Raw genomic sequence first — 56,615 nt, forward strand, 5'->3', positions numbered from 1 at the left:
GCCACCGCGCGCACGTCGTCCGGCGAGCTGAAGTCCGCGCCATGCAGCCAGGCGTGGGCGCGCGCGGCGGCGTCGAGCGCGATGCCGCCGCGCGGGCTGGCGCCGATCGCGAGCCAGCGGCCCAGGTCGGCGTCGAGCGCGGCGCCGTGGCGCGTGCCGTTCACCAGATCCACGATGTAGCGATCGACCGCCGCGGCCACGTGCACGCCGGCGACCTCGGCGCGGCAGGCAAACAGCACGTCCTGGCTCAGGTGCACGGAGGCGCCGCCGGCCGCGGCGCCGCCCGGCCCGCGCAACAGCGCCAGCATGGCGGCTTCGTCCTGGGCCGCGGGATAGTCGAGCCGGATCTTCATCAGGAAGCGGTCCATCTGCGCCTCGGGCAAGGGATAGGTGCCTTCCTGCTCGATCGGGTTCTGCGTGGCCAGCACCATGAAGAGGGGTGCCATCGGCCGGGTCGTGCCCCCCACCGTGACCTGCCGCTCCTCCATCGCCTCGAGCAGGGCCGACTGCACCTTGGCGGGCGCGCGGTTGATCTCGTCGGCCAGGATCAGGTCGCCGAACAGCGGCCCGGGCTGGAACTCGATGCGATGCCCGCCAGCGGCATCCTGCTGCAACACGTCGGCGCCGGTGATGTCCGAGGGCAGCAGATCGGGCGTGAACTGGATGCGGCGCATGCGCGCGTCGAGGTGCGCGGCGTAGGCCTTGACCGTCCGGGTCTTGGCCAGGCCGGGCAGGCTTTCGAGCAGCACGTGGCCGTCGGCCAGCAGGGCGATCAGGATCTGGCGCACCACGGACGCCTGCCCCAGCACCGACTGACCCACTGCCGCTTCAAGCGCCAGCACCGCGTCCCGTTGCGACATGCTTTCCCCTCTCCCGATGGTTCGTGTCCCGCGCCCGCCTGGCATGCAGCGGCCCCGCAATCCCTGGCGCACGCGGCGTCCGGGAGACTTTCGAAACGATGGTTGCACCCGCCCGGGACACGCGTTGAATGACGTGCGTTGGGCGACGCGCGTTCAGCGACGCGCGCTCAGCGACGCGCGCTCAGCGACGCGCGCTCAGCGACGCGCGTTCAGCGACGCGCGCTCAGCGACGTGCGCTAGCGGCTCGCGACGCTTTGCGGCCTGGCCTGCGCCGCCTGCCATTGCGCGGTCGTCATGACCGTGCGAAAACCCAGGTGCGACATGCCGTTGAACGGATCGGTGCCGCGCCGGGCGCTGGCCCGATAGCTGATGCAGTAGGTGTCGCTGCACAGGAACGAGCCGCCGCGCGTGACGCGCTTGGGCGCGCCCTGCGGCACGTTGCCGTCGTCGGGATCGAAGCTGTCGGCGGGGCCCGCGGGATCCTGCACGGGCTCGCGGTAGCGGGCCTGGGTCTGGAAGGCGTCGGCCCGGTACCAGTCGGCCGTCCACTGCCAGACGTTGCCGGCCATGTCGTAGAGCCCGTAGCCGTTGGGCGAGAAGCTGCCGACGGCGGTGGTGCCGACCTGCACCTTCTCGTCTTTCACGACCGGAAAGGGCTGCTGCTGGCGCGTGTCCCAGATGTTGGCCATGGCCTGGCCGTTCGGAGCCAGCTCGTTGCCCCAGGCATAGGTGGCCTGTTCGAGCCCGCCGCGCGCGGCCAGCTCCCACTCGGCCTCGGTCGGCAGGCGCTTGCCGGCCCAGCGCGCATACGCCTGGGCATCGTCATACGACACCTGCACCACCGGGTGATCGTCCTTGCCGTCGATGTTGCTGCCCGGGCCCTGCGGATGGCGCCAGTCCGCGCCGGCCACGAAGCGCCACCAGCGCGTGTAGTCGCGCAGCGACACCTCGGTCTCCGTGCCCACGAACACCATGGCGCCGGGCACCAGCAGGCTGTCGTCGGGCCGCGGCGTGCCGGGCGGCAATTGCGGTTTGAGGTCTTCCCAGCGCGGTTTCTGCTCGGCGGTCGTGACGTAGCCGGTGGCTTCGACGAAGCGGCGGAATTCGGCGTTGGTGACGTGATGCACGTCCATCCAGAAGCCCGACACGCGCACCGGGTGCGCCGGCCGCTCGTTGGGCTGGGACATCTTGTGGTCGTTGCCCATCAGGAATTCGCTGGCGGGAATCCAGGCCATGCCGGCCGGACCGCTGCGGCCGTCGCCGAGTTTCACCACCGGTGTCCTGGCGTCCGCGGGCCCCTGCGCCATCGTCGTGGTGGCCAGATACAGGCTCAATGCACCGGCCGCCGCAACAATCGCGGCCGCCGCCCAACCGATCTTCAGTCTCTGCTTCACCAACCTTCTCCCAGATTCCAACCGAAACGCGGGGCGCCTTACGACGCAGAAGATGACTTGCCTTACTGAATCACACGATGGGCCGACCCGATTGCGGGGCCGGCAAGTAGCCGTTCAAGGATACCGAGACTCTTCGATATATTCCAGCATATTTGCGATCATGGTGTCATAACGACGCGCGGGTCTTTCGCGCGCCACCGTCGCACCGGCGCGAGGGCTCGCGTCGCGTCGGCGCGGCTCGGTCTCGCAACCCGCCGGCGCGCGCCGCGCGCGATGCCGGGATCTCAGCGCAGGCGTGCGCGCCTGGCGCGGCGCAGCAGCACCACGCCGCCGATGATGAGGCCGAGCATGATGACGATCATCGGCAGGCCCATGATCAGAAACACGAAGAAGGCAGCGGTCTTCTCGTCGCGGTCGAGCCCGCCCTGCTGGAACAGCGTCGGCACCAGGACGGCGAAGGCGTAGAACCCGACCGCCACGCCCACGGTCACCAGCGCCCAGCCGAGCCGCCGGTCCTCGGCCACGCGCCGCGCCAGGATCCATGCCACCAGCGCAGCAACGGCCAGCGCCAGCAGCGGCGCCAGGAACGGCGCGGTGCCGTAGAGCCAGAACTGCAGCGGGCCCTGGACGAGGTAGCCGGTGACCAGCCCCGCCAGAACCGGGATGCCCCACTTGTTGATCGTTGGATTCATGTGCCTCGCCTGGTGGAAGGGAATACGGACAGCGCCCTGGGCGCGCCGCGCGGGGTCGGCCGGGTTCGCCCCTGGCGTGCCCCGTTTGCGCAGCGCGCCGGCGGGGCCGGTGCCGCCCGCCCGGATCGGGTGCCCCGAGTCTACTCGAACCGGCCCTCGATTCCCGCACCGCTCGTCCTGCGCCGCGCTCGGCCCGCCTCGGTACAAAAGAATGACTCTCATTCTTATCATATAGAATACGGGCCGGATCTCCTTTTCATGGTTTTGTCAGCGCAGATGGCCCAGCCCTCCTACGCCGGCCCATCCCGCCATCGCCGCCTCGTGCATGCCGCCCTGCTGGTGCTGGTCGTGCTCGGATTGTGGTTCTGGTGGCGCGCGCCGGGCTCCCCCAAGCCGCCCGGTCGGGCGCAGCAGCCGGTGCCCGTCGAGGTGGCGCGCGTGCGCGCCGCGCCGCTGCAATTGCAGCTCCATGCGCTCGGCACCGTCACCCCGCTCACCCAGGTGTTGCTGCGGCCGCAGGTCGACGGCGAACTGCTGCGGCTGCACTACGCCGAAGGCCAGACCGTGGCGGCCGGCGACCTGTTGGCCGAGGTCGATGCGCGGCCGTTCCGCCTGGCGCTGGCGCAGGCCGAGGGCCGGCTCGCGCAGACTCGCGCGCAGCTCGACAACGCGCGTGCCGACCTCGGCCGCTTCGAGGCGCTGGCGCGGCGCGACTCGGTGGCACGGCAACAGCTCGACGGCGCGCGCACGGCCGTCGAACGCCTGAGCGGCCAGCTCGCGCGCGACCGCGCCGGAGTTGACGAGGCCGAACGCCGGCTGTCGCACACCCGCATCGTGGCGCCGCTCACGGGCCGCATCGGCCTGCGCCGCATCGACGCCGGCAACCACGTGCGCGCCGCCGACGCCACGGGCCTCGCCACGCTGGTGCAGATGAGCCCGATCTCCGTCATGTTCAGCGTGCCGGACTCGCGGCTGGACCTGCTGCGGCAGGCGCTGGGCCGCGCCGGCACGCTCGAGGTCGAGGCCTGGGACGCCGACGACCGCCGCGTCGTGGCGCGCGGCGCGCTCACCGCGCTGGACAACCGCATCGCGGCCGGCAGCGGCACCGTGCGGCTGCGCGCCCACTTCGACAACGCCGCCGGCACGCTCTTCCCCAATCAGTTCGTCAACATCCGCGTCACGCTGGTGCAGGAAGACCAGTCCCTGACCGTGCCGGCCGCGTCGGTGCAGTACGGCGCCGAGGGCCCGTACGCCTATGTGATCGACGCCGAAGACAAGGCGCGCCGCAAGCCGATCGCCGTGGGCCTGGCCAGCGGCGGGCGCATCGCGGTGACCGACGGCCTGGCGGCCGGCGAGCGCGTGGTGGTCGAGGGTGTGGACCGCCTGAACGAAGGCCGCGCCACACGGGTGCTGGCCGAGCAGGAACCGCAATCATGAGTCTCTCGCGCCCCTTCATCCTGCGCCCGGTCGCCACCAGCTTCCTGACGATCGCGCTGCTGCTCTCGGGCATCCTGGCCTGGCGCATGCTGCCGGTGGCCGCGCTGCCGCAGGTCGACTACCCCATCATCCAGGTCACCACCGCCTACCCGGGCGCCGGGCCGAACGTGATGGCGCGCGCCGTGACCGCGCCGCTGGAGCGGCGCCTGGGCCAGATCCCCGGCCTCAAACAGATGGCCTCGTCGAGCGGCGCCGGGGTGTCGGTGATCACCTTGCAGTTCGCCCTCACCGTGCCGCTGGGCGCGGCCGAGCAGGAGGTGCAGGCCGCCATCAGCGCCAGCGGCAGCCTGCTGCCCGACGACCTGCCCGCCCCGCCGGTCTACCGCAAGGTCAATCCGGCCGACGTGCCCATCCTCACCCTGGCCGTGACCTCCGACACGATGCCGCTGCCGGAGGTGCACGATCTGGTCGACACGCGCATGACGCAGCGCCTCTCGCAGCTCTCGGGCGTGGGCATGGTGAGCGTGGCGGGTGGCCAGCGTCCGGCCGTGCGGGTGCAGGTCAACCCGATGGCGCTGGCCGCGCGCGGCCTGCAGCTGGCCGACGTGCAGGAGGCGATCAACAAGGCCAACAGCAACCAGCCCAAGGGCAGCTTCGACGGGCCGGTGCGCTCGGTCATCATGGACGCCAACGACCAGCTCCAGAGCGCCGACGAGTACCGCGACCTGATCGTGGCCTGGCGCAACGACGCGCCGGTGCGACTGGGCGACGTGGCCCGCATCGAGCACGGCGCCGAAGACCGCTACCTGGCCGCCTGGGTCGACCGCCAGCCCGCCGTCCTCATCAACATCCAGCGCCAGCCCGGCGCCAACGTGATCGAGGTGGCCAACCAGGTGAAGGCGCTGCTGCCGCAACTGACGGCCTCGCTGCCCGCGGCGGCCCGGCTGCAGGTGCTGACCGACCGCACAGAAAGCATCCGCGCCTCGGTGCGCGGCGTGCAATGGGAGCTGATGTTCGCCGTCGGCCTGGTGGTGATGGTGACCTTCCTGTTCCTGCGCAACCTGCCCGCCACGCTGATCCCGAGCCTGGCCGTGCCGCTGTCGCTGATCGGCACCTTCGGCGTGATGCACCTGGCGGGCTTCTCCACCAACAACCTCACGCTGATGGCGCTCACCATCGGCGCGGGCTTCGTGGTGGACGACGCCATCGTGATGCTGGAGAACATCGCGCGCTACCGCGAACAGGGCATGAACCGCCTCGCCGCCGCGCTCAAGGGCGCCGGCCAGATCGGCTTCACGCTGGTGTCGCTGACGCTCTCGCTCATCGCCGTGCTGATCCCGCTGCTCTTCATGGAGGACGTGGTGGGCCGGCTGTTCCGCGAGTTCGCGATCACGCTGGCGGTGGCGATCCTGATCTCGCTGGCAGTCTCGCTCACCCTCACGCCGATGATGTGCGCCTACCTGCTGCCCGACCATGCCGAGCGCCGGGACGGTGTGATGGACCGCCTGCAGGCCTGGTACGGCCGCTGCCTCGATGCGACGCTGCGCCACCAGAAGCTCACGCTGCTGGTGATGCTCGCCACCGTGGCGCTCACCGCCCTGCTCTATCTGGCGGTGCCCAAGGGCTTCTTCCCGGTGCAGGACAGCGGCGTGCTGCAGGGCGTGACCGAGTCGTCGCAGAGCGTGTCGTACGCCAGCATGGCGCAGCGCCAGCAGGCCATGGCCGCCGCCCTGCTCGACGACCCGGACGTGCAGAGCCTGTCGTCCTTCATCGGCGTGGACAGCATCAACACCACGCTCAACACCGGCCGGCTGCTGATCAATCTCAAGCCCTGGCGCGAGCGCAGCGCGCCGCTGGACGCGATCATCGCCCGCCTGAACCAGCGTGCCGCCGGCGTGGCGCACATGCAGTTGTATCTGCAACCGGTGCAGGAGCTCAACATCGAAGACCGCGTCGGCCGCGGCCAGTATCAGTTCACCCTCACCTCGCCCGACGGCGCGCTGCTGTCGCACTGGACCGATGCCCTGCTGCGCGAGCTGGCGGGCTCGACGGTGCTGGCCGAGGTCTCGGCCGACCTGCAGGCCGGCGGCCGCCAGGCCTATCTGCAGGTGTCGCGCGACACCGCCGCGCGCCTGGGCCTGACCATGGACGACGTGGTGCAGGCGCTCTACAACGCCTTCGGCCAGCGCCAGATCGCCACGCTCTTCACGCAGTCGAACCAGTATCGCGTGGTGCTGGAGATCGACCGCGCGCTCGCCGCCGACCCGCAGGCGCTCGAACGCGTCCACCTGCAGACCGCCGCCGGCCAGCCGATTCCGCTGTCCGCGCTCGCCACCGTGGTGGAACGCGCCGCGCCGCTGTCGATCAGCCACCTGGGGCAGTTCCCGGCGGTAAACCTGTCGTTCAATCTGCAGCCGGGCGCGTCGCTGGGCGAGGCGGTGCAGGCGATCGAGGCCGCGCGCAGCGCCATCGCCATGCCGGCCAGCGTCGAGCTGCGGCTGCAGGGCGCCGCCGCCGCCTTCGAAGCCTCGCTGTCGAACACGCTCTGGCTCATGCTCGCCGCCGTGGTCACCATGTACCTGGTGCTGGGCATGCTCTATGAGAGCGCGATCCACCCGGTCACGATTCTCTCCACCCTGCCCTCGGCCACGGTCGGCGCGCTGCTGGCGCTGCTGCTGTCGGGCCGCGCGCTCGACCTGATCGCGGTGATCGGCATCATCCTGCTGATCGGGCTGGTCAAGAAGAACGGCATCATGATGGTGGACTTCGCCCTCGAGGCGGAGCGCCAGCGCGGCCTCGCGCCGCTGGCCGCGATCCGCGAAGCGGCGCTGCTGCGCCTGCGGCCCATCCTCATGACCACGCTGGCCGCGCTGGTCGGCGCGCTGCCGCTCATGCTGGCCAGCGGCTCGGGCGCCGAGCTGCGCCAGCCGCTCGGCCTGGTGATGGTGGGCGGGCTGGTGGTGAGCCAGGTGCTGACGCTGTTCACCACGCCCGCGGTGTATCTGTTCTTCCACCGGCTGGGCCAGCGCAAGCCGGCGGCGGCGCCGGCCCGCCAGCCATGATGCGCGCCCTCGTCAAGCGCCCCGTCGCCTGCGGCTTCTTCGGCCTGGCGCTGGTCCTGCTGGGCATGGTGGCCTGGCGGCTGTTGCCGGTGGCGCCCCTGCCGCAGGTGGACTTCCCCACCATCGAGGTGCGCGCCGAGCTGCCGGGCGCCAGCCCCGAGAGCATGGCCAGCACCGTGGCCGCGCCGCTCGAGCGCGCGCTCGGCAGCATCGCCGGCGTCACCTCCATGACCTCGTCGAGCAACCAGGGCGCGACCCGCGTCTTCATGCAGTTCGAGCTCGACCGCGACATCAACCAGGCCGCGCGCGACGTGCAGGCCGCGATCAACGCGGCTCAGGCCGACCTGCCCTCGGGCATGCCGTCGCGCCCCAGCTATCGCAAGGTGAACCCGTCGCAGGCGCCCATCATGGCGCTCGCGCTCAGCTCTGCCACGCGGCCGGCGGGCGAGCTCTACGACCTCGGCTCGACCGTGATCGCGCAGCGCCTGTCGCAGGTCCCGGGCGTGGGCGAAGTCACGCTCGGCGGCAGCTCGCTGCCGGCGGTGCGCGTGCAGGTCAACCCGAACGCCCTGGCGCATTACGGCGTGGCGCTCGACGACGTGCGCGAGGCCATCGGCGACGCCGCGCCGCTGCAGCCGCAGGGCAGCATCGAGGGCGGCGACGCCCACGCCGCACAGCGCTGGGAGGTCGGCCTGCCCGACCAGCCGCGTACGGCGAGCGAGTACCAGGCCCTGGTGATCCGCCACCAGGACGGCGCGGTGATCCGGCTCGGCCAGGTGGCGCGCGTGAGCGATTCGGTGGAGAACCGCTACAGCAGCGGTTTTCACAACGACAACCCGGCCGTGGTGCTGACCATCAGCCGCCAGCCCGGCGCCAACATCATCGACACCATCGCGACCATCGACGCGGCCCTGCCCGGCCTGCGCGCGCTGATGCCGGCCGACGTGGACCTGACCGTGGTGCTGGACCGCTCGCCCGGCATCAAGGGCACGCTGGCCGAGGCCCATCTCACGCTCGGGCTGGCCACGCTGCTGGTGATCTTCGTGGTGTGGCTGTTCCTGGGCGACCTGCGCGCCGCCGCCATCCCGAGCGTGGCGATCCCGGTCAGCCTGGTCGCCACCTTCGCCGTGATGTATGCCGCCGGCTTCTCGCTCAACAATCTTTCGCTGATGGCGCTCATCGTGGCCGCCGGGCTGGTGGTGGACGACGCCATCGTGGTGCTGGAGAACATCCGCCGCCACATGGAACGCGGCCTGTCGCCGCGGCGCGCGGCGCTGCGCGGCGTGAGCGAGGTGGGCTTCACCCTGATCGCCATGACCGTGGCGCTGGCCGTGGTGTTCGTGTCCATCCTGTTCATGGGCGGGCTGGTGGAGCGGCTATTCCGCGAGTTCTCGATCACGCTGGTGGCGGCCACGCTGCTGTCGCTGGTGGTCGCCGTGGCCATCATCCCGGCGCTGTGCGCCGCCTGGCTGCGACCCGCCCCCGCCGACCGACCGCCGCGCCGACTCGACCGCCTGTTCGAGCGCCTGCAGGCCGGCTACGGCCGCACGCTGGACCGCACGCTGCGCCATCCTCGCATCACGCTGGCCGCGCTGGCCGCCGTGATCGGCCTGAACGTGGTGCTCTACCTGCAGGCGCCCAAGGGCTTTCTGCCGACCCAGGACACCGGCCAGCTGATGGGCTTCGTGCGCGGCGACGACGGGTTTTCGTTCCAGGTGATGCAGCCCAAGATCGACGCCTACCGCCAGCTGGTGCTCAGGCACCCGGCCGTGCAGGACGTGATCGGCTACAACGGCGGCAACCTCGGCATCAGCAATTCGCTGTTCCTGATCCGCCTGAAACCGGCCTCCGAACGCAAGCAGAGCTCGCAGCAGGTGATCGACTGGCTGCGCGCCAACGAGCCCCAGGTCGCGGGCGGGATGTTCTTCATCAACGTGGACCAGGACCTGCGCATGCCCGGCGGCTTCGACGCCTCGGGCGACCACGAGCTCGCCATCCTGAGCAGCAACGTCACGCTGCTCAACCAATGGGCGCGCACGATTTCCAAGGGCATGCAGGACATGCCCGAACTCGAAGGCGTGGACGCGGTCGGCGACGCCGCCACGCAGCAGGTGCTGATCACCATCGACCGGGTGGCGGCGCAGCGCCTGGGCGTGGACATGCAGACCATCGCCAGCGTGCTCGGCAACTCGTTCTCGCAGCGCCAGGTCGCCACGCTCTACGACGCCATGAACCAGTACCGCGTGGTGCTGGAGCTGGACCCGCGCTACACCGAGGATCCGGCCGTGCTCGAACGCGTGCAGGTGCTGGCCGCGGACGGCCGGCGCGTGCCGCTCACCGCGTTCGCGACCTACGACTACGGCATGGTCAACGACCGCGTCTATCACGACGGCATGTTCGCGGCCACCGGGGTGGGCTTCTCGCTCGCCCCCGGCGTGTCGCTCGAACAGGGCCTGGCCGCGATCGACGCGAAGATGGCCAGCCTGATGGTGCCGAGCGAGATCCAGACCCGCCTGGGCGGCAGTGCCCGCAGCTTCCAGAAGGCGCTGCAGGACCAGCCCTGGCTGATCCTGGCCGTGCTGGTCGCGATCTACCTGGTGCTGGGCATCCTGTACGAAAGCCCGCTGCACCCCCTCACCATCCTCTCGACCCTGCCTTCGGCGGGCATCGGCGCGCTGCTGGCGCTGCGGCTGGCCGACATCGAGTTCACGCTGATCGCGTTGCTCGGGCTGTTCCTGCTGGTGGGAGTGGTGATGAAGAACGCGATCCTGATGATCGACTTCGCCCTCGCCCTGGAGCGGCGCGAGGCGCTCTCGCCCGAGGTGGCCATCCACCGGGCCGCCCTGCTGCGGCTGCGGCCGATCGTGATGACCAACCTGGCCGGCCTGCTCGGCGCCCTGCCGCTGGTGCTGGGCCTGGGCGAAGGGTCGGAGCTGCGCCGCCCGCTCGGGGTGGCCATCGTGGGCGGCCTGGCCATCAGCCAGTTCCTCACGCTCTACACCACGCCGGTGGTCTATCTGGCGCTGGACCGGCTGCGCCTGGCCCGGGCGCGTCGGCGCGCCACGGCTGCCCCCGCCGCGGCACCGGATTCTCTACCCTGACGGGAACCTGAACGCATGATCGCGGTCTCATCGAGCCCGGCGCCGCACTCCTCGCGGCGCGGGTCCCTGGAGTGTCACGATCATGTTCGGATTCGGTATTGCCCTGGCCCTGCTCGCGCTGTCGAGCTTTTATGCGGCCTGGAGTTCACGCGGCGAGGGTTGCGCCCGGCGCGACGTCATGGCGCTGGGCGGCGTCGGCGCGGCCAGCTCCCTCACCAGCCTGCCCTTCCTGCTCTGAAACCGGGCGCCTGGACGCCCCGGCGTTCAGGCCGCCCGCCGCGTCTGCGACGGCTGCGCCATGCAGCCATGCAGGTACTCGATCACGTGGCGCGCGCGCACCGACATCGGCCACTCGGCACGATGGATCCACCACAGCGTGTCGGCCACCGGCGGACCGCAATCGGCCACCTCCAGCGCCTCCTGCCGCGCATAGCAGAGCCGCGCGTGCTGCGGAATCACGGTAAAGCCCAGCCCGCGCGCCACCGGCTCCAGCAGCAGCGCCACCTGGTTGCTGTAGCCATTCACGGGCAGGCTGCGCACGCCCGGGTTGCCCGGAAACCGGCGCGACAGCAGCCGCGTCGCCATCGCCTGGCCATCGGGATGATCGATGAAGCCGAGCCGTTCCAGGTCGGCCCAGTGGTGCGGGCACTGGCCGGCCGGCACCACCAGCTCGAGCGGCTCCTCCATGAAGGGCTCGGCCACCAGGCGCGGATCGTCGGGCTTGAGCGTGACCAGGCCGATCTCGTAGTCCTTGCTCAGCACGCCGTCGAGTGCTTCCTGGTCGGGCGCGAAGCGGTGCCGCACGGCCAGCCCGGGCCGCGACTGCTGGAAATCGAGCAGCAGCGGATAGAGCGCCAGGCCGATGCTGCCCGGCGTGATGAGGCTCACCTCGCCCTTGCAGGCGTCGGCATCGGCCAGCCGGCCGTGCAGGCGGCGGTCGGCCTGCTCCAGCTCGTTGCAGTATTCCAGCAGCGCCATGCCCGCCGGCGTGAGCTCGATCTGGCGCGTGCGGCGGATCAGCAGCGGGCCCAGCTCACCCTCGAGATGGCGGATGTGCTGGCTCACCGCGGCCTGGGTCAGGTCGAGCCGCTCGGCCGCGCGGGTGAAGCCGCCCGTTTCCGCCACGGTGCGGAAGGTATTGAGCCATTGCGTGTTCAACATAAGGGATATTTATCAAATCCATAAGCTTTGATTAGTTCCAATATACCCTGGGCCGGCCTAGACTGCGTGCACCGCAGGCAGGAATGTTGCACCGCGCCAACCTGCCGCACGCCCAACCCCGGGGGCCGCCGCCGTGCGCCTGCCCCCGTAGCAACGAGTCGATGATTCCCATGAGTACGCCCGCCCTCTTCACCCCGTTCACCCTCAAGGACGTGACGCTGCGCAACCGCATCGCCGTCCCGCCGATGTGCCAGTACAGCGCCGTCGACGGCCTCACCAATGAATGGCACCAGGTCCATTACCCGTCGATCGCCCGCGGCGGCGCCGGCCTGGTGATCGTGGAAGCCACCGCCGTCGCGCCGGAAGGCCGCATCACGCCGGACTGCACCGGCCTGTGGAACGACGCGCAGGCCGAAGGCATGGCCCGCATCGCCGCCAGCATCAAGGCCGCGGGCGCCGTGCCCGGCATCCAGATCGGCCATGCCGGCCGCAAGGCCAGCGCCAACAACCCCTGGGAAGGCGACGACCACATCGCCGACGGCGACCCGCGCGCCTGGCAGCCCGTGGCCCCCTCGGCCATCGCCTACGGCGCCGGCCTGCCCAAGGTGCCGCGCGAGATGACGCTGGCCGAGATCGAGCGGACCAAGGCCGATTTCGCCGCCGCGGCGCGCCGCGCCCGTGATGCCGGCTTCGAATGGCTGGAGCTGCACTTCGCCCACGGCTACCTGGCGCAGAGCTTCTTCTCGCCCCACAGCAACCAGCGCACCGACCAATACGGCGGCAGCTTCGACAACCGTGGCCGCTTCCTGCTCGAAACGCTGGCCGCGGTGCGCGAAGTCTGGCCCGAGAACCTGCCGCTGACCGCGCGTTTCGGCGTGATCGAATACGACGGCCGCGACGAAGAGACGCTGGCCGAATCGATCGAACTCACGCGCCGCATGTGCGATGGCGGGCTGGACCTGCTGAGCGTGAGCGTCAATTTCGTGATCCCGCAGACCCAGATTCCCTGGGGCCCGGCCTTCCTCGCCCCGGTCGCCGAACGCGTGCGCCGCGAGGCCGGCCTGCCGGTGGCTTCGGCCTGGGGCATGGACGCGTCGGCCGATGCCGAGCGCATGGTCGCCCGCGAGCAGCTCGACCTGGTGATGGTGGGCCGCGCCCACCTGGCCAACCCGCACTATGCCTACCGCATGGCGCAGGAGCTCAAGCTCGACCGCCCCGACTGGATCCTGCCGCCGCCCTACGCCCACTGGCTCGAGCGCTATCGCGGCCCCGCCAAGGTCGCGCGCTGACGCGCGGGGCACGGCACGACCCGGCCGAGGATGCCGCGCTTTGGCGCGGCATTTTTCTTTGGTCCACGGCGCGCGCGGTGGCACGGCGTTTTGGCTATAGTGCCGGCTTTGCCCGGCGCGCCGCGCATGCGCGCCCGGCCCGTCCTGTCGAGGTCATCCGGTGCTCATCATCCAGGCCGGCACGGCGCCCGCGGTCATCCGCGACGCCTGCGGCGACATTTCCAGCTGGTTCCGCCTGGCGCTGGCGCCCGTTGCCGGCGAGGTGCGCGTCGTGCGCGTGTTCGACGGCGAGCCCCTGCCGCCGCCCGATCCCGCCGTGCCCGCCGTCATCACCGGATCCTGGGCCATGGTGACCAACCGCCATCCCTGGAGCGAGGCCACCGCCGAGTGGATCCGCCAGGCCATGGCCATCGAAGCGCCGCTGCTGGGCGTGTGCTACGGCCATCAGCTGATGGCGCACGCGCTGGGCGGCGAGGTCGACTACCACCCGCGCGGCCGCGAACTCGGCTGCCACACGGTGACGCTGGCCGATGCGGCGCGCAACGACAGCCTGCTCGGCCGCCTGCCGCCGGTGTTCCGCGCCCATCTCACGCACGAACAGAGCGTGCTGCGCGTGCCGGCCGGCGCCCGGGTGCTGGCGTCGTCCGCTCACGATCCGCACCAGATCCTGCGCTACGGTCCGCGCGCGCTGTCGACCCAGTTCCATCCCGAGTTCACGCCGGCGCTGCTGCGCGCCTGCATCGCCCGGCGCGCCGATGCCCTGCACGGCGAAGGGCTGGACCCGCAGGCCATGATGGACGCGGCCGAGGAGGCGCCGCACGCGCGCGCCATCCTGCTGGATTTCGCCACGCAGTCGCGCAGCGCGCCGGCGCCGACGGCGGCGTGGGACCCCGGCATACCGGTGGCCGGCATGCCGGTGCCTGCCTGCTGATTCAGGTAGGCTTACGCGCATGAAACCGCTGCACGAACTGATCAACACGACCGAACCCGCCCTGCCGCTGCTCCGCCAGTGGGCCGACGAATCCGCCGTCACGTGCGAGATCCTGCCGCCCTCCGAACGCCGCGACACGGTGTTGCTGGGGCTGCAGGTCACCACCCGCTCGCCCCTGGGCGCGGTGGCGCACGACACCGGCGGCCTGCTGATCGATCACGGCTGGCTGCGCGTGCTCGGCTCCGGGCATGCGCGCCTCACGCGCGACCTGCTGTCCTGGAACGAGACCCGCGGCCAGGGCCTGCTGCTGGTGGCCGACGACGCCGCGGGCGGCTTCTTCGCGCTCAACGGCGGCGCCTTGGGCGACGATGCGGGCGCGCTCTATTACTGGGCGCCCGATTCGCTCGAATGGGAGCCGCTCGAGATCGGCTACGGCGACTTCCTGCAATGGGCGCTGAGCGGCCGGCTGGCGCAGTTCTACGCCGACCTGCGCTGGCCCGAGTGGCAGGCCGAGGTCGCCGCCTTGCCGGGCGACCAGTGCATGAGCTTCTTTCCGTTCCTGTGGTCGCGCGAAGGCGCGCCGGCCACGAGCGCGCGCAAGCCGGTGCCGGTGGCCGAACAGTACGCGTTCAACCTCGAACAGGGTGGCACCTAGCCCGCGCGCCTATCAGCATCACGCCGGCGGCGCATCGCCCGGCGGGCCGGCCCGCGCAGCGGGTTTGCTACAGTCTCGCAACGCCGCGCCGGCCGCCTCGACCCCGAGCCGCGGCCCGGCCGCCCCGCCATCGAGGAGACCCCGTGCGCCGCCTGACCCCGCTGTCCAGCCTGTTTTCCGCCCTCTGCCTCGCGCTCACGCTGGGCGCCGCCACGCCGGCCGGCGCCGAACCGCAGCCCGAGGCGCTGCTGGCGGCCGCGCGCCTCGGCGACAACGACGCGGTGCGCACGCTGCTGCGCGCCGGCACTGCCATCGATCCGCGCGACGCCGCCGGCAACACGCCGCTGCTGCTGGCCACCGCGAAAGGCCACACCACCACCGCGCTGGTGCTGATCGAGGCCGGCGCCGACGTCAACCTGAAGAACGACATGCAGGACAGCGCCTATCTGCTGGCCGGCGCGCGCGGCGAGCTCGACATCGTGCGCGCCACCATCGAGCACGGCGCCAATCTCAAGAGCACCAACCGCTACGGCGGCACCGCGCTGATCCCCGCCTGCGAGCGCGGCCACGTCGCCACGGTGAAGCTGTTGCTCGAGGCCGGCGTCGACCCCGACCACGTCAATCGCCTGGGCTGGACCGGCCTGCTCGAAGCCATCCTGCTGAGCGACGGCGGGCCGCGCCACCAGGAGATCGTGGCCCTCTTGATTGCGCACGGCGCCGACGTCAACCTGCCCGATGGCGACGGCGTGAGCCCGCTCACCCACGCGCGCCAGCGCGGCCACACCGCCACCGCCCGCCTGCTGGAGCAGGCCGGCGCACGCTGAGCGGCGCGCTCACTGCCCCTGCCGGGTCGGCATCACCACCACCTGCTGCAGATTGACCCGCTTGGGCAGACCGGCCAGGAAGCCGACCACCTCGGCCACGTCTTGCGGCTGCAGGAACTCGATCTGCTCGCCGGCCTGCGTCAGCCAGTCGAGCGCGCCCTGGAAGGTCACGTGATCCTGCAGCTCGGTCGCGACGATGCCGGGCTCGATCATCGCCACCCGGATGTTCTTCGGACCCAGCTCGATGCGCAGGTGGCGCGTCAGGTGGCTCACATAGGCCTTGGTGGCGCTATAGGTGGCGAAGTACGGAAACAGGCCCTGGGCGCAGATCGACGAGGTGTTGATCAGGTCGGCCGGCGCGCCCTCGGCCGCGGCCTGCGCCAGTTGCGGCACGAAGGCATGGATCACGCGCATCACGCCAGTCACGTTCAGATCGATCTGTTGTTCCCACTCCGCCAGCCGGCGGTCTTCGATCGCGCCGGGCAACATCACGCCGGCGTTGTTGAACACCAGGTCGGCGCGGCCCCATTCGGCGGCCACCCGCGCCGCCGCCGCGTCCACCGAGGCCTGGTCCGTCACGTCCGTGGCCAGCGCCATGGCCTGGCCGCCCGCGGCCTCGATCTCGGCCACGGCCTCGGCCAGCCGCTCGGCACGGCGCGCCAGCAGCGCCACGCGTGCGCCGCGCGCCGCCAGCAGCCGCGCGCTGGCCAGGCCGATGCCGCTGGACGCGCCCACCACCACGGCCACGCGGCCGGCCAGATCCTGATTGATTGCGTTCATGCTGATCTCCCGTTGGGTTGTCGCGCCGCGATGCGCAGCGCCATGGTGCGAACTTTAGGCAGATCCACTCATCTCCAGTAGTTGGCCAACAGGCAAATCATTCACAACCGAAAGTTGTCATAATGGAGGCCTCTTCCGTTTGCCGGCGCGACAGCCATGAACGAACTGCGTGCGATATCGATCTTTGTGCGGGTGGCCGAGCTCGGCAGTTTCAACCAGGTGGCGCTATCGCAGGGCATGACGCCACAGGCGGTGAGCAAGAGCATCCGGCAGCTCGAACACCACCTCGGCCAGCGGCTGTTCCATCGCACGACCCGCAGCAACACCCTCACCGAAGACGGCCAGCGTTTCCTCGAGGCGGTCAAGCCCCGGCTCGATGCGCTGCAGCGGGTGCTGACCGGCGCGCGCCAGGCCAGCGGCGACGAGCAGGGCCTGGTGCGCATCGGCGCGGCCACGCCGGTCGGCCGCAAGGTGCTGATGCCGCTGCTGCGGGCATTTCATGCGCGCCATCCGCGCATCGAGGTCGAGCTGGTGCTCGACGAAAAGTTCTCGGACCTCGTGGCCGAGCGCATCGACGTGGGTTTTCGTGCCGGCAGCGCGCCGGAGGCGCAGGTGGTCACGCGCCAGCTGTTCCCGATCCAGGACATCGTGTGTGCGGCGCCGGCCTATCTGCGCGAGGCCGGCGTGCCGGCCGATCTCGACGCGCTGGCCGGCCACCGTTGCACCGGCTACCGCAGCCCCACCACCGGCCGGCTGCTGCCCTGGGAATTCAAGATCGACGGCATGACGGTCTATCGCAACGTCACGCCGGTCTTCTGCGCCAACGAGCCCGAGACCGAAATGGAGGGCGTGCTGGCCGGCTTCGGCATCGGCCTGATCGACAGCATCAATGCCGTCGGCCGGCTGCGCGCCGGCGAGCTGGTGCCGCTGTTCACCGACCGGGTCAACGACAGGCGCGGCCTGCACATCTGGTATGCCAACCGCAGCAACATGCCGCGGCGCGTGCGGCTGTTCATCGACTTCGCCCTCGAACGCCTGCTGGACAGCACCGACTACACCCTGTCCGCGGCCGAGCTGCGCACGCTGGAGCGCAAGGGGCTGGCGGCCGTGCGCCGCGGCGCCGGCAGATCGGACGGATGAAGCATCGAGCGGTGCAACGGTCTCGCCGCGCGCCGGCCGCGTGACGGTGCGGCGTCACACCCCCGCCTGCGCGGCGATCTCGGCCTGGGCGGTGACCCAGTCGCGGAACTGCGCCAGCGGCGGATAGCCGGCGCGGTCCTCGCGGTAGATCAGGTAGTAGCCGAGCGGATCGGGCATCTCGCCCGCCATCGCGATCCGCACGGTGCCCGCGCGCAACTCCTCCTCGACGAAGTCGCGCGGCACCAGCCCCACGCCGATGCCGGCGATCACGGCCTGGATCAGGTGCGAGGTCAGCTCGAAATCCGGGCCCGGCCGCAACTGGTTGGCGGGGATCCCGCGCGCCGCGAACCAGCGCGTCCAGTTTTCCGGCCGGGCCTTGACCCGCAGCAGCAGATGGCGCGCCAGGTCGCGCGCCGCCGCATGCGGGCCGCCGGCCTGCAGCGCCGGGCTGATGATGGGCACCAGGTGCTCGTCCATCAGCAGATGCGCGCGGCATCCCGGCCAGGTGCCGTCGCCCACCGCGATGTAGGCGTCCATGCCCGAGCGCTCCAGGTCGACGTGGCCCACCCGGGAATGGATGTGCACCTGCACCTGGCCGTAGCGCTTGTAGAAGTCGCTCAAGCGCGGCAGCAGCCATTTGGTGCCGAAGATGGGCAGCACCGCGAGGTGCAGCGCGCCCGCGCCGGGCCGGAACGCGATGGCCTGCAGCGTGGCGTTGCGCACGCCCGCGAGGTGATGCGACAGCTCGCGCTGGTACATCGCGCCTACCTCGGTGAGCGCGATGCGGCGTCCGGTGCGCTCGAACAGCGCCACGTCGATCAATGCCTCCAGCGCCTGCACCTGCTTGCTGATGGCGCTCTGGGTGGTCGAGAGCTCATGGGCGGCGCGCGTGAAGCTCTGGTGGCGGGCGGCGGCCTCGAAGGCCAGCAGCAGCGACATCGACGGCGTGAGCTTGCGCGGATTCATTCCATTTACTCCTGAAAATCCCGAAAAAGCTTCGTTTGCCGGGAGCCTGCACCACGCCGCAGAATACAGGAAATCGCTGCCGCGCCGCCCGAGCCCCGGGCGCACACGCACGAGGCCATATTCTGCCGGCTCCTGTATCGAGCCGACCGGCCCGTGCCGGCAGCCCGGCCGCGCGCCCCGGCGCCGGCCCGACCCGCGGCCGCGCAACAGGCGTCGCCGCTCACTGGAGCAGCACCATGGATCTCGGAATTTCAAACAAAGTCGCGCTGGTACTGGGCGCCGGCGGCGGGCTGGGCGGCGCGATCGCGCAGGCGCTGGCCGCCGAGGGCGCGCAGGTGGCCGTGGCCGACATCGACCTGGACGCGGCGCAACGCACGGCCGCCGCCGTCGAGGCCGCGGGCGGCAAGGCCCTCGCGCTGCAATGGGACCTGGCCGACCTCGGCGCCATCGAGGCCCACATCGGCCGCATCGAGAGCCAGCTCGGCCCCGTCGACATCCTGGTCAACAACACGGGCGGCCCGCCGCCCACGCCGGCCGGCGGCCAGGATCCGGCCGCCTGGCGCAAGTATTTCGACAGCATGGTGCTGCCGGTCTATGCCATCACCGACCGCGTGCTGCCCGGCATGCGCGAGCGCCGCTGGGGCCGCGTCATCACCAGCACGTCGTCGGGCGTGATCGCGCCCATCGCCAACCTCGGCATCTCGAACTCGCTGCGCCTGGCCATCGTCGGCTGGTCCAAGCCCCTGGCGCGCGAAGTCGGCAAGGACGGCATCACGGTCAACATCGTGCTGCCCGGCCGCATCGCCACCGACCGCATCCAGTTTCTGGACGAGGCGCGCGCCAAGCGCGAGAACCGCAGCGTGGCGTCGGTGGCCGAGGAAAGCACGGCCAGCATTCCCGCCGGCCGCTACGGCAAGCCGGCGGAGTACGGCGGCGTGGTCGCCTTCCTGGCGAGCCAGCAGGCCAGCTACATCACCGGCTCGACCCTGCGGGTCGACGGCGGCATGATCCAGAGCATCTGACACCGGGGCGCGCTTGCACCGGCGCCCCGCCATTACGCTTGAGACAGACCTACAAGGAGGAACACCCCATGCCGCTGCTGACTTCCGACGCCAAAGGCGTCTACCCGATCGCACCGACCCCGTTCTTCGACGACGGCCGCATCGACACCGCCTCGATCGACCGCATGATGGACTTCTATCATTCCATCGGCGCCACCGGCGTGACCGTGCTGGGCCAGTTGGGCGAGGCCCAGAAGCTCGAGCACACCGAATCGCTCGAGGTGGCGAGCCAGGTGATCGGCCGGGCCGACAAGCTGCCCGTGATCGTGGGCGTGTCCGCGCCCGGCTTCGCCGCCATGCGCGCGCTCACGCACGAGGTAATGGCGCGCGGCGCGGCCGGCGTCATGATCGCGCCGCCCAACACGCTGCGCACCGACGACCAGATCGTGAACTACTACCGCCAGGCCGTGGAGGCCATCGGCGCCGACGTGCCCTTCGTGCTGCAGGACTACCCGCTGACGTTCTCGGTGCAGATGAGCGTGGGCGTGATCAAGCGCATCGTCGACGAGCTGCCCTCGTGCGTGATGCTCAAGCACGAAGACTGGCCCGGCCTGGAGAAGATCTCGTCGCTGCGCGCGCTCGAGAAGGAAGGCAAGCTGCGCCACATCTCGATCCTGTGCGGCAACAACGGCCTGTTCCTCGACTACGAGGTCGAGCGCGGCGCCGACGGCGCCAACACCGGCTACGCCTTCCCCGACATGCTGGTCGACATCGTCAGGCTCAATGCGCAGGGCGACCGCGAGGCGGCGCACGACCTGTTCGACGCCCACCTGCCGCTGCTGCGCTACGAGCAGCAGCCCGGCGTGGGCCTGGCCGTGCGCAAGTACATCCTGATGCGCCGCGGCGTGCTGAGCTCGGCCGCGCAACGCAAGCCGGCCGCGCCGATGTCGGCCGTGGCGCGCACCGAGGTCGACCACCTGCTGGCGCGCCTGGCGAAGAAGGATCCGCGCGCGGGCAAGCTGGTGGGTTGAGCGCGGCGCAGTGGCCTTTCGCGTCGTTCGGAAGGGCCGCTGCGGCGCCCTGCCTTGCACGCTGGCCGGGGCGCGGCGGTGGCCGGGTCGGGTTCGCCGCCCCGCCCTGCCACCCCCGATCCCCGCGCCCTGCCTTGCACGCCGCCGCGCGCCTACACCTTGGCCGCGTGGCGGGCCTGCAGCTTCAGGCCGGCCAGCATCAGCGCGAGGCTGAGGATCACGGCCAGCGTCGCCATCGCCATGCCGGCGCCGACCGAGCCCTGTTCGAACTGGCGCCAGACGTAGATCGACACCGTCTGCATGCCGGCCGGCGCCAGCAGCAGCGAGGTGACGAGCTCGCGCGAGGCCACGGCGAACACCATCATCATGGCCGCGATCACGCTCGGCGCGGTGAGCGGCAGCGTCACGTGCCACAGCGCGCGCAGCACGCCCGCGCCATGTACCCGCGCGCTGGCCTCCAGCGTCGGCCCGAGCTGGGCCAGCGCCGCGCTGGCATAGCGCATCGGATAGGGCAACAGCAGGCAACTGTAGGAACACAGCAGCAACACCCAGGTGCCATACGGCGTCGCCGGCCAGAACGGCTGGTTCCAGGCCAGGATCAGCCCCACCCCCACCACCACGCCGGGCAAGGCCGCCGGCAGCAACGCGAGCGCATCGATCGCTGCCGCGCCGCGCACGTGCCGGCCCGCCACCAGCCAGGCCGCCAGGAAACCCAGCGCACCCGTCAGGACGGCCGCTCCCGCGGCGAGCGCCAGGCTGGTGCCCAGCGCGCCGAAGGCATCGGCATCGGCGCCGAACAGCGCGGCGAAGTTCGCAAGCGTGAAGTTGCCCGGCGCCAGCCCGCCCGACAGCGTGCGCTGCAGCGCGCTGATCGCCATCGCGGCCAGCGGCGCGCCGGCGGCCGCGAACGCGACCAGCGCGAACAGGGCCAGCACCGGCCAGCGCCAGGCGCCCAGCGCCGCGTGCGCGAGCGGCACCGGCTTGCCATTCGTGGTGTCGAAGTTGCGGCCGGCCAGCACGGCACGCTGCACGGCGAAGGCCGTGAGCGCGAGCGCCACCAGCACCAGCGACAGCAGCGCCGCGCCCGACAGGTCGATGGGCCAGTCCGCCAGGCGCCGTTCGATCGCGGTGGTGAGCACCGACACGCCGGCCTGCGCACCGAGCGCCGCCGGCACGCCGTATTCTTCGATGGCGAGCGTGAACGCCAGCAACAGGCTGGCCGCGATGGCCGGCAGCGCCAGCGGCAAGGTCACCCGCATGAAGGCCGTGGCCGCGCTCGCGCCGCACACGCGCGCCACCTGCGCCAGCCGGGCGCCGCTGGCGGCCATGCTGCGCGACACCGCGAAGTACACCACCGGGAACGCGCTCAGGCCCATGATGAGGATCACGCCCAGCCGCGAATGCAGCAGGCCGCCGAGGTCCGTGCCGGTGAGCTGCCAGAGGTAGCCGCGCGGCTGCAGCGCCATCGTCCACGACAAGGCGGCGATGTACGGCGGCAGCAGGAACGGCAACAGGAACAGCAGGTCCCAGGGCCGCGCGCCGGGCAGGCGGCACAGGCCGCGCAGCGTGCCCAGCGGCAGCCCGATGGCGCCCGCGACCGCCGCCACGCCCAGGCCGAGCCCGAGCGTCTGGCCCAGCAGGCTCCAGAGCGCGGGATCGCCGAGCGCCTGCGGCCAGGCGCCGAACGGCGCCCGCAGCGAGCCCTCGCCCAGGTGCGGGAAGACGGCCTGGAGCGCCACGAAACCCACCGGCAGCGCGACGAGCACCATCAGGGCGGCTGCCACGGCAGCCGCCAACAGATAAACGCTTTTCATGGCGTTGCGCCGTTCGGGATCAGTGCTGGCCGAACAGCTTGGCGAAGCGCGCGAGCGCCTGCTCGCGGCCACCCTGGGCCTCGCCCGCACCGGCCTCGAGCACCTTGATGTCGCGCATCGGCGGCCGGCGCGCGGCCACGTCCTCGCGCGCCGGGATCAGCCAGGCGTCGGCCACGGCGGCCTGGCCGGGCTCGGACAGCACGTAGTCGATGAAGGCACGCGCCTGCTCGGGCGAGCGGCTCGATTTGAGGATCATCATCGGCCGCGGCGCGATCACGGTGCCGCTCTGCGGGAAGATGACCTTGATCTTCTCGCCCTTCTGGATGCTGGCGTAGGCGACGTAGTCCACGCCGCCGAACACGGCGGCCTTGGCGCCCTGCAGCACCGGGGTGAGCGCCTGGGCATTGGGGCCCGAGACGGTCATGCCGTTGTCGCGCAGTTGCGCGAGCAACTTCCAGGGCGCGTCGCCCTGCGCATTCTGCAGGCCCAAGAGCAGGTCGATGGTGGCGCCGGACAGGGCCGGGTCGGGCATGGTCACGGCCGACTTGTAGGCCGGCGTGGCCAGGTCGGCCCAGTCGGCCGGTTCGGGCGTGCCGGTGCTGCTGTTCCAGACGATGCCGAGTGCGGAGATGCCTTGCGCCACGTAGGTGGCGGTGCGCAAGCGCTCGGGCACACGGGCGGCGTTGGCGCTCTGGTGCGCCAGCAGCAGGCCGCGCGCGTCCATGTCTTGTGCGGTGTCCCACGAGGCCGAGATCAGCACGTCGGCGCGCGGGTTGGCGGCTTCGGCCTCCAGCCGCGCCATCACCTTGCCGGTGGTGGCCTGGAACACGTCGACGCGCACGCCGGTCTGCCTGGTGTAGCCCTCGGCGAGCTGCTTGATCAAAGTGCCGGGACCGGCCGTGTACACGGTGAGCGCCCGGGCGGGCGTATCCGCGTGGGCTGCGCCGCCGGCGCCGAGGGTGAGTGCCATAAGGAGACGAATCATCGTCCGGGAGGAAACGGGGGCGACCATTTTATGAAGATTCCTTTAAGTATTTATGACAGCCGTCACACGCCCTGCCTCCATGCGGGCCACCTGGTGGGCCAGCGCATGGGCTTCATCGTGGTCGTGCGTCACATAGACGGCGGTCGTGCCGAGACGGCGCAGCAGCGCACCGATTTCGGTGCAGAGCGATTCGCGCAGGTCGCGGTCGAGATTGGAGAGAGGCTCGTCGAACAGCAGCAGCGCGGGCTGGGCCACGATGGCGCGCGCAAGCGCCACGCGCTGCTGCTGCCCGCCCGACAGTTGCGACGGGCGGCGGGCGTCGAGGTGCGACAGGCCCACCAGCGCCAGCGCGTCGGCCACGCGGGCCTCGCGCTCGGCGCGCGGCACGCGCCGCATCGCCAGCGGAAACGCCACGTTCTGCGCCACGCTCATGTGCGGCCACAGCGCGTAGTCCTGGAACACCATGCCCAGGTCGCGCCCTTCGGGCGGCACGAACGCGCCCGGCGCGCACATCGTGCGCCCGCTGAACGCGATTGCGCCGCTGTCCGGACGCAGCAGGCCGGCCAGCGATTTCAGCAGCGTGCTCTTGCCGCAGCCCGAGGGGCCGAGCAAGGCAAGCACCGTGCCGGCCGGCACCTCGAGATCGACCCCGGCCAGCACGACGTGCCCGTGGTAGGCGTGGCGCAGGCCACGCACTGCCACGTCGGCGCCGCGGATTGGCGCCGCCGCCATCAGAAGCGGTGGCGCAGGCCGACGGCCACGCCCAGCTGGTTGCGGCCCGGCTCGACGTTGACGCCGTACTTGCCGCCGATCACGCTGACCGACGAGCCGTTGTGGTTGAGCGCATACGAGCCCAGCGCATACAGCGTGGTGCGCTTGGACAGGTCGTATTCGCTGCCGAGCACCAGCAGCGTGGGCTTCTGGTCGTCGAGGTCGCCCTGCACCGCGGGGCACGACACGCCGTTCATGTTGTCGCAGGTATTGCCGTCCATGTGATAGACGGCCAGCGACAGACGCGTCGCGGGCGTGGCCTGCCAGGCGGCGCCGACCCAGTACAGGCGGCTGACGTAGTCGCGCTGGGTGAGCTTCTGCTCGAGCCAGCGATAGCCGCCGTAGACCTTCACGCCATCGAAGTCGTAGGCGAGCGCGGCCAGGATGCGGTCTTCACGGTTGCCGCTGTCGGCCGGCGCCTTGGGCGCGTCGGCACGCTTGGTGTGGTACAGCACCGCGGCGTCCCAGCCACCGCTCTGGTAGCGCAGGCCGCCGCCGATCATGCGGCCGGTGTTGGTGTCGGTCCAGCTCTGGTCGTTGTTCCAGCCGAAGCTGTAGTAGGCGCCGACCGACACCGGGCCGAGCTTGTTGGTGTACTTGATCGAGTTGTCCATGCGGTCGGAGAACGCAGGGTCGATCCGCTTGCCGCCGTAGGTGGCGTTCTCGAACGGATTGAACTTGCTCATCCAGTCGATCATCAGCGTGTTGTGGCGGCCCAGCGTCAGGGTGCCGAAGCGGCGGTCGGCCAGGCCCACGTAGGCCTGGCGGCCGAACAGGCGGCCGCCCTGCAGCGTCTTGCCGTTGCCGACGTCGAAGCCCGACTCGAGCGCAAAGACCGTCTTCAGGCCATCGCCCAGGTCTTCGGTGCCGCGCAGGCCCCAGCGCGAGCCGTTCATGTTGCCGGACGACATGCCGGTCTTCGATCGCCCTTCGGGGCCATGGGTCAGGGTCTGGACGCCCACGTCGATCAGGCCATAGAGCTGAACGGTGGAGCTGGGCGTGGCTGCGTGGGCGTTTGCGGCCGACAGCAGGAGAGCGGGCAGGCAGGCGCGTGCCGCCGCGGTGCGGATCAGGGATTTCACAGGTTGTGTCCTCTTTGGGATTCAATCGGAGCGCACAGTCTAGGTATCGACTGCTACAACCACGTGACGGTCGTGCCCAATTGTTTGTGCACGCAACCATCTCCCCGCCCCTAAACCTGCCCACAAAAAAGCCGACCCCGAGGCCGGCTCCAAAACAAAGGTGTCAGACTGCAATTATCCCGACAGCCCGCCTCCAAACAAAGGTGTCAGACTGCAATTTCCACTGTCACCCACCCCACAAACAAAGGTGTCAGACTGCATTTTTCTCGGCAAGCGGAGCACCAAACAAAGGTGTCAGACTACATTTTCCGTCCCGCGAGCAAGCGGCAAAAATGCAGTCTGACACCTTTGTTGTGAGCAGCGCGGGATCAGAAAATGCAGTCTGACACCGTTGTTGCCGCGGCCGTCCGATCGGCACGCGGCGGATAGCTGCTCACCGCTGGACACGCGCGCGCCCGCGCCATGCCGAGGCCGAAAACAATGGTGTCAGACTGCAATTTCCGCGGCATGAGGAGCACCAAACAAAGGTGTCAGACTACATTTTCCCGCCGCGCAGCAGACCGCAAAAATGCAGTCTGACACCTTTGTTTTGAGCAGCGCGGGATCGGAAAATGCAGTCTGACACCTTTGTTTGGAGGGGTCAGGGTTTGGGGGTGAAGCGGTAGTCGATCATGCGGGCGAGCGACTCGCGGTCGGCGGGGATGTCTTCCATGCGGTATTGGGTGGGGTCGCGGTTGACCCAGGAGTCGACGACGTTCCAGCCGCCCTGCCCGTCGTCCTGCATCTGCAGCGCGTAGATCCACACGCCGGTCCAGCTGCGGTGAAAGCGCAGCCATCCCGCATCGAAATAGATGAACCAGCGGTCGTCCATGTCGGCCGGGATCTCGCCCAGCCGCATCCGGGCCACCATGGCGGCATCGTAATGCGCACTGAATCCCAGCGGCTCGCGTCGCGCGGGTGCGGGCTCGTGTTTCCAGCTGTGCGGACCGGCGGCCTCGCGCGCCGTCAACGCGCGACCTCGTTGCGGTTGAACACCAGGTAGCCCGCAATCGCGATCATGGTCGCACCCAACACGCCCTCCTGCGCGCGCAGGAACCACGGGTTGCGCGTGAGCCAGCCGCGGATGCGCGAGGCGCCATAGGCGAAGCCGGCGCCGGTGATCAAGCCCATCAGCTTCGAGAACACCGCGAGCGACAGCATCTGCAGCCACACCGGGCCCAGCGCGGGATCGGTGAACTGCGGCAGGAACGCGATCAGGAAAATGAACACCTTGGGATTGAGCAGGTTCGTCATGAAGCCCTGCACATAGGCATCGCGCCCCTCGCCGTGCGCATTGCTCGACGCCAGCGCGCCCGCGCGGCGACTGCGCAGCAGCGCCTTCACACCGAGATAGATCAGGTAGCACGCGCCCGCCAGCTTCACGGCCATGAACAGCTCGGGCGACTGCTTGAACACGGCGGCCAGGCCCAGCACCACCAGCGGGATCTGCACCAGGCCGGCGGAAAACGTGCCCAGCACGCTGTACCAGGCGGTGCGAAAGCCCTGCGTCATGCCGCGCGTGAGCGTGAGCGCCATGTCCGGACCGGGGGTGAGCTTGAGCGCCATGTCGGCGGCGAGAAACAGCAGGAACAGTTGCAGCGAAGGCATGGGAAAGACAGCAGCGAGAAGCCGGCGGCCGGACGCCGCCCCTGCGGCGCCGCAGACGAGCGGCGGAGTCGTTTGCATTATGCCCGCGCGCTGCCCGGCGAAGCTGACAACCGGCTTGCGAGTGTTATGTTATTACATTACACTCGCGGCCGTCGGCGCTTGCCGTCCCTTCGCTGTCCCGCCGCCCAGCCGGCCCCCGCCTTTGCCGTACCCATGACCGGTTCTTCCGCCTCCGCGCTCTCCCCCGCCCCGTCCACCCGCCTGCAATCGATCGACGCCTTGCGCGGCCTGGTGATGCTCATCATGCTGCTCGACCACGTGCGCGAGACCGTCTATCTGCACGCGCAGGTGGGCGACCCGATGAACGTGGCCGACACCCCGCCCGACCTGTTCTTCTCGCGCCTGCTCGCGCATCTGTGCGCACCGGTGTTCGTGTTCCTGACGGGTCTGTCGGCATGGCTGTATGGCCAGAAAGCCGGCAGCCTGAACGCCACCAGCGCCTTTCTCGCCAAGCGCGGCCTGTTTCTCGTGGCACTCGAATTCACGGTCATCAACTTCGCGTGGACCTTCCAGTTTCCGCCCGCCGTGGTCTATCTGCAGGTGATCTGGGCCATCGGCTTGTCGATGCTGGCGCTCGCGCTGCTGGTGCGCCTGCCGCGCCCCGCCCTGATCGCGGTGGCCGTGCTGCTGGTCGCCGGCCACAACCTGCTGGACGGCATCCATTTCGCAGCAGGCGAGCCCGGCTTCGTGCCGTGGGCCATCCTGCACGATCGCGGCTGGCTCGAGGTGAGCGAAGGCCTGCGCCTGCGCACCTCTTACCCCGTGCTGCCCTGGATCGGCGTGATTGCGCTGGGTTATGCCGCGGGCCCCTGGTTCGCCAGGACGGTTGCGCCCGCAACCCGACAGCGCCGGCTGTGCCTGGCCGGCCTGGGCGCGATCGCCTTGTTCGTCGTGCTGCGCGCGTTCAACGCCTACGGCCAGGCCCAGGATTGGAGCGTGCAGGACGACGCGTTGCGCTCGTTGATGAGCTTCATCAACATCACCAAGTATCCGCCCTCGCTGTTCTTCCTGCTGCTCACGCTCGGCCTGGGCCTGCTGCTGCTGGCCTGGCTCGAACGCCTCGGCAGGCGCGCGCCGGTGGGCGTGCTGTGCGTCTATGGCGCGGCTCCCATGTTCTTCTACATCCTGCACCTCTACGTGCTGAAGCTGCTCTATCTCGCCGCGCTGGCCGTGTGGGGCGCCAACCACGGCCAGTACTTCGGCGTCGACGGCGTCGGCATGCTGTGGCTGCTCACGCTCGCACTCGCCGTGGCGCTCTATTGGCCGGTGCGCGCCTTCGGCCGCCTCAAGGCGCAGCGCCGCGACATCGCCTGGCTCAAGTACCTGTGAGGCCGGCCATGACGCAGGCGCATTCCTTGCGCGCGGCCGCGCTGGCCTTGAGCCTCGCCGCGCCCGCGGCCTGGGCCGACGCGCCGGTGCTGTACGGCGTGGTCGATTTGGGCCTGGCCGGCATCGACGACCGCGACAGGGGCAGTTCTCACGGCATGCAGAGCGGCATGCAATCGGGCTCGCGCTTCGGCCTGCGCGGTCGCGAAGACCTCGGTGGCGGGCTTTACACCCGCTTCCAGCTCGAAAGCGGCACGCTGGCCAACAACGGCCGCAGCGCGCAGGGCGGCCGTCTGTTCGGCCGGGCCGCGTGGATCGGGCTGGGCGGCGGCTGGGGCGAGCTGCGCGCCGGCCGCCAGACCTCGGTGTCGTCGGAGTTGCTGGGCGAATTCGATCCGTTCCTGGCCTCGTACCTGAGCCTGGGCGCGCAGACCGCACTGCTGCCGTTCAACGCCAACCGCGCCGACAACACGCTTGCCTGGCGCCTGCCGCTCGCCGCGCCGTGGCGCGTGGCGGTCGACCACAGCTTCGACGCCGGTGCGGGCGGCGGCTTCGCCACCAACGCCTCCAACCGGCTCAGCAGCGCGGCGCTGGGCTACGACGACGGCGCCTCCGCGCTGGCACTGACCTACGAAGGCGCGCGCTGGGCCGCCGGCACCACGGAGGGCCGCGCGATGGCCGCCGCGGGCGCGCCGGCGCAGCCGTGGTCGGCCTCGCTCGCCGCGCGCCAGGCCCTCGGGCCCGCCACGCTCTATCTGGGCTATTCCTATATGCGGCACGGCTCGACGATCCCCGCCGCGCCCTCGCCCGGCCAGACGCCCTACTTTCCCGGCAGCACCGTGCACGGCCTGCTCGCCGGACTCGGGTGGCGCGTCGGCCCCGGCACGATCATGGCCTCGTGGCAAGCCAGCCTGCCGGCCAACGGCGCGCTCGCCCGCCAGGGAGCCACGCACCGGCAGCACATCGCCTCGGTCGGCTACGCGCACGACCTCTCCAAGCGCACCAATGTGTACGCCATTCTCGGGCAGCTGCGCGGCGCCTGGGCTGACCCTGCGTGGCGCCAGACCCAGTACGCGGTCGGGCTGCGGCATCGGTTCTGAGGCATTCCGGCGCACGCGGCCCCGTGTCCGCTCAGTCGGCCCGCCCCACACCCCACCCGCGGCGCGCGATGGCCAGGCTGAGCCAGATGGCCAGCACGCAGACCGCGCCGAATACCCAGCCCGACGCCGCGCCGGCCGAGATGCCGGACAGCAAGGTGCCGACCGTGCAGCCGAGCGCGGTCATGCCGCCCCAGCCCATCAGCACACCGCCGGCGAACTGCCGTGCCAGCTTGCCGGCGCCTGCCCGTGCCACGCGAAACGCGCCGGCGTTCAGCGCGGCCGCGAATGCACCGCCCACCAGCCCCAGCACGAAGACGCCGTTGTTCGACAGCAGCGCGGCCTTCACGACGGTGGCGCAGCCCGCGAAGCTGTCCAGGCCCTGCAGCCGATCGGGCAACCAGCCCGCAGCCGCCGCACCGGTGCGCGCAAGACTGCCGAGCTCGGCGGTCACACCCAGCGGCGCCACGCGCAGATAGGCCAGCACGCCGATGACGCCCACGATCAGGCCAGCCGCCACCGGCGGCCAGCGCCGCGTGCCCAGCAGGGTCCAGAGACCAGGCGGCGGCAGAGCCGATGTGGTTGCGCGCGCAATCGCTGGCGCCGCACCCCGCGCGCGCTGCCCCGCGCGCCAGACCACCGTCGCCAGGCCGCCCAGCAGCGCCAGTTGCACCAGCGCCGTGCCGCCATAGCCCAGATGCTGCGGCAGCCACACCACGGGCGCGGCCTGGATCAGGCCCAGGTAAAGCGGATTCCAGGTGAGAAAGCCCAGCACGAAGCCCAAGGCGGCGCCAAGCAGGGCGAGCAACGACGGCCAGTGCCCCTCACCCAGCCGATAGAAATGCGCGCTGATGCACGAGCCCGACACGGTCATGCCCACGCCGAACAACGCCGCGCCGGCAACCAGTGCAACGCTGAGCGGACCGATGTGCGCGCCGGGCGGCAGCCGGCCGGTGGGCACCGGCAGCATGGCGCCGAACAGCGCCAGATAACCCAGCGTGCCCGCCGCCAACGCCACCAGGATGGCGACCAGACCCTCGGTTTCGCGCCGCTCGATGAAATCGCGCGTGATGCAGTAGAAGCAGAAGCGGGAGCGCTGCAGCGTCACGCCGAAGGCGCCGCCCAACAACAGCGAGAACGCCAGCTCGCGCCCGGCGGTGCCCCCGCCGGCGCCCGCCAACACGAAAGCGGCCGCGATCAGCGCGACCGCCACGACCAGGGCGAGAAGACGAGCGCTCGCGGCCGGGACGAGCCCGGCCGGCGTCGGTGCCGACGTGACAGCCACGATCAGGTCTTGCCCCACACGGTGCCGGCCGGATTGGCGATCGGCGCGCCGACGCTGTTGCCGTACTCCGTCCACGAGCCGTCGTAGTTGCGCACGTCATAGCCCAGCAGCTTGCTCAAGGCGAACCAGCTGTGGCTCGAGCGCTCGCCGATGCGGCAGTAGGTGATCACCGGCTTGCTGCCGTCCACACCCACGGCCTGGTAGATGGCCTTGAGCTCCTCGGCCGACTTGAAGGTGCCGTCCTCGGCCACCAGCTTGCCCCAGGGCACGTTCACCGCGCCCGGCACGTGGCCGGCGCGCACCGCGAGTTCCTGCACGCCCGAGGGCGCAAACACCTTGCCCTGGTATTCGTCGGCCGAACGGATGTCCACCAGCACCGCCTGCTTTTCCTGGCGGGCCACCGCCAGCACGTCGCCCAGGCGCGCGCGCAGCGCGGCGTTGGCCGTCTTGACCTTGGCGTTGCCGGGCGCGTGCACCTGTACGCGGTTCGACAGCGGGCGGCCCTCGGCCTCCCACTTCTTGCGGCCGCCGTCGAGCAGCTTCACGTTCGGCACGCCATAGATGTCGAACACCCACGCGCCCCAGGCGGCAAACCAGTTGTTGTTGTCGCCGTAGAGCACGACGGTGCTGTCGTCGTTGACGCCCGCGCGCGCCAGCAAGGCCTGGAACTGCTGCGGCGACGCGATATCGCGCGACACCGTGTCCACCAGATCGGTGTGCCAGCTGAAGTTGCTGGCGCCGCGGATGTGGCCACGCTCGAACAGGCCGGGGTTCACGCTCACCTCGATGACCTTCAGCTTGGGGTTGTCGAGATTCTTCTCGAGCCAGTCGGTCGAGACCAGGAAATCGGCGTGTTGCGCCAATGCGGGCGCGCTCAGCAGCGCGGCCAGGGCGAGGCCGATGCGGGCCAGGCGTCGTCGCAGGGACATGGGGTCATCCTCCAGAATCGCGGCCGGCACAGCGCGGCCGCGTGGAGGGCAAGATAGCCAGCCGCCGTGCGCGCACGAACGACTTTGTCGTCATATCTTGATAACTTTTTGTTCAGCTAGTTGTCAGCCAGCCCCAACCGCCCTCACCCGCATGCCCTGGGATCCGTGTTGCCCGGGTCCGTGCAGGCCCGCCACACGTCCGGCCCCAGCGCGGTCAGCGGCAGATAGCGCGCCATCGGCGAGATGTAGAGAAACACCCGCCCCGGCGTGTCGCGCAGCGCCTGATGGAACGCGGGCACCTGCTCTGCGGCCAGCGCCACTTTGCCGGTCGCGTCGGTGCGGCCCTGCATCAGCACCGTGTGCACGGCCGGATCCCAGGACGGCAGCGCGTCGCCCTCCACCGTATCGGCGGGTACGCGCACCAGCTGCCACGGTTCGTCCGGAATCTCGGTATCGAGCGCCGGCCCGGCGTCCGGCGCCACCACCAGCACGCGATCGTTGTCGTTCGGCGGCACGGCATGCGCCGTCACGTGATCGGGCTGCGAGGCATCCGGACGCGCGCGGTAGACCGCGGCCACCTTGCCGTCGGCGCCGTAGCGGTGCACCACCGCACCCAGCGCACCGGCGCGCAGATCGATGATGCGTTCCAGCGCGCCCTGCGCATCGCGCACGTAGTACACCGGCAGCCGGGGTGTTTCGGCGCATTCGCCATGAAACGCCGTGATGCGACCTTGCGCGTCGCGGCGCAGGCAGGCCTGTGCCAGCCGGGCGTTCGAACGCCGCGCCGTGTCGTAACTGGCATAGGCGATGAGCCGGCCCTGCGCGTCGTAGGCCAGGCGGAAGCCGCCGTCGCTCACGCGCTGCCCGAGCGCGACGCGAAAGCGCTCGATCCGGCACAGCCGGCCATCGGCGTCGCGCTGCAACACCGTGGCGGCGTGAGCCGCATCGGCCGCGCCATAGACCGACCAGTCGACCGCGTCGGTCCAGGTGCGCGGCAGCAGGTCGCCTTCCTGCGCCACGTCGATGAGCGCCGGGCCTGCCACCACGCGCTCGCCCTGCTGCCCGAGCAGCACGCGGGTCTCGTTGGGCGGCAGTTCGAGGCTCAATGCTTGCGCGCGCAACCCTTCGGCCGCGGCGCTCTGCGAAAACGGCGTCTCGAGCGGGGCGCACGCGCCCCATCCCAGCATGGGCCACGCGGCCAGCAACACGGCGCCCAAGGCACGGCAACGAAGACGGGGCATCGTGGCCTCACCCATGCTGTTTGTTGTCGAGATACTGGATCACCGCCCAGAACTCGCGCGTGATCGCGCCCAATCGCAGCGTCGCGCCCTCCTGGAACAGCAGGAACGGATAGACCTCGCGTTCCAGCGTGCCCGTGGCCGGCAGGCGGTAGTCGGTGTAGATCTCGCGGTCCGCGAACAGCGGCTCCAGCATGCCGCCGCCATCGATGTGCAGATACCAGGCGCGCAGCTGCTGCGGCGCCTTGCCCGGTGGCGCGTCGGTGTAGGGTCCGCCGTCGCCCGCGACCACGGCCTGGCGCAGCACGCTCAGCACCAGCCGGCGCGGTCCGGCGAAGGCGATGCCGCCCGCGGTCGACCCCTCCGGCTGTTCGCTCATCTGGCGCACGAACGTGACCGCGCGCGAGCCCGGCACGATGGTGTCGGCGAAGATACGTTCGATGTCCGCGTCGGTGGGATTGCGCACGCCATCCAGCTTGCGGAAATCACGCTGGAAATCGCTGACCCAGCGCGCGAAACGCTGCGTCTGGGCCTGGCGGTCGAAGGCTTGGGCCGGGGCCTGGAGCTGGGCTTGGGCCTGGGCCGAGGTCTGCACCTGGGCCTGTACGGCGCCCAATCCCGCGAGCAATGCCAGCGCCAGCGCGCCGGATCGCAGCCCGTGCAACCTGCGCCGCCGCAACGCCAATCGCACACTCGCCATCGCCATGGCCACCATGTTTCGGATCTCCGGATGAAGGCGGCGCGCGCCGCGCCGGGTGAGGCGCATTATGCGCAATGCCCGCGCCGCCTGTCACCCCGCGCTCAGAGAAACCCGATCCAGCGGCCTGCCAGCACGCACCCCAGCCAGGCGAGCAGCGACAGCGCGGCGTGCAGCCGCAAGGCGATCGGGGCGCGCCCCTGCGCCAGCGCGTGCCGCCACGCGCGGCCACGCCGCACCCACAGTGCATTGAGGGTGGCCAGCAGCACCAGCGCCAGCTTGAGCTGGAACGCGCGATTGCCGGCGTATTCGATCGGTTGCGCGAGAAACAGCCAGGCCCCGGTGAGCAGCGCAAGCGCCAGCCCCACGGCCGCGCCGCGCGCCAGGACCGGCGCGAGCACGGCCAGCGGTCCCGGCGGCAGCAGGCCGACCAGGCGCAGATCGAGCGGCACGATGGCGCCGATCAGCAGACCGATCGACACGATGTGGGCCGCGCTCACCACGATGTAGAGCGTGGCCGACCCGCGCAGCCACGCGCCGGGCGGCAGTGCCGCCAGGCTCTCGAGCAACGCCATGCTCAGGGCTTCTTGATGCGGCTGGGATAGATGTCGTAGGTCTTGCCGCCCACTTCGACCTGCACCGCCTTCATGCGCTTGTTGGCGCTGTCCTGGTCGCGGTTGCCGGTGGCGCGGATGGTGTCGCCCGGCTTGGCCGAGCCCTCGACGAAGCCCGCCTCGCGGGTCTGGGTGGGATTGCCGAGCTCGACGCGCCAGGTGCCGTCATCGGTGCGCACGCCGAGCCAGGGATGCGGCGGCGCGATCTGCACGCGCTCGATCGTGCCGCGCAGGGTGATCTGCTCCGACTCGGCCCAGGACCAGCCGTGGTGCGCCGCGGCCGGCGCGACCGTCAGCGCGAGCGCCGCGACGGCCGTCGCCAGCGCGGCGGCGGAGAGAGACAGGCGTGATGCGTTCATGCGTAGCTCCTTGTGTCGGCAATGCCGGTTCATGAGGGTCCCGCTCCCCGTGCAAGTCTCGCTTGCCTTTCTTGCAGGCTCATGTCCCACTGCCCGGTAGCATGAACCCCCGCCCCGCGTGCGCGGTATGCCGGATAACCCGGATGCGCGCGCAACGGTTTGAAGCACCTTGCGTCCCCGGCATGCCTATAATCTCGCCGATCTCGAGCCGGGCCATCGCGCGTCCGAGCCGCAGCCGGTCCACGCCGTGGGCCGTGCCGACCCCCCACGCCACATCGAGGAGCGGGCGCATGCCCCAGCAGCCCAGAGCACTGCCGAACGTTCTTGGTCCTTTCGTGCGCCCCTCGGGCAGCCGCCTGCGCACGCTGTACGCGGCGTTGCTGGGCGGCGCCCTGCTCGCCCCGACCGCGCAGGCCGCCGACAGCCGCCTGGTGGGCGCCTTCACGCTGGACGGCGCCCAGCGCGTCGGCGTCACGGTGCAGCCCGCGGGCTCGGCCGGCCTGGCGCAGACGCTGTTCGTGCGCGTCGGCGAGGCCGAGCCGGTCGCGCTCGCCACGCTGGACGACGAAGAGGTCGACGTCTTCGACTCGGGCGACTTCGACGGCGACGGCCACGACGACTTTCTGGTGGGCCAGTCAGGCGGCACGCAGAACGTCCAGACCCGCATGTTCCGCTATGACCCGACCGCCCGCCACTACGTCGAGCTGCAGCATCCCGGCGGCGCGGCCAGCCCGTGCAAGGGCTTCGTCTCGATCACGCGCGCCGAAGACCCCGACGATCACAGTTTCTTCGGTTCGTGCCGCTACAGCGTCAACAGCTATGGACACGAGGTCTATCGCTTCGACGCCGAGGGCAAGGTCGTGCCCACCGTGTGGCAGGTGCCGGTGTCGCTCGACAGCAGCTTGGAACCCATCGAGGTCGTGACCCGCTTCAGCGCCGACGGCAGCGTCAGCAGCATCGACATCGAGGGCGACAACGACCTGCCGCTCGGGCCCGACAAGCAAGTCCTGGTGTCGCGGCTCGACCTCTACGACGCGCCCGACGCGGCGCGCCGCAGCGGCATGTACGTGGTGGAAAACGACCGCGTCGCGGTGCTCGACGCCAAGCCGGGCGGCTGGATCAAGATCCGCTACGACAGCAAGCGCGCGGGCGAGCTGGTCAAGTGGGTGCGCTACGACGAGATGACGTTCGACAAGTATGCCTACGGCGGCCCCGCCAAGTCGCCGCAGGCGCTCGCGCTCAACGTGTTCGACTATTTCGGCCGGGCCGGCGACGCGCTCGCCAGCACCTTCACGCTCACCGTCGACAACCCCACCGACGTGAGCGTGGCCTTGCAGAACCCGCGCATCCGCCTGCTGCTGATCGGCGACAAGAACCAGCGCACGCTGCATTCGCTCTACACCCGCGAGCCGGTCACGCTCGGCCCGCATGCCGGCGGGCGCGACGGCAGCCGCCGCGCCACGGGCGGCCAGAAGTACAAGCCCGGCGCGACCTGGGACGACAATCCCGTGCAGTGGATCCAGCAGGCCGACGGCTCGCGGCGCTACGTGCTGCACGTCGAAGGGGCGGCCTACGTCACCTTCCTGCCGCCGCTGGTGCCGGGGCGCTATCGCATGATTGCCGTGCTGACCGATCCGGCGCTCGAACGCCCGGTCTACGCCAACGAGGTCACGTTCGACTATCCCTTGCAGGCCGAGCAGATCGACGAGCCCGAGGGCGAGTCCGGCGACTGAGCCGGCGCCCCTTCATCGACCAGGAGACATCATGTTCTTGTATCGCAGCCTGCGGCATTCCGCCCTCGCCTTCGGCCTGGCCGCGGCCAGCGCGGCGGCCAGCGCGGCGGCGCAGGCCGACGACGCGCCCAAGGAAGTCAGTTGCGAGGCGCTGGCGCAGTCGTTCGGCAAGACCTACTTCGCCTTTCCCGAGATCAAGCCGGGCAAGGTCGAGCGCCTGGTGAGCTGGCGCGCGGCCTGCACCGAAAAGCCGCCCAAGGGCGACGGCAACGTGTACCGCCTGTGCCAGGCCGACCTGCCCGAAGGCGGCCAGGTGTTCTACTGGCTCAAGACCGGCGTGAACAATGAGTCGAGCGGCTACGAAATCTGCGACGAGTAGACCGTAGACCCTAGCGCACCACCGCCTGCTCCAGCAGCAGGCCGCCGCGCGCCGTGTCCAGCGTCACGCGCGCACCCAGCGGCAGCATCAGGTTGGGATCGCCGTGGCCGCTCGGCCACGCGCTCAAGACAGGCACATTCAACTCGCGCAGATTGGCCATCAACAGCGGCTCGATCAGGCTTTGCGCCGCCGCATCGGGCATGCCGAGCCCCAGGCGCGTGAAGCTGCCGAGCAGCACCGCCCGCACGCCTTCGAGCTTGCCGGCCGCGCGCAGCTGCGCCAGCATGCGGTCGAGCCGGGCCGGGTGCTCGTTCACATCTTCCAGGAACAGCACGGCGTCCTGCGTATCGATCTCGTACGGCGTGCCCATCAGCGCGCTGATGAGCGCCAGGTTGCCGCCGATCAGCCGGCCGGTGGCGCGGCCCGGCGAGAGCACGCGCGGCGCGAATTCGGGCGGCGGCACGATCCAGGCGCCGGCCGGCACGCCGCCGCTCACCATGGCGAACGCCAGCGACTCGGTGGGCTCGGCCTTGCCCGCCATCAGGTCCTGCGCCAGCATCGGACCGTGGAAGGTCACGAAGCCCGCGCGCGCCTGCAGCGCCAGATGCAGCGCGGTGATGTCGCTGTAGCCGATGAAGGGTTTGGGGTTGGCCGCGATCAGTGCGTAGTCCAGGCCGGCCAGCAGACGCCACGAGCCGAAGCCGCCCTGCAGGCACCAGATCGCGCCGATGTCGGGCGCGCGAAACGCCTCGTGCAGATCGGAGAGCCGCGCCTCGTCGGGCCCGCCCAGGAAATCGTACGGCGGCTCCATGCGCATGCGGGTGGCGGGCATGGGCACGGGTTCGTAGCCGCGATCCAGCAGCCACTGCACCGCATCGTCGGCAGCCACCGGGGCACCGCTTGCGGGCGCAACGATCGCGACGCGGGCACCGGGCTTGAGCGCCGGCACCGCCGCGCGCGCCGGGCCTGCCAGGGCGTTGGACACGCCCGCGCGCGGTGTGTGGCGGCCGGCCGGCGCGCGCGCAGCGCAGGCCGCGAGCAGGCTGCTCATGCCCAACGCCCCGGCGCCCAACAGCAGCCGGCGCCGGGTCGGCGAGCAGGGAGTATGGATGGGTGGCACGGGGCGGTCTCGATCTGGCACGGCGATGGGTTCCTGGCGGGCGCCGCAAGCGGCGCGGTCTGTGTGTAGGCGAGCCTAGCACGAGCCGTGACGGCCGGCCGGCACCGATACGCCAAAAGCGCAGGCTCGGTCGCCTCGGCAATACCCGACACGGCCGAGCGCGTACACTGGCATGGCAAGGGCCGGCGTCCGGCCGGTCTGTCGCCCGCAAACGTAACTGCAGGTTTCTTCGCGCCGCGCGGCGCGCGTGTGCCGGGGCTGCACGTCTGAGCCCCTGTGGCAGCGCGTCAGCCTGAAAAAGCCGGCGCCGAAGTGCAGTATCATCCGGGCACTTCATACAGGAGCTCCACCATGGCCCAAGCCACCGCACGCCACATCCTGGTTTCGACCGAAGCCAAGGCCACCGAACTCAAGACCGCCATCGAAAACGGCGCCGACTTCGCGCAGCTCGCGCGTGAAAATTCCTCGTGCCCGTCGGGCCGCAACGGCGGCGACCTGGGCTCGTTCGGCCCGGGCCAGATGGTCAAGGAATTCGACACCGTCGTGTTCAGCGCCCCGGTCAACGAAGTGCAAGGTCCGGTCAAGACGCAGTTCGGCTACCACCTGGTCGAAGTGACCAGCCGCCGCGACTGATCGTCCGATCGCCGCCCGAAACCCCGCCCCGGCGGGGTTTTTTATTGTCTGCGCGCGCAACCATCCGGCCGCTGGCGCGACATGACTTGCAACACTTCGACCGCCGCGGCCGATGGCACGCACGCGTCAAACCGCGTTTACTGGCGGGTCTTCGTCATTTCGCAGGTAAGACCCGTGTTCAAGCGCCTGATCTCCGCCCTCTCCGCCAAGCAAGACGACAAGGCCGCCGAGCCCACACCGGCCGCACCGCCCGCGGCTGCGGCGGGCGATCCCGCGGTGGGCGAACCCACGGCGGGCAGACCCGCGGCGGGCGCACCCGACGACGGCGACCTGATCACCGTCTACGACGCCTACGGTCGCGAGCTGCGCATCACGCGCCCGGAATGGCGCGAGAAGGTGTTCCTGCCGAATCTGCGCGAACAATGGAACGATCCGGCCGGCCTGTACAACCTCATTCTCAGCGGCCTGAACGATGACCTGGCCGCCGACCTGCCGGACGCCGCGGCGCGCCTGGTGGAGATCGACCCGATCGCCGAACGCAGCCACACGGTGAACGGGATCGTGCTGATGAAGCTCGGCCGCCTGGACGAGGCCGAGGCCACCTTGCGCGCCGGCATGGAACGCGCCGGCGCCACCGGCACCCTGCTCACCAACCTGGCCAAGGTGCAGACCGAGCGCGGCGACGAGACCGCCGCCGACCAGACGCTGTGGCGCGCCCTGGAAACCGATCCCAACCTGGACAACGGCCTGTCGTGGTGGGCCTCGATCCAGCGCGAGCGCGGCGGCGACGCCGGTTATGTGCAGGGGCTGCAGCGGGTTGCCGCCCTGCCCGGCAGCTGGCGCGCGCAGCTGTGGCTCGCGCGCGCGGATCTCGAGCAAGGCCGCACGGACGCCGCCGTTGCCCGCTATCGCGCGGCGCTGGCCGGCGGGCAGCTCGACGCGCACGCCCTCACCATGATCTCGGGCGACCTGGGCCGCAACGGCCAGATCCCGCTGATCCTGGAGCTGGTCGGCCCCGCCTATGATCCCGAGCGCCACGACCCGATGACCGGCCTGAACCTGCTGCGCGCGTGCCAGGAGCTCGGCAACGCCGATGCTGGCGAGGCGCTGCTCGAACGGCTCTACGCGCTCGGCCACCAGGGCCTCAAACAGCACCTGGACCAGTTCGCCGGCGCCTTCCAGGAAATGCGCACCCAGGCCTCCACCAGCAAGCCGGTGGACCCCGCGGACTTCAAGGTCAGCACCCTGGCGCTGAGCCAGCCGGTCTGGCATTACGGCCTGCGCAATCCCAAGTGGTTCTTCACGCAGAAGCCCGAAGGCACGCCCGAGGTCGCGTTCTTCGTCTTCACCGTGAGCGCGGGCGACAACGAGCAGACCGAGTCGCAACGCGAGGACGAGCGCGGCCGGCTGACGCGCTCGCTGCCGCTCTACCTGGCCGAGGCCACGCGCTACTGGACCGACCTGGCCGCCACCGCCTACTTCCTGGTGGTCGAGGGCGGCGGGCCGGTTGTGTCCGCGGGCGCCCACGCGCCGGACGCGCTGTTTGGCATCGTGCCGCCGCAGACGCGCTACCTGGTGACCGGCGAGGTCGAGGGCGCCGCGACCGACACCGGCCCGTGGCAGGTCACCGTGCATCTGTGGGACTGCGCCGAGCGGCGCGAGCTGGCCCGCGAGACCGGCCAGGCCTCGCCCGACACGCTTGGCGCCCTGACGCTCGAACTCGAGCAACGCCTGCTCGCCCATCTCGGCGGCGCCCGGGCCGAACCGCTCGATGCGTTCTATCGCCGGCCCGACGCGGCGAAGATGCCGATCTATCTCAGCTACCTCAGCCAGGCCTTCACGCTGACGCTGCTGGCCACCGGCACCACGCCCAAGGCCAATCTGTGGGGCGAGCGCGCCATGCTGGACTGGCCGATCAAGATGACGCTGCAGTGGCCCGATTACCCCGCGCTGCCCATCATGGCCCTGTCCGGCCTCGGCAAGGCGCGCGAGTACGGCTCGGAGGTGCTGGGCGAATACCGCGAGCGCGCGCTGCAGTTGCTGCGCGACCATCGCGACGCGCCCGTGGCCCGGCTCGAGCCCGTGGTCTGGCGCGCGTTCGGGATGACGGCCGAACTCGATGCGTGCGCGCGCAACCCTGCGGGCGACGCCGCCCATGGCGAATGGATCGCCCGCCTCCAGGAAGCCTGAGGGGCTGCGGGCCGGCCGGCAGCGGGCGGGCCCTCAGCCCGCCATCCGCGCCACCACGCCGGCCAGGCCGCACACCAGCACGACCTCGATCGGTCCGCGCTTGAAGCGCACCAGCGCCACCAGCGCGGCCACCGCGATCGCCGCCGCCAGCAGGTCCGGCGGCGCGTCCAGCCCCTGCGGCCAGAGCGTGTGGTAGCCGAAGAACACGGCCAGGTTGAGGATCACGCCCACGACCGCCGCGGTGATCAAGGTCAGCGCCGCCGACAGCTTGAAGTCGTGCTTGGTGGCCTCGACCAGCGGCCCGCCTGCCAGGATGAACAGAAACGACGGCAGGAAGGTGAACCACGTCACCACCGTGGCCGCCAGGGCGCCGGCCAGTACCGGCGAGCCCGGGCCCAGCAGCTCGTGCGTGTAGCCGCCCACGAAGCCCACGAACGCCACCACCATGATGAGCGGCCCGGGCGTGGTCTCACCCAGGGCCAGGCCGTCCATCATCTGGCCGGCCGTGAGCCAGCCGAAATGGTCCACCGCGCCTTGGTAGAGATACGGCAGCACGGCATAGGCGCCGCCGAAGGTCAGCAGCGCGGCCTTGGTGAAGAACAGCCCCATCTGGACATAGGCGCCCTGCCAGCCGAACACGGCGGCCAGCGCGCCGAGCGTGCCCAGCCAGAGCAGCAGCCCACAGGCCGCGACCCGCGCCAGCCCCGCCCAGCGAAAACGCGCGTGCGGCGGCGTGGGCGTGTCGTCGTCGATCAGGGCGGGGCCATGGCCCGCGGCGGCCGCGCCATGGCCGGCGCGCGCGGCGAACAGCCCCGGCCGCCAGCGGCCCCCCAGGTAGCCCGCCAGCGCGGCGAGCGCGACGATCAGCGGAAACGGCATGCCGAGGGCGAAGATCGCCACGAACGCGCCTGCCGCGATGGTCCACAGCGCGGGATTGTGCAGCGTGCGCCCGCCGATACGGTGCGCCGCGTGCAGCACGATCGCCACCACGGCCGGCTTGATGCCGTAGAACAGGCCCGCCACCCACGGCACGTCACCCTGCGCCAGATAGAGCCACGACAAGCCGGTCAGGATGAACAGCGACGGCAGCACGAATAGCGCCCCCGCCACGATGCCGCCCCAGGTGCGATGCATGAGCCAGCCCAGATAGGTGGCGAGCTGCTGCGCCTCCGGGCCGGGCAGCAGCATGCAGTAGTTGAGCGCGTGCAGGAAACGCCGCTCGCTGATCCAGCGCCGCCGCCCCACCAGCTCGGCATGCATGATGGCGATCTGGCCCGCGGGCCCGCCGAAGCTGATGAAGCCCAGGCGCAACCAGAACCAGAAGGCCTCGCGCCAGGGAATGGCGGCCGCGGCACCGGCGGTGCTGGCCTGGGCCGGGGCGCCGGTGCGTTCGATATCGACGGGATCTTGCATGTGCAAAGCCGGTGGTCACGCGGACGCCGGACGCGGCCGCTGCGCGGAGCATACCCCGGCCGGATGACGGCCGGCGTCATGTGCTCATGCCGAAACGCGCTGGATCGCCGCAAAGCCGGCAAGGCAACGGCGCGGCGCCCGCGCGCCACCGGGGCGACCCGGCCCGACGGTCCTCAGAAACTGAGCCACTCGCGCAACGTCGGCAGGCCGAAGGCGCCGGGCGCCAGCATGCCGAACGCCCACACCATCGCGGAGGCCGCGTTGGCGATCTGGAAGGGGCGCAGCGGCATGGCGCAGATGCCGGCGATGAGCGGCACCACCGCGCGCAGCGGGCCGAAGAAACGGCCGATGAAGATGCCCCAGGCGCCCCACTTGCCGAAGAAGGCATGGCCGCGTTCGGCCATGTCGGGGTGGCGCGACAGCGGCCAGACGCGCAGCGCCTTGTACTGGAACTTGCGGCCGATCGCATAGGAGAGCCAGTCGCCCAGGTAGGCGCCCAGCGCGGCCGCGCCCCACAACGGCCAGAACGACAGCCCGCTCTCCCCGATCAGTCCGCCCAGACCGAACAGGATCACCGTCGCCGGCAGGACCAGCGACAGGAACGCCAGCGATTCGCCGAACGCCAGCAGCAGGATCACGAACGCGGCCCAGTTGGGATGCTGGGCCGTGGTGTGGATCACGGTATCGACGAAATTGTGCAGCTCGTTCATCATCGGGCGCTAGCATACTCCGGCTCGGGCCGGTCTTCCGGCCCCGTCCACCCCGCCGCGCGGGGTCCTGTTCACGCTGGCATGCCAGCCGGTCGCGGCCAGGCCGCCCGCCGCGATTCGACAAGCGGGCCCGCGTCACGCACAATCAGGACGCCGTTCGAACCGAACGATGCGGCCGCAACGATCGCGATCCGATCGACGCGGCCCCGGCACGCGCTCCCATCCGAGCCCGGATCGATCCCTGACACTGCCTTCGGCGCCAAGCATGCGCCGTGCCCGGGCGGTCACCTCGCACCCGGCAGGACGCCGGCAGCGCCCCGCGGCCGACCAGGCCGGCAACACCGCAACCGAGTACACCGAATGACCCAACTTTCCCGCCGGGACCAGCTTCGTGGCGGCCTGCTAGGCCTGCTGGTGGGCGACGCCCTCGGCGTGCCCTACGAGTTTCACGATGCCGCCACCATTCCGGCGCCGGCCGCGATCGACATGGTTCCGCCCAGAGGCTTCGCGCGGGCGCACGCGAGCGTGCCGCCCGGCACCTGGAGCGACGACGGCGCGCAGGCGCTGGCGCTGCTCGATGCGCTGCTGCAGGACCGCAGCCTCAATCTCGACACCTTCGCCGCCAATCTGCTGGCCTGGTACCGCCAGGGTGCCTTCACGCCCGACGGCGTCGTGTTCGACGTGGGCCTGCAGACCGACCGCGCCTTGCGCGCGCTCGACGCGGGCGCGGCCGCGCCGCAGGCCGGCCCCGCCGGCGAACGCGACAACGGCAACGGCTCGCTGATGCGCTGCCTGCCGGTGGTGATGGTCGCCGCCACCCACGACGACGCGCTCAAGCTGGCGCGGCGACAGAGCCTGGTCACGCACGGACACGCGCGCTCGCAGCTCGCCTGCGCGCTCTATGCGCTCACCGGAATGGGATTGCTCGAAGGGGTGGCCCCCGCCGACGCCGTGCGCGCCGCCGAGGACGAACTGCTGTCGCGCTGCGGCGGCACCACCGAAGAGGCGGAGCTCAAGATCGTGCTCGATGGCCGCTACGAGGCGCCGCAGGGGTCGGGCTACGTGGTCGACAGCTTCTGGTCGGCCCTGCACTGCCTGCTGTCGACCGACAGCTTCGAGGCCTGCGTCAAGCGCGCCGTGGCCCTGGGCAACGACACCGACACCACCGCCGCGATCGCAGGCGGGCTGGCCGGCCTGCGCTACGGCGAGGCCGCGATTCCCGCCGCCTGGCGCGACGCCTTGCGCGGCCGCGGCGAAGTCGAGCGCTGGCTGGTGCAGTTCTGAGGACGGGCGGCGCAAGGCCGCCCGTCGTGGTTCAACGCTGGGCCAGCGCGTCCAGCTCGGCGTCGCTCATGCCCAGCGCCAGCTCGGCGATGGCGCAGGTCACGGCCACGGCCTGGCGCAGCTCGCGCTCTTCGATGATGCCGGGCACGTCGCCCGCCGACAGGATGCGGTTGACGCGCGAATCGGGTTTGCCGAAACCGGCCGTCAGGCGCAGCGCCGGAATGCCGTGGCGCGCGAAATTGGCATGGTCGGAATTCGGCATCAGCGGCAGCCAGGTGCCGACCGGCACCCCGGCGCTCGCACCCGCCTTGCTCACCACGCGCTCGAGCGCCGGGAACTCGCTGATCAGCGCGGTCAGCGACATGTCGCCGGCCACGGTGTCGAGATTGATGTCGAACTTGATGCGCGCCCGCTCGGCCGGATCCATGTCGGCGAGATAGCGCGCCGAGCCGGTCAGCGCCCATTCCTCGGCGCAGAAGAAGCAGATCCGCAGGCTCGGCGTGTTCGGGCCCACGCGGTCGGCCAGCGCGCGCGCGGCCGCCAGCGCGGTCGCCACGCCGGTGGCGTTGTCCAGCGCACTGGTGCCCAGGTCGTGGCCGTCCATGTGGGCGCTGATCACGATCACGCCGTCGCGGCCGCCGGGAATCTCGGCGATACCCACGCTGGCCTTGGCCTCGGGCAGCTCCTCGCCGCGCAAGACCAGCCGCACGCGCGCCTGGCCCTGGGCGCAGGCCGCCGACAGGCGCTGCGCGCTTTCGTGATCGGTGTAGGCGGCCGGGATGCCGGCGCCACCGCGCGGCCGTCCCGACGATCCCGACAGCACGCCCTGCCCCGGCACGTTGTTGGCGATCAGGAAGCCCGCGGCCCCGGCCTGCACCGCCATGTCGTACTTGCGGCGCCGGTGCACGTGGTCGCCGGTGAAGGGAAACTCGTGGCGCACCAGCGCGATCTTGCCGCGCACGGCCTCGCCCACGCGGGCGAAGTCGTCGGGCCGGCCCTGCCCCACGTCGATCACGTCGGCTTCCAGGCCCTGGTCCGGCGTGCTCTCCGAGCGCAGCAGCGCACGCACCGGCAGCGCCGCGTCCGCCAGCGTCAGGCTCGCTTCGAGACAGCGCCAGCCGTCGTAAGGCACGTGCACCTGGCTCACCTGCGGCGCCACCGGACGCAGCCGCGCCAGCGCCCAGGCCATCGCCGCATCGTCCTGGCCGCTGCCGGACATGCGTCCGCCAAAGGCACAGATGGTCTCGAAATCGTTCATCAGGGCCGCGTCGGCGGCGGCCGCTTCCAGCCAGGCTTGCATAGGATGGTCTCGTCTAACGGGCGGCGCGCGCCTGCATCGGGGCACACGCGCTGGAATTCAAAAAACCGCCGTGACACGCGGTCACGGCGGAGGCAGAAAAAGCGCGTCGGGGAAGAAGCAAACCGGCGGGTAACTCCAGGCTCCCTGACACGCATGAAACCGGAGCGCTTACTCGAACTTGATGTCGGCGCGCTTGACCACGTCCTGCCAGCGCGTGAAGTCTTCGGCGAGCAGGCGCTTGAGTGCGGCGGCGCTGGTATCGGCCGGCGCGCTCACGCCCACGCTCACGAGCCGCTGCTGCACCGGGCCGGCCTGCATCACCGTCTTCATGGCCGCTTCCAGGCGGGCCTGCACGTCGGCGGGCGTGCCGGCAGGCGCCATCAGGCCCCACCAGCTCTGCACCGTCATGTTCGGCACGTTGAGTTCCTTGAAGGTCGGCACGTTGGGCGTTTCCTTCATGCGCTCGGGCGAGGACACCGCGACCGGCGTGATCTTGCCGCCCTGGAACAAGGCGGCGGCCGTGGGCATCGTGGTGAAGCTGGTCTCGATCTGGCCACCGGCCAGGTCGTTGACCGAGGCCGAGGCGCCCTTGTAGGGAATGTGCACCAGCTTGGTGGCGGTGTTCTGCATGAACAGCTCGGCCATCAGGTGGGTCAGCGAGCCGTTGCCGCCCGAGCCGATCGAGATCGACGCCGGCTTCTCCTTGGCGGCGGCCACCAGGGCCGGCACGGTCTTGGCGTCGAAGTTCGGGTTCACGAACAGGTACATGGGCGACACGCCCAGCAGCGAGATCGGGGCGAAGTCCTTGCGAGCGTCGTACTTGACGCGGTCGCCATAGAGTGCCGGCACGATGGTGAACGGCACGTCCGCCAGCAGCAGGGTGTAGCCGTCGGCCGCTTCGCCGGCCACGTAGGCCGTGCCGATCATCGAGCCCGCGCCTGCGCGGTTCTCCACCACCACCGGCTGGCCGAGTTCCTTGGCCAGCTGATCGCTGATGCCGCGTGCCAGCACGTCGGAGCTGCCGCCCGCCGCGTACGGCACGATGATGCGCACGGGCTTTTCCGGATAGGCCGCCTGCGCGGGCGCGGCGGCGGCCAGCATCAGGGGGAACAGCGCCGGCAGCAGGCGCGTGGAGAGCGAGGTCTTGAGCTTGTGCATGAGAACGGCCATTCAATTCGTAACTAGGTGCGACCATTATGGAAAGGCGCGCGCGCGCCGGCAACGGAAGTATCCGCATGGACCATTCCGGTTTGGAATATCGCACGTGAGGGCCTGCGGGCGGGCGCCCGCGGCCGGCGTCAGGCCGTCAGGAAGGCCCGCACGTCGGCATTGAGCGCGGCCGCGCGGGCGGCCACCCAGTCGCAGAATGCGTCGGCGTAGGCGCCGCCGACGTTGGGGCGCGGCTGCATCAGGTAATAGCCGTAGCGGCCTTCGACGGCCTCGCCGAACGGGCGCACCAGCGCGCCGCTGCGCAAGGGCTCGAGCACCATGCACACCGGCACGATCGCCACGCCCAGCCCATTCAGCACCGCGGGCAGCAGCACCGAAAACCCTTCGTATTCCGGCGCGGTGGCGGCCGGGCCCGTCCAGAGCGGCGCCACTTCGGCACGCCACTCGTCCCAGCTGTAGCCGCGCTGGGCGCGCTTGAGCAGCGGCAACGGATCCAGGTCCTCGATCCGGTGCACGGGGTGGCGGGCCAGCAGCGCCGGCGCGGCCACCAGGGTCATCTCGCGGCCGCACAGATACTGCGCCGACATGCCGGCGACGTGACCGGTGTGCAGCTGCAGTTCGGCGTCGAAGCGCTCGGACTGGTCGCGCCCATAGAGCAGGCGCGGCCGGATGTTGACGCGCACGTCCGGATGCGCCTCGAAGAACTCCGACAGCCCCGGGATCAGGCAGAACTGCGCGAACGAGGGCGAGACCGCGATGTTGAGCGCCACCCGCGTGCCGGGGTTTGCCACCAGCGCGTCGGCCTCGTCGATGAGACGCAGCGCCGCGCTCACGCGCTCGTGATACAGCGCGCCCGCGTGGGTGAGCCGCATGCCGTTGGGCAGGCGCTTGAACAAGGCCACGCCCAGGCGGGCCTCCAGCGCGCCGATGTGCTTGCTCACCGCGCTCTGCGTCAGGTGCAGCGATTCGGCGCTGCGGCTGAAGTTGAGCGTGCGCGCCGCCGCCAGAAAAATGCGCAGCGTGATCAATGAGTTGCGCGAGCCCTTCATGCGATGCTTCCCCTGTGTGACGTGCCTGGTTCGATGCCGTGCCTACTGTCGTTGCGGGGACAACCGTCAGGCGGCGCCCCGGCGCGCATGATAGCCGCCGGGGCCCGATCCTGCTGCACGGACCGGCCTCAGGGCGTGGGGCTGGTGAGGTCCTGCGCGGCGCGGTCGGGCCGGCCGCCGGGTTCGCTGGGCTGGGTACCGAGCTCGGCGCGCAGGCGCGGCAGGCACTCGGGATGATTGCGCTGGATGAAGTTCAGCAGGCCCTCGCGCACCTTGCAGCGCAGGTCCCAGGCCAGGCCCGAATCCGGCGCGCTCACGAGCGCACGCAGCTGCATCGAGCGCTCGCCCGCCTCGGTGACCTGCAGCACGCAGACCCGCTTGTCCCATTCGGGGGCATCCTGCACCAGCCGTTCCAGCTCGGCACGCAACGGTGCGAGCGGCAGACGGTAGTCGGCCCACAGGAATACCGTGCCGATGATCTGCGCCGACTGGCGCGTCCAATTCTGGAACGGATTCTCGATGAACCATTGCAGCGGCACGATCAGGCGCCGCTCGTCCCAGATCCGCACCACCACATAGGCGCCGGTGATCTCCTCCACCCTGCCCCACTCGCCTTGCACGATCAGCACGTCGTCGAGCCGGATCGGCTGCGTGAGCGCGATCTGCAGCCCGGCGATCAGGTTGCCGAGCACGGGCCGCGCCGCGAAGCCGGCCACCAGGCCCATCAGGCCGGCCGAGGCCATCAGGCTCGCGCCGATCTGGCGCACCGCGGGGAAGGTCATGAGCATGGCCGACAGCCCGACCAGCACCACCGCCAGGTTCACGCAGCGCACCAGTACGCGCGTCTGGGTATGGATGCGGCGCGCGCCGAGGTTGTCGGCTACATCCGCCGGATGCATCGCGATGATGCCTTCGCCGAGCCCGGTGCAGGCCCGGGCCACCAGCCACGTCATCACGGCGATCAGCGCCAGGCGCAGCGCCTCGCGCAGGCCCTCCATGCCGGGCAGCTCGTCGGGCGCGCCGGCCAGCACCACGTTCAACGCCAGGCCCAGCAGCACCCAGCGGCCCGGGGTGTAGGTGTATCGCACCATCGCCGCCAGCAGCGGCCTGCGGCGGGTGATCCGTTGCAGCACGAGGGCGAGCACGCGATGGGCGATCAGTGCGGCCAGTGCGGCCACCGCCATCGCCAGCGCGGTGCCCAGCCAGGGATGTCGATCGGCAAACCACGAATACAGCGCCAACTCCATGCCGGCTCCTCTCGGATGGGAATGGCGCTGCGCAGCAATTTCCGGGCCCGGCGCGCGGCCCGCCGCAACACTGTCGCAATGGCCCCGGCTTGGGGCCCGGCGCCTCAGAACCCGGCGTCGACGACGATCGGCGTGCCGTCGAAGAAGCGTTCCAGGCGGAAGGCGTGCGGGTCCACCAGGGGCGTGTCTTGGGTGACGAGGTCGGCCATCAACTGCCCCGCGGCCGGCCCGATGCCGAAACCGTGGCCCGAGAAGCCGGTGGCGATGAAGAGCCCCGGCACCTTGGCCGCCGGCCCGATCACGGGAATCGCGTCGGGCGTCACGTCCATGTAGCCGCCCCAGCGCTTCTCCAGCCGCGCGCCGGACAGTTGCGGGAACAACCGTTGCAGGTTGGCCAGCGGCGGCGCCACATAATTGGGCAAGGGTGCGGGATCGAGGGTGCGGACCCGCTCGAACACGGTGGGCGCGTCCAGCGCCCAGCGGCCGGGCCGGCGCAGCTCGTCGAAAAAGCGCGCGCCAAGGGCGAGCTGCAGGCTGCCCCAGCTGCTGCGCAAGGCCGGCAGGAATTTGAAGAACTGGGCGAAGCTGGACGGCGTGATCTCGGCGTAGGTGCGCATGCCCCAGGCCAGCGTGTAGCCGCCGTCGGCACGCTTGCGCAGCGACACGCCGGGGATGTTGACGCAACCGTCCGGGCCGCCCGGCAGGGGCTGGGTGTGGCCAACCGAGCCGCGCGTCAGCAGCTGTGGCAGGTCCACGCCCACGCTGCCCAGGAAATAGCGCGACCAGGCACCGCCCGCCACCACCACCGCATCGCAGGCGATCCGGCCGTGCTCGGTGACGACGCCCGCGACGCGGCCGGCCTGCAGGTCCAGCCCGCGCACCGCGCATTGGCTCAACACATGCGCGCCCGGCAGGCGCGCCAGCGCGCGGGCCATGGCCGGCACGGCGCGTTGCGGCTCGGCGCAGCCGTCGGTGGGGGTATGGATGCCGCCCTCGAATCCGCGCGCGACGCCGGGCAGCCGCGCGGCGACCTCGGCGCTGCCCAGGACGACGGTGGGCACGGCCGCGCCGAATTCGGCGCGCACCCGGCTCACCCAGGTCTCGAGTTCCTGTTGGCGCGCGGCGCTGTCGGCGGCGTAGAGGATGCCGCATTCGCGAAAGCCGGTGTCGATGCCCAGGTCGCGGTCGAGCGTGCGCCACAGGCGCAGGCTCTCAGCGGCGAGCTGATACTCGCGCAGATCGCGCCGCGTGGTGCGCACCCAGCCCCAGTTGCGGCTCGACTGTTCGAGCGCCACGGCGCCCTTCTCGCACACCGCTACCGACACCCCGCGGCGCGCCAGCGCGATCGCCGTGCTCACGCCGATGATGCCGCCACCGATCACCACCACGTCCACCGCGGCCGGCATGGCCTGCCCGCCCGTCACCGCATCGACCTGCAACTCCATGACCGCCCGCTCCCGTGCCGCATGAAAGAACGCCATGGTGAGCCGGCCCGCCCGGCTTGTAAAGACATCCCCGCGCGCCGCGCACGGCCGTGTGGCGCGCGCCACGCTAAAGCCGCATTAGCAGATTGCATTGGGCAAACACGCGGCCCCGGGGGTACGCTGTGCGCCCCATTCATTCCCCGCTGTCCCGCCGTGCCCGCTTCCGTTTCCGCCCTGATTGCCGGTTTTCTGCTCAGCCTGAGCCTCATCCTCGCCATCGGCGCCCAGAATGCCTTCGTGCTGCGCCAGGGCCTGCGACGCGAGCACGTGTTCGCGGTGTGCCTCACCTGCGCCGTGTCGGATGCCTTGCTGATCGCCTTCGGCGTGTCGGGCTTCGGTGTGCTCAGCACGCGGCTGCCGTGGATCGAGCCGGTGATGCGCTACGGCGGCGCGCTGTTCCTGTTCGTATACGCGGCGCGCAACCTGCGCCAGGCCCTGCGCGCCCACGACGCGCTGGCCCCGGCAGAGCGCGGCGGCGGCACGCTGCGCGCCACCCTGCTCACCTGCCTGGCCCTGACCTGGCTCAATCCGCACGTCTATCTCGACACGGTGGTCCTGCTCGGCTCGATCGCGAGCCAGTACGACGGCCACCGCCGCGCCTTCGGCGCCGGCGCCGCGATGGCGAGCTTTCTGTTCTTCTTTGCGCTCGGCTACGGCGCGCGCCTGCTGCGGCCGTGGTTCGCCCGCCCGGGCGCATGGCGCGTTCTCGACGGCCTGGTGGCGCTGGTGATGACGGTGATCGGCGTGTCGCTGCTGCTCGGTTGACGCCGCGCGCGTTCAGAGCCCCGGCGGCGGCAGCTTGCCGTATTCCTCGACGGCGGTTTCGCGCAGCGCCTGGATCAGGGCCAGCCGCGACGAACCCCGCGGCCAGATCAGGCCGAAGCGGCGCGGCTCGCAGGGCGCCGGCAGCGGCAACACCGCCAGCCCCAGCCGCTCGATGGCGCCGTTGGTCGCGAGCGGCAGGATGGCGACGCCGAGGTCGCGGCTCACCATCACGGCAATCGCCTCGATCGCGTTGAGCTCGAAGCGGTCGCGCGGCGCGATCCCCACCCGCCGGAGATAGTCGTCGACATGGCGGCCGCCCCAATCGTTGCGCTGGTAACGAATGAAGGGCTCGCTGGCGAGCAGCGCGTGCGGGTCGCGTCCGGCCAGGCGCGGCGCCACCGCCAGCACGTAAGGCTCTTCGCGCAACAACTGCCAGCCCAGGCTCTTGGCCAGCGGATACGGCGCCTCCAGCGCGATGGCCGCGTCCAGCTCGCCCGCCTCGACCGCCGGATAGAAGCGCGCGGAATGGCCGGGCGTGAGCGCCACGTTCACCAGCGGATGGCGCGCCACCAAACGCTCGAGAATCGCCGGCACCATGGAATTGAGCGCGGTGTTGCCCGCGCCCAGCCGCAGCTCGCCCATCACCTCGCCAGAGCGCGCCAGATAGCGGATCTGCTCCAGGCTGGCCAGCACCTCCTGCACCGGCGCGAGCAGCTCGGCGGCCTTGGCGGTGAGGTGCACGGTGCGGCCGGCGCGCGCCACCAGCGGCGCGCCCAGCTCCTGCTCGAGCGCCCGGATCTGCTGCGCCACGGCACCATGCGTGAGACCGAGCCGGCGCGCGGCCTCGGCCATGGATCCGTGGCGTGCCACGGCGACCAGCGTCTGGAGAAAGTCGGTGTTCATGATGATAGATATTCTATCGTTTGATCGTAACCCAGCTCGCCCCATCGCGCTTGTGCCCGCGCCACAATCCGGCTCAGGAGACAACCATGAAAAGCAAGCTGTTCGTCCCGGCGTCACGCCCGGAACTGTTCGATAAAGCCATGGCCAGCGCCGCCGACGCGATTTCCTTCGACCTCGAAGACGCCGTCGCGCCGGAACGCAAGGCAGAAGCGCGCACCATCCTCGCCGACTGGCTCGGCAAGCAGGCCGGTGCCGCGCATGCCAAGAAAATTATCGTCCGCATCAACGCCTCCGACACCCCCTATTACGCCGACGACCTGGGCGTGCTGGGCCGCGTGCCGTTCGACATCCTGAACGTGCCGAAGACGCAGGACGCCGCTTCCGTGCAGGACGCCGTGACGCGCGCCAGCGCCGCCGGCTTCGAAGGCACCTTCCTCGTCAATATCGAAACGCCGCAGGCGCTCGCCCGCGCCGCCGAACTGGCCGCCGCGCACGAGCGCGTCTGCGGCCTGCAGCTCGGCCTGGCCGATCTGTTCGAGCCGCTGGGCATCGCCCGCTATGCGCCCGAAACGCTGCGCCCGATCCTGCTCGCGGTGCGCCTGGCCGCCGGCGCCTCCGGCAAGTTTGCGCTCGACGCCGCCTATGCCCGCGTGAAGGATACCGACGGCTTTCGCGCCGAGGCTCGCCTCGCGCGCTCGCTGGGCTTTCTCGGCAAATCCTGCGTGCACCCGAGCCAAGTCGCCATCGCCAACGAGGAATTCGGCTTCTCGGCCGACGAGATCGAACAGGCCCGGCGCGTGGTCGCGGCCAGCCGCGAACACGCCGGCATGGGCGCCTTCCTGCTCGACGGCCGCATGATCGACGCGCCTTTCGTGCGCCGCGCCGAAGACGTGCTGCTGGCCGCCGGCCACGCCTGAGCCCCACCCGAATCCGCATGACTGAGTGACTCGCACGATGCAACACCCTGCCGAATCCCCCCTGCCCCTGTCCGGCGTCAAAGTGCTGGACCTGAGCGCCTACATCGCCGGCCCCTATGGCTGCGCGCTGCTGGGCGACATGGGCGCCGAAGTGATCAAGATCGAGCCGCCCGAAGGCGACAACCTGCGCAAGTATCCGTCGACGCTGGCCAGCGAAAGCCGCGCCTTCCTCGGCATCAACCGCAACAAGCGCGGGATCTGCCTGAACCTGAAGGACGCGGCCGGCTACGAGGTGCTGACGCGCCTGGTGCGCGAGGCCGACGTGCTGGTCCACAACTTCCGGCCGGGCGTGCCCGAGCGCCTGCGCATCGACTTCGCGACCCTCGCCGCGATCAATCCGCGCCTGGTGTACTGCGCCATGACGGGCTACGGCGCGGCCGGCCCGATGGCGGGCCACGCCGGTTACGACCAGGTGCTGCAGTCCATGACCGGCATGTGCGCCTCGCAGGCCAAGACCGACGGCCCGCCCGAGATTCTTTATGGCTCGGTGGTCGATTACTACGGCGCCGCGCTGATTTCCAACAGCGTCGCCGCCGCGCTCTATCAACGCGAGAAGACCGGCCGTGGCCAGGCCATCGAGGTGTCGCTGCTCGGCAGCGCGCTGGCGATGCAGTCGGCGCGCCTGGTGTGGGCCGAGGGCGAGCCGCGCGCGATCGAGCGCGACATGCGCTCGGGTGGCATCACCGGCATCCACCCCACGCGCGCAGGCCATCTGTACATCTCCGCGAACACGCCGCACTTCTGGCGTTCGCTGTGCGGCCATCTGGGCCTCGCGGAATTGGCCGAGCACCCTGACTACGATACCGTCAAGAAACGCGCGGCCCAGGCCGACGTGCTGATCCCGCGGGTGCGCGAGGCGCTGGCACAGCGCAGCGCCACCGAATGGGCCGAGCTGTTCGGCCAGAGCGTGCCTTGCGCCGTGGTCAATCGTGTCGAGGACATGTTCGACCACCCGCAGGTGCAGGCCATGGGCTTCATGCAGCCGCTGACCAACCCGGCCGCCGGCAACTACCTGGGCCTGGCCCAGTGGGCGCACTTCGCGCCGGACGGCACGGTGCACGACACCGCCGCCCCGGCCCGCATCGGCGCGCCGTCGCTGGGCGAACACAGCCGGGAAATCCTGGCCGGCCTGGGCTATGGCGAGCAGGACATCGACGCGCTGATGGGCAGCGAGGCGGTGCGCTGAACGCAGCGCCGCCCTTGGAATGACGCCGGCGGCCCAGCCGCCGGCCTGAAGAACAAAGCGCGCCACACAAACCCGGCGCGAGGAGACATGGCGATGAGCCAGCAGCGATACCACCAGCGGCCCGCCGGGTCGAACTGGGGCGATTTCGGCGCCGACGACCAGCTCGGCACGCTCAACCATCTGGATGCGCAGGCCCGCCTGGCCGCCATCGCCGAGGTGCGCGAAGGCATTTCGTTCTCGCTCAGCCTGCCGCTCACCGTGCCGCGCGCGCCGGTGCTGAACCCGCGCCGCAAGGGCCCGGTGATCCGCCCGGCCGAAAAGAACGGCGTACCCGTCTATCGCTATCCGCTGGCCACCGACGTGCCCGGCGCGACCGACGTGATCAGCGACGACAGCGTCACGATCTCGCCGCAATACTCGACGCAGTGGGATGCGCTCGGCCACGTCGGCTCGCTCTACGATGCCCATGGCGACGGCAATCCGCAGCCCACCGGCTACAACGGCTTCACCGTGAGCGAGCCCGCGACCGAAGGCTTCACGGGCACGCGCGACCTCTCGATCGCGCCGATGGCGCGTCACGGCATCCAGGGCCGCGGCGTGATGGTGGACCTGCGCGCCCACTTCGGCGACGAGCAGCGCAAGATCGGCCTGGCCGACCTGCAGCGCGTGATGCAGGCCGACGGCGTGCAGGTGCGGCCCGGCGATGTGCTGTGCCTGCACACCGGCCTGGCCGATCTCGCCCTCACCCTGCCCGACGACGAGCAGCACCGTCTCAAGACCAGCTGTTGCGTGCTCGACGGCGACGATCCCGAGCTGCTGGCCTGGATCAAAAACAGCCGCATCGCCGCCATCGCCGCCGACAATCACGCGGTCGAGCTGCGCAACCACAGCCTGGCCGCCGAGCGCGGCCCGCTGCTTCCCCTGCACGAACAGTGCCTCTTCAAGCTGGGCTTGCCGCTGGGCGAGCTCTGGCACCTGACCCCGCTGGCGCATTGGCTGCGCCAGCGCGGCCGACACGCCTTCTTCCTGACCGCGGCACCGATGTACGTGCCCGGCCTGGTCGGCGCGCCGGTCAACCCCATCGCGACCGTCTGATCGCCCCCGGCCACCCGGCCGGATAAGCAGCGGTCGCGCGATGCACGACTATTCCAATCGATTTTTGTACCCCCCGCACGGGAGAAGTGAGAAGACATGAAAAACAAAGCAACCCTGATCCGCGCCGCGCTCGTCGCCGGCTTCGGCCTGAGCTTCGCCGGCGCGGCCGTCGCGGCCGACTATCCGTCGCAACCCATCACCGTGGTCGTGCCCTACTCGGCCGGCGGCGGCGCGGACAACGCCGCGCGCATCATCGCCCAGGGCATGGGCGAAGTGCTGGGCCAGAGCGTGGTCATCGAAAACAAGGGCGGCGCGAGCGGCTCGATCGGCGCCGCCTTCGTGGCCCGCGCCAAGGCCGACGGCTACACCGTGCTCTACGACGCCTCGGCGTTCTCGATCAACCCGGTGCTGCGCAAGCTGCCCTACGACGCGAAGAAGGATTTCATCCCCGTCTCGCAGGCCGTGAGCGTGCCCAACATCGTGGTGGCCGCGCCGGCATCGGCGTTCAACACCCTGCCCGACTTCATCAAGGCCGCGCAGTCCAACCCGAACCGCTATACCTACGCCTCCTACGGCCCGGGCAGCCTGGCCCAGATGGCCGGTGAGCTGCTGAAGAAGGACGCGAAGATCGAAGCCGTGCACGTGCCCTACAAGGGCGGCGCCCCGGCCATCGTGGACGTGATGGGCGGCCAGGTCGACATCTACTTCGCGAATGCCGCGTCGAGCCTGAACTACGTCACGACCGGCAAGCTCAAGGCCCTGGCCGTGTCGTCGGCCAAGCGCATGCCCGAGCTGCCCAACGTGCCCACCGTGGCCGAAGCCGGCATCAAGGACTTCGACGTGGTCGAATGGAACGGCTTCTTCCTGCCGGCCGGCACCCCGCCCGACGTCGTCGCCAAGCTGCAGGACGTGATCCAGAAGACCCTGCAGCGTCCGGACACGCGCGAGAAGCTGGGCAAGCTGGGCCTCACGCCCGTGGGCAGCAGCTCGGCCGACTTCACCAAGTTCGTCAGCGACGAGCAGACGCGTTGGGACGCCGTGGTCAAGGCCAACAACATCAACGTGAACTGAGGCAGGCATCACCTGATGGCCAGAACGCCGGCACGCGAAACGCGCGCCGGCGTTTTGCGTTTATGCTCGCGCCCAATCACACCGCAGGAGATTCCATGAGCCGTAAAGACGATTTCGACAAGGGCCTGGCGAACCGCCGCGCCGTGCTGGGCGATGCCTGGGTCGAGCGCTCGCTGTCGCGCGCCACCGGCTTCACCGCCGAGTACCAGAACATGATCACGCGCTACGCGTGGCACGACATCTGGAGCCGCGACGGCCTGCCGCGCAAGTCGCGCCGCATGATGGTGCTGGCCGTCACGCTGTCGCTGGCGCGCTGGGAGGAATTCGAGCTGCACGTGCGTGCCGCCCTCACCGCCCCCGACGACTCGCGCCTGACGCCCGACGAATTGAAGGAAGTGCTGCTGCAGAACGCGATCTACGCCGGCGTCCCTGCGGCCAACACCGCCTTCAACCTCGCCCAGGCCATCCTGCGCGAGGTCGCCGACGACATCGGCTACGTCCTCGAACCCGCCGACCCCACCCAAGCCGACCCCTTCGCCCCCTGACCCCGCGGTTCCGTGAACGGCGTCAGCGCCAAAAAAATGGAGTCAGACTGCAATTATCAAAAAGGAGTCAAACTGCAAAAAGGAGTCAGACTGCATTTATCGCTGACGGCGCCACCAAAACAAAGGTGTCAGA

At 70.6% G+C, this 56,615-nt stretch carries 51 protein-coding genes (1 of these 51 running past the window's edge); 24 read left to right on the forward strand and 27 right to left on the reverse strand.

The features are described 5' to 3' along the window. From CEG14_RS10765 to CEG14_RS10775, 3 genes are all read right to left on the reverse strand, one after another. Positions 1-860: the 5' portion of an AAA family ATPase gene (locus CEG14_RS10765; RefSeq protein ID WP_094826360.1), read on the reverse strand. Its footprint begins 112 nt before the window's first position; 860 of the gene's 972 nt are visible here — the first part of the coding sequence; its start codon is at positions 858-860; its stop codon lies beyond the left edge, outside the window. A gap of 236 nt (positions 861-1,096) precedes the next feature. Beyond that, complete coding sequence (locus CEG14_RS10770; RefSeq protein ID WP_094827491.1) at positions 1,097-2,254, reverse strand: formylglycine-generating enzyme family protein; 1,158 nt, start codon at positions 2,252-2,254, stop codon at positions 1,097-1,099. A gap of 284 nt (positions 2,255-2,538) precedes the next feature. Continuing rightward, positions 2,539-2,946, reverse strand: a complete 408-nt coding sequence (locus CEG14_RS10775; RefSeq protein WP_094826361.1) for a hypothetical protein — start codon at positions 2,944-2,946, stop codon at positions 2,539-2,541. A gap of 258 nt (positions 2,947-3,204) precedes the next feature. Between CEG14_RS10775 and CEG14_RS10780 the strand changes: the two genes are divergently transcribed. The 4 genes from CEG14_RS10780 to CEG14_RS26350 all read left to right on the forward strand — a co-directional run bounded on the left by CEG14_RS10780 (position 3,205) and on the right by CEG14_RS26350 (position 10,784). After that, positions 3,205-4,383, forward strand: a complete 1,179-nt coding sequence (locus CEG14_RS10780) for an efflux RND transporter periplasmic adaptor subunit (RefSeq protein ID WP_256985637.1) — start codon at positions 3,205-3,207, stop codon at positions 4,381-4,383. Beyond that, entirely contained in the window at positions 4,380-7,445 is a 3,066-nt protein-coding gene (locus CEG14_RS10785) for a multidrug efflux RND transporter permease subunit (RefSeq protein ID WP_094826363.1), read from the forward strand. The genes CEG14_RS10780 and CEG14_RS10785 overlap by 4 nt, the downstream gene beginning before the upstream one ends. Further along, complete coding sequence (locus tag CEG14_RS10790) at positions 7,442-10,546, forward strand: efflux RND transporter permease subunit (protein WP_094826364.1); 3,105 nt, start codon at positions 7,442-7,444, stop codon at positions 10,544-10,546. The genes CEG14_RS10785 and CEG14_RS10790 overlap by 4 nt, the downstream gene beginning before the upstream one ends. Before the next feature lie 82 nt (positions 10,547-10,628). Further along, complete coding sequence (locus CEG14_RS26350; RefSeq protein ID WP_179280582.1) at positions 10,629-10,784, forward strand: hypothetical protein; 156 nt, start codon at positions 10,629-10,631, stop codon at positions 10,782-10,784. A 26-nt stretch (positions 10,785-10,810) separates the two neighbouring features. On the opposite strand, the gene CEG14_RS10795 is transcribed toward CEG14_RS26350, so the two are convergent. Beyond that, positions 10,811-11,707, reverse strand: a complete 897-nt coding sequence (locus CEG14_RS10795; RefSeq protein ID WP_094826365.1) for a LysR family transcriptional regulator — start codon at positions 11,705-11,707, stop codon at positions 10,811-10,813. A 170-nt stretch (positions 11,708-11,877) separates the two neighbouring features. Here CEG14_RS10795 and CEG14_RS10800 point away from each other — a divergent pair, with 170 nt between their 5' ends. The 4 genes from CEG14_RS10800 (at position 11,878) to CEG14_RS10815 (ending at position 15,406) form a co-directional block, all read left to right on the forward strand. After that, entirely contained in the window at positions 11,878-12,996 is a 1,119-nt protein-coding gene (locus CEG14_RS10800; protein WP_094826366.1) for an NADH:flavin oxidoreductase/NADH oxidase, read from the forward strand. Positions 12,997-13,156: 160 nt separating this feature from the next. Then, positions 13,157-13,927, forward strand: a complete 771-nt coding sequence (locus tag CEG14_RS10805) for a glutamine amidotransferase (RefSeq protein ID WP_094826367.1) — start codon at positions 13,157-13,159, stop codon at positions 13,925-13,927. A 19-nt stretch (positions 13,928-13,946) separates the two neighbouring features. Beyond that, complete coding sequence (locus CEG14_RS10810) at positions 13,947-14,582, forward strand: DUF2625 domain-containing protein (protein ID WP_094826368.1); 636 nt, start codon at positions 13,947-13,949, stop codon at positions 14,580-14,582. A 143-nt stretch (positions 14,583-14,725) separates the two neighbouring features. Then, positions 14,726-15,406 carry an ankyrin repeat domain-containing protein gene (locus CEG14_RS10815; protein ID WP_373454188.1) on the forward strand — a complete coding sequence of 227 codons (681 nt, stop codon included), beginning with the start codon at positions 14,726-14,728 and terminating at the stop codon, positions 15,404-15,406. 9 nt (positions 15,407-15,415) lie between these two features. Here the strand turns inward: CEG14_RS10815 and CEG14_RS10820 are convergent, their stop codons facing one another. After that, positions 15,416-16,186, reverse strand: coding sequence for an SDR family oxidoreductase (locus CEG14_RS10820; protein WP_094826369.1), 771 nt, complete (start codon positions 16,184-16,186; stop codon positions 15,416-15,418). 156 nt (positions 16,187-16,342) lie between these two features. Between CEG14_RS10820 and CEG14_RS10825 the strand changes: the two genes are divergently transcribed. Then, positions 16,343-17,326, forward strand: a complete 984-nt coding sequence (locus CEG14_RS10825; protein WP_094826370.1) for a LysR family transcriptional regulator — start codon at positions 16,343-16,345, stop codon at positions 17,324-17,326. A gap of 54 nt (positions 17,327-17,380) precedes the next feature. Here the strand turns inward: CEG14_RS10825 and CEG14_RS10830 are convergent, their stop codons facing one another. Then, positions 17,381-18,292 carry a LysR substrate-binding domain-containing protein gene (locus CEG14_RS10830; protein WP_094826371.1) on the reverse strand — a complete coding sequence of 304 codons (912 nt, stop codon included), beginning with the start codon at positions 18,290-18,292 and terminating at the stop codon, positions 17,381-17,383. A gap of 236 nt (positions 18,293-18,528) precedes the next feature. Here CEG14_RS10830 and CEG14_RS10835 point away from each other — a divergent pair, with 236 nt between their 5' ends. Both CEG14_RS10835 and CEG14_RS10840 read left to right on the forward strand, forming a co-directional pair. Then, the gene (locus CEG14_RS10835) at positions 18,529-19,314 is read left to right on the forward strand and encodes an SDR family oxidoreductase (RefSeq protein ID WP_094826372.1); all 786 of its coding nucleotides are present in this window, start codon (positions 18,529-18,531) and stop codon (positions 19,312-19,314) included. A gap of 68 nt (positions 19,315-19,382) precedes the next feature. Further along, the gene (locus CEG14_RS10840) at positions 19,383-20,324 is read left to right on the forward strand and encodes a dihydrodipicolinate synthase family protein (RefSeq protein ID WP_094826373.1); all 942 of its coding nucleotides are present in this window, start codon (positions 19,383-19,385) and stop codon (positions 20,322-20,324) included. Between the two features lie 152 nt (positions 20,325-20,476). Here CEG14_RS10840 and CEG14_RS10845 read toward each other — a convergent pair whose 3' ends face one another. The 6 genes from CEG14_RS10845 to CEG14_RS10870 all read right to left on the reverse strand — a co-directional run bounded on the left by CEG14_RS10845 (position 20,477) and on the right by CEG14_RS10870 (position 26,623). Beyond that, the gene (locus tag CEG14_RS10845) at positions 20,477-22,138 is read right to left on the reverse strand and encodes an ABC transporter permease (protein ID WP_094826374.1); all 1,662 of its coding nucleotides are present in this window, start codon (positions 22,136-22,138) and stop codon (positions 20,477-20,479) included. Between the two features lie 19 nt (positions 22,139-22,157). Then, a complete protein-coding gene (locus CEG14_RS10850; protein WP_218831324.1) occupies positions 22,158-23,108 on the reverse strand; it encodes an ABC transporter substrate-binding protein in 951 nt (316 codons plus the stop codon). A 57-nt stretch (positions 23,109-23,165) separates the two neighbouring features. Further along, entirely contained in the window at positions 23,166-23,825 is a 660-nt protein-coding gene (locus CEG14_RS10855; protein ID WP_256985638.1) for an ABC transporter ATP-binding protein, read from the reverse strand. A 29-nt stretch (positions 23,826-23,854) separates the two neighbouring features. Beyond that, positions 23,855-24,976 (reverse strand): porin, encoded by a 1,122-nt coding sequence (locus CEG14_RS10860; RefSeq protein WP_094826377.1) that lies wholly within the window; start codon positions 24,974-24,976, stop codon positions 23,855-23,857. A gap of 640 nt (positions 24,977-25,616) precedes the next feature. Next, positions 25,617-25,886 carry a hypothetical protein gene (locus tag CEG14_RS10865; RefSeq protein WP_256985639.1) on the reverse strand — a complete coding sequence of 90 codons (270 nt, stop codon included), beginning with the start codon at positions 25,884-25,886 and terminating at the stop codon, positions 25,617-25,619. Between the two features lie 95 nt (positions 25,887-25,981). Then, positions 25,982-26,623 carry a LysE family translocator gene (locus CEG14_RS10870; protein ID WP_179280583.1) on the reverse strand — a complete coding sequence of 214 codons (642 nt, stop codon included), beginning with the start codon at positions 26,621-26,623 and terminating at the stop codon, positions 25,982-25,984. Between the two features lie 213 nt (positions 26,624-26,836). Here CEG14_RS10870 and CEG14_RS10875 point away from each other — a divergent pair, with 213 nt between their 5' ends. Together CEG14_RS10875 and CEG14_RS10880 are read left to right on the forward strand one after the other, a co-directional pair. Beyond that, on the forward strand, positions 26,837-28,012 hold the full coding sequence (locus CEG14_RS10875) for a DUF1624 domain-containing protein (RefSeq protein WP_094826379.1): 1,176 nt from the start codon (positions 26,837-26,839) through the stop codon (positions 28,010-28,012). An 8-nt stretch (positions 28,013-28,020) separates the two neighbouring features. Beyond that, positions 28,021-29,109 (forward strand): porin, encoded by a 1,089-nt coding sequence (locus CEG14_RS10880; RefSeq protein ID WP_094826380.1) that lies wholly within the window; start codon positions 28,021-28,023, stop codon positions 29,107-29,109. A 31-nt stretch (positions 29,110-29,140) separates the two neighbouring features. On the opposite strand, the gene CEG14_RS10885 is transcribed toward CEG14_RS10880, so the two are convergent. The 6 genes from CEG14_RS10885 to CEG14_RS10910 form a co-directional block, all read right to left on the reverse strand. Beyond that, positions 29,141-30,391 carry a YeeE/YedE family protein gene (locus tag CEG14_RS10885; RefSeq protein WP_179280584.1) on the reverse strand — a complete coding sequence of 417 codons (1,251 nt, stop codon included), beginning with the start codon at positions 30,389-30,391 and terminating at the stop codon, positions 29,141-29,143. A 2-nt stretch (positions 30,392-30,393) separates the two neighbouring features. Next, positions 30,394-31,320 carry a sulfurtransferase gene (locus tag CEG14_RS10890; RefSeq protein WP_094826381.1) on the reverse strand — a complete coding sequence of 309 codons (927 nt, stop codon included), beginning with the start codon at positions 31,318-31,320 and terminating at the stop codon, positions 30,394-30,396. Between the two features lie 143 nt (positions 31,321-31,463). Next, complete coding sequence (locus CEG14_RS10895) at positions 31,464-32,561, reverse strand: hypothetical protein (RefSeq protein ID WP_143277196.1); 1,098 nt, start codon at positions 32,559-32,561, stop codon at positions 31,464-31,466. Positions 32,562-32,568: 7 nt separating this feature from the next. Continuing rightward, positions 32,569-33,222 (reverse strand): hypothetical protein, encoded by a 654-nt coding sequence (locus CEG14_RS10900; RefSeq protein WP_143277197.1) that lies wholly within the window; start codon positions 33,220-33,222, stop codon positions 32,569-32,571. Between the two features lie 137 nt (positions 33,223-33,359). Next, complete coding sequence (locus CEG14_RS10905; RefSeq protein ID WP_094826384.1) at positions 33,360-33,830, reverse strand: DUF6644 family protein; 471 nt, start codon at positions 33,828-33,830, stop codon at positions 33,360-33,362. Between the two features lie 2 nt (positions 33,831-33,832). Beyond that, positions 33,833-34,228, reverse strand: a complete 396-nt coding sequence (locus CEG14_RS10910; protein WP_094826385.1) for a DUF6152 family protein — start codon at positions 34,226-34,228, stop codon at positions 33,833-33,835. Positions 34,229-34,518: 290 nt separating this feature from the next. On the opposite strand from CEG14_RS10910, the gene CEG14_RS10920 reads away from it, so the two are divergent. Further along, a complete protein-coding gene (locus tag CEG14_RS10920; RefSeq protein ID WP_143277198.1) occupies positions 34,519-35,961 on the forward strand; it encodes a hypothetical protein in 1,443 nt (480 codons plus the stop codon). A gap of 31 nt (positions 35,962-35,992) precedes the next feature. Next, positions 35,993-36,340, forward strand: coding sequence for a hypothetical protein (locus CEG14_RS10925; protein WP_094826388.1), 348 nt, complete (start codon positions 35,993-35,995; stop codon positions 36,338-36,340). Between the two features lie 10 nt (positions 36,341-36,350). On the opposite strand, the gene CEG14_RS10930 is transcribed toward CEG14_RS10925, so the two are convergent. Next, positions 36,351-37,289 carry a S66 peptidase family protein gene (locus CEG14_RS10930; protein WP_094827495.1) on the reverse strand — a complete coding sequence of 313 codons (939 nt, stop codon included), beginning with the start codon at positions 37,287-37,289 and terminating at the stop codon, positions 36,351-36,353. A gap of 522 nt (positions 37,290-37,811) precedes the next feature. On the opposite strand from CEG14_RS10930, the gene CEG14_RS10935 reads away from it, so the two are divergent. Then, a complete protein-coding gene (locus CEG14_RS10935) occupies positions 37,812-38,093 on the forward strand; it encodes a peptidylprolyl isomerase (protein ID WP_094826389.1) in 282 nt (93 codons plus the stop codon). A 174-nt stretch (positions 38,094-38,267) separates the two neighbouring features. Beyond that, on the forward strand, positions 38,268-40,283 hold the full coding sequence (locus CEG14_RS10940; protein WP_094826390.1) for a tetratricopeptide repeat protein: 2,016 nt from the start codon (positions 38,268-38,270) through the stop codon (positions 40,281-40,283). Between the two features lie 33 nt (positions 40,284-40,316). On the opposite strand, the gene chrA is transcribed toward CEG14_RS10940, so the two are convergent. Next, positions 40,317-41,696, reverse strand: coding sequence for a chromate efflux transporter (gene chrA, locus CEG14_RS10945; RefSeq protein ID WP_094826391.1), 1,380 nt, complete (start codon positions 41,694-41,696; stop codon positions 40,317-40,319). Between the two features lie 173 nt (positions 41,697-41,869). After that, positions 41,870-42,409, reverse strand: a complete 540-nt coding sequence (locus CEG14_RS10950) for a DedA family protein (protein WP_217904394.1) — start codon at positions 42,407-42,409, stop codon at positions 41,870-41,872. Between the two features lie 357 nt (positions 42,410-42,766). Here CEG14_RS10950 and CEG14_RS10955 point away from each other — a divergent pair, with 357 nt between their 5' ends. Then, on the forward strand, positions 42,767-43,690 hold the full coding sequence (locus tag CEG14_RS10955) for an ADP-ribosylglycohydrolase family protein (protein ID WP_094826392.1): 924 nt from the start codon (positions 42,767-42,769) through the stop codon (positions 43,688-43,690). A 31-nt stretch (positions 43,691-43,721) separates the two neighbouring features. Here CEG14_RS10955 and CEG14_RS10960 read toward each other — a convergent pair whose 3' ends face one another. From CEG14_RS10960 to CEG14_RS10980, 5 genes are all read right to left on the reverse strand, one after another. After that, positions 43,722-44,990 (reverse strand): M28 family peptidase, encoded by a 1,269-nt coding sequence (locus CEG14_RS10960; RefSeq protein WP_094826393.1) that lies wholly within the window; start codon positions 44,988-44,990, stop codon positions 43,722-43,724. A 168-nt stretch (positions 44,991-45,158) separates the two neighbouring features. Beyond that, complete coding sequence (locus CEG14_RS10965; RefSeq protein WP_094826394.1) at positions 45,159-46,160, reverse strand: Bug family tripartite tricarboxylate transporter substrate binding protein; 1,002 nt, start codon at positions 46,158-46,160, stop codon at positions 45,159-45,161. 128 nt (positions 46,161-46,288) lie between these two features. Continuing rightward, a complete protein-coding gene (locus CEG14_RS10970) occupies positions 46,289-47,209 on the reverse strand; it encodes a LysR substrate-binding domain-containing protein (protein ID WP_094826395.1) in 921 nt (306 codons plus the stop codon). Positions 47,210-47,337: 128 nt separating this feature from the next. After that, positions 47,338-48,456, reverse strand: a complete 1,119-nt coding sequence (locus tag CEG14_RS10975) for a mechanosensitive ion channel family protein (RefSeq protein ID WP_094826396.1) — start codon at positions 48,454-48,456, stop codon at positions 47,338-47,340. Between the two features lie 104 nt (positions 48,457-48,560). Next, positions 48,561-49,901, reverse strand: a complete 1,341-nt coding sequence (locus tag CEG14_RS10980) for an NAD(P)/FAD-dependent oxidoreductase (RefSeq protein ID WP_094826397.1) — start codon at positions 49,899-49,901, stop codon at positions 48,561-48,563. 192 nt (positions 49,902-50,093) lie between these two features. On the opposite strand from CEG14_RS10980, the gene CEG14_RS10985 reads away from it, so the two are divergent. Next, positions 50,094-50,705 carry a LysE/ArgO family amino acid transporter gene (locus CEG14_RS10985; protein WP_256985640.1) on the forward strand — a complete coding sequence of 204 codons (612 nt, stop codon included), beginning with the start codon at positions 50,094-50,096 and terminating at the stop codon, positions 50,703-50,705. Positions 50,706-50,717: 12 nt separating this feature from the next. On the opposite strand, the gene CEG14_RS10990 is transcribed toward CEG14_RS10985, so the two are convergent. After that, complete coding sequence (locus tag CEG14_RS10990) at positions 50,718-51,608, reverse strand: LysR substrate-binding domain-containing protein (protein ID WP_094826399.1); 891 nt, start codon at positions 51,606-51,608, stop codon at positions 50,718-50,720. A gap of 86 nt (positions 51,609-51,694) precedes the next feature. Here CEG14_RS10990 and CEG14_RS10995 point away from each other — a divergent pair, with 86 nt between their 5' ends. From CEG14_RS10995 to CEG14_RS11015, 5 genes are all read left to right on the forward strand, one after another. After that, complete coding sequence (locus CEG14_RS10995; RefSeq protein WP_094826400.1) at positions 51,695-52,525, forward strand: HpcH/HpaI aldolase/citrate lyase family protein; 831 nt, start codon at positions 51,695-51,697, stop codon at positions 52,523-52,525. A gap of 37 nt (positions 52,526-52,562) precedes the next feature. Next, positions 52,563-53,771 (forward strand): CaiB/BaiF CoA transferase family protein, encoded by a 1,209-nt coding sequence (locus CEG14_RS11000; protein WP_094826401.1) that lies wholly within the window; start codon positions 52,563-52,565, stop codon positions 53,769-53,771. A 93-nt stretch (positions 53,772-53,864) separates the two neighbouring features. Further along, positions 53,865-54,866: a cyclase family protein gene (locus CEG14_RS11005; protein ID WP_094826402.1), complete on the forward strand. Its 1,002-nt coding sequence runs from the start codon at positions 53,865-53,867 to the stop codon at positions 54,864-54,866. Between the two features lie 96 nt (positions 54,867-54,962). After that, positions 54,963-55,937 carry a tripartite tricarboxylate transporter substrate binding protein gene (locus tag CEG14_RS11010; RefSeq protein ID WP_094826403.1) on the forward strand — a complete coding sequence of 325 codons (975 nt, stop codon included), beginning with the start codon at positions 54,963-54,965 and terminating at the stop codon, positions 55,935-55,937. A 95-nt stretch (positions 55,938-56,032) separates the two neighbouring features. Beyond that, the gene (locus CEG14_RS11015; RefSeq protein ID WP_094826404.1) at positions 56,033-56,482 is read left to right on the forward strand and encodes a carboxymuconolactone decarboxylase family protein; all 450 of its coding nucleotides are present in this window, start codon (positions 56,033-56,035) and stop codon (positions 56,480-56,482) included. The last annotated feature ends 133 nt before the right edge of the window (positions 56,483-56,615 follow it).

The organism is Bordetella genomosp. 1 (assembly GCF_002261335.1).
In the GTDB taxonomy this organism is placed as follows: Bacteria; Pseudomonadota; Gammaproteobacteria; order Burkholderiales; family Burkholderiaceae_B; genus Bordetella.

What these genes read in the sequence shown, in the direction of transcription:
- CEG14_RS10775 (WP_094826361.1), bottom strand. Translation starts at nt 2,946, where the DNA reads ATGAATCCAACGATCAACAAGTGGGGCATCCCGGTTCTGGCGGGGCTG.
- CEG14_RS10780 (WP_256985637.1), top strand. Translation starts at nt 3,205, where the DNA reads ATGGTTTTGTCAGCGCAGATGGCCCAGCCCTCCTACGCCGGCCCATCC.
- CEG14_RS10785 (WP_094826363.1), top strand. Translation starts at nt 4,380, where the DNA reads ATGAGTCTCTCGCGCCCCTTCATCCTGCGCCCGGTCGCCACCAGCTTC.
- CEG14_RS10790 (WP_094826364.1), top strand. Translation starts at nt 7,442, where the DNA reads ATGATGCGCGCCCTCGTCAAGCGCCCCGTCGCCTGCGGCTTCTTCGGC.
- CEG14_RS26350 (WP_179280582.1), top strand. Translation starts at nt 10,629, where the DNA reads ATGTTCGGATTCGGTATTGCCCTGGCCCTGCTCGCGCTGTCGAGCTTT.
- CEG14_RS10795 (WP_094826365.1), bottom strand. Translation starts at nt 11,707, where the DNA reads ATGTTGAACACGCAATGGCTCAATACCTTCCGCACCGTGGCGGAAACG.
- CEG14_RS10800 (WP_094826366.1), top strand. Translation starts at nt 11,878, where the DNA reads ATGAGTACGCCCGCCCTCTTCACCCCGTTCACCCTCAAGGACGTGACG.
- CEG14_RS10810 (WP_094826368.1), top strand. Translation starts at nt 13,947, where the DNA reads ATGAAACCGCTGCACGAACTGATCAACACGACCGAACCCGCCCTGCCG.
- CEG14_RS10820 (WP_094826369.1), bottom strand. Translation starts at nt 16,186, where the DNA reads ATGAACGCAATCAATCAGGATCTGGCCGGCCGCGTGGCCGTGGTGGTG.
- CEG14_RS10825 (WP_094826370.1), top strand. Translation starts at nt 16,343, where the DNA reads ATGAACGAACTGCGTGCGATATCGATCTTTGTGCGGGTGGCCGAGCTC.
- CEG14_RS10830 (WP_094826371.1), bottom strand. Translation starts at nt 18,292, where the DNA reads ATGAATCCGCGCAAGCTCACGCCGTCGATGTCGCTGCTGCTGGCCTTC.
- CEG14_RS10835 (WP_094826372.1), top strand. Translation starts at nt 18,529, where the DNA reads ATGGATCTCGGAATTTCAAACAAAGTCGCGCTGGTACTGGGCGCCGGC.
- CEG14_RS10840 (WP_094826373.1), top strand. Translation starts at nt 19,383, where the DNA reads ATGCCGCTGCTGACTTCCGACGCCAAAGGCGTCTACCCGATCGCACCG.
- CEG14_RS10845 (WP_094826374.1), bottom strand. Translation starts at nt 22,138, where the DNA reads ATGAAAAGCGTTTATCTGTTGGCGGCTGCCGTGGCAGCCGCCCTGATG.
- CEG14_RS10850 (WP_218831324.1), bottom strand. Translation starts at nt 23,108, where the DNA reads ATGGCACTCACCCTCGGCGCCGGCGGCGCAGCCCACGCGGATACGCCC.
- CEG14_RS10865 (WP_256985639.1), bottom strand. Translation starts at nt 25,886, where the DNA reads ATGGTGGCCCGGATGCGGCTGGGCGAGATCCCGGCCGACATGGACGAC.
- CEG14_RS10870 (WP_179280583.1), bottom strand. Translation starts at nt 26,623, where the DNA reads ATGCCTTCGCTGCAACTGTTCCTGCTGTTTCTCGCCGCCGACATGGCG.
- CEG14_RS10875 (WP_094826379.1), top strand. Translation starts at nt 26,837, where the DNA reads ATGACCGGTTCTTCCGCCTCCGCGCTCTCCCCCGCCCCGTCCACCCGC.
- CEG14_RS10880 (WP_094826380.1), top strand. Translation starts at nt 28,021, where the DNA reads ATGACGCAGGCGCATTCCTTGCGCGCGGCCGCGCTGGCCTTGAGCCTC.
- CEG14_RS10890 (WP_094826381.1), bottom strand. Translation starts at nt 31,320, where the DNA reads ATGTCCCTGCGACGACGCCTGGCCCGCATCGGCCTCGCCCTGGCCGCG.
- CEG14_RS10895 (WP_143277196.1), bottom strand. Translation starts at nt 32,561, where the DNA reads ATGCCCCGTCTTCGTTGCCGTGCCTTGGGCGCCGTGTTGCTGGCCGCG.
- CEG14_RS10905 (WP_094826384.1), bottom strand. Translation starts at nt 33,830, where the DNA reads ATGGCGTTGCTCGAGAGCCTGGCGGCACTGCCGCCCGGCGCGTGGCTG.
- CEG14_RS10910 (WP_094826385.1), bottom strand. Translation starts at nt 34,228, where the DNA reads ATGAACGCATCACGCCTGTCTCTCTCCGCCGCCGCGCTGGCGACGGCC.
- CEG14_RS10920 (WP_143277198.1), top strand. Translation starts at nt 34,519, where the DNA reads ATGCCCCAGCAGCCCAGAGCACTGCCGAACGTTCTTGGTCCTTTCGTG.
- CEG14_RS10925 (WP_094826388.1), top strand. Translation starts at nt 35,993, where the DNA reads ATGTTCTTGTATCGCAGCCTGCGGCATTCCGCCCTCGCCTTCGGCCTG.
- CEG14_RS10935 (WP_094826389.1), top strand. Translation starts at nt 37,812, where the DNA reads ATGGCCCAAGCCACCGCACGCCACATCCTGGTTTCGACCGAAGCCAAG.
- chrA (WP_094826391.1), bottom strand. Translation starts at nt 41,696, where the DNA reads ATGCAAGATCCCGTCGATATCGAACGCACCGGCGCCCCGGCCCAGGCC.
- CEG14_RS10950 (WP_217904394.1), bottom strand. Translation starts at nt 42,409, where the DNA reads ATGATGAACGAGCTGCACAATTTCGTCGATACCGTGATCCACACCACG.
- CEG14_RS10955 (WP_094826392.1), top strand. Translation starts at nt 42,767, where the DNA reads ATGACCCAACTTTCCCGCCGGGACCAGCTTCGTGGCGGCCTGCTAGGC.
- CEG14_RS10960 (WP_094826393.1), bottom strand. Translation starts at nt 44,990, where the DNA reads ATGCAAGCCTGGCTGGAAGCGGCCGCCGCCGACGCGGCCCTGATGAAC.
- CEG14_RS10965 (WP_094826394.1), bottom strand. Translation starts at nt 46,160, where the DNA reads ATGGCCGTTCTCATGCACAAGCTCAAGACCTCGCTCTCCACGCGCCTG.
- CEG14_RS10970 (WP_094826395.1), bottom strand. Translation starts at nt 47,209, where the DNA reads ATGAAGGGCTCGCGCAACTCATTGATCACGCTGCGCATTTTTCTGGCG.
- CEG14_RS10975 (WP_094826396.1), bottom strand. Translation starts at nt 48,456, where the DNA reads ATGGAGTTGGCGCTGTATTCGTGGTTTGCCGATCGACATCCCTGGCTG.
- CEG14_RS10980 (WP_094826397.1), bottom strand. Translation starts at nt 49,901, where the DNA reads ATGGAGTTGCAGGTCGATGCGGTGACGGGCGGGCAGGCCATGCCGGCC.
- CEG14_RS10990 (WP_094826399.1), bottom strand. Translation starts at nt 51,608, where the DNA reads ATGAACACCGACTTTCTCCAGACGCTGGTCGCCGTGGCACGCCACGGA.
- CEG14_RS10995 (WP_094826400.1), top strand. Translation starts at nt 51,695, where the DNA reads ATGAAAAGCAAGCTGTTCGTCCCGGCGTCACGCCCGGAACTGTTCGAT.
- CEG14_RS11000 (WP_094826401.1), top strand. Translation starts at nt 52,563, where the DNA reads ATGCAACACCCTGCCGAATCCCCCCTGCCCCTGTCCGGCGTCAAAGTG.
- CEG14_RS11005 (WP_094826402.1), top strand. Translation starts at nt 53,865, where the DNA reads ATGAGCCAGCAGCGATACCACCAGCGGCCCGCCGGGTCGAACTGGGGC.
- CEG14_RS11010 (WP_094826403.1), top strand. Translation starts at nt 54,963, where the DNA reads ATGAAAAACAAAGCAACCCTGATCCGCGCCGCGCTCGTCGCCGGCTTC.
- CEG14_RS11015 (WP_094826404.1), top strand. Translation starts at nt 56,033, where the DNA reads ATGAGCCGTAAAGACGATTTCGACAAGGGCCTGGCGAACCGCCGCGCC.